56 protein-coding genes, 1 other RNA gene, 1 pseudogene and 2 other annotated features (1 of these 60 running past the window's edge) are annotated in these 57,671 nt (G+C 45.3%); of the genes and pseudogenes, 6 read left to right on the top strand and 52 right to left on the bottom strand.

What is annotated here, in order from left to right:
- The 3 genes from EJA10_RS19735 to EJA10_RS19725 form a co-directional block, all read right to left on the bottom strand.
- Positions 1 to 764, bottom strand: the 5' portion of a protein-coding gene (locus EJA10_RS19735; RefSeq protein WP_125481748.1) for an NAD(P)/FAD-dependent oxidoreductase. The gene continues 373 nt to the left of window position 1, outside the view; the window shows 764 of its 1,137 coding nt (coding positions 1-764); its start codon is at positions 762 to 764; its stop codon lies off the left edge, out of view.
- A gap of 66 nt (positions 765 to 830) precedes the next feature.
- Entirely contained in the window at positions 831 to 1,070 is a 240-nt protein-coding gene (locus tag EJA10_RS19730; RefSeq protein WP_125481747.1) for a sulfurtransferase TusA family protein, read from the bottom strand.
- Positions 1,071 to 1,191: 121 nt separating this feature from the next.
- Positions 1,192 to 1,593 (bottom strand): DsrE/DsrF/DrsH-like family protein, encoded by a 402-nt coding sequence (locus EJA10_RS19725; protein WP_125481746.1) that lies wholly within the window; start codon positions 1,591 to 1,593, stop codon positions 1,192 to 1,194.
- Between the two features lie 267 nt (positions 1,594 to 1,860).
- Between EJA10_RS19725 and sigK the strand changes: the two genes are divergently transcribed.
- The gene (gene sigK / locus EJA10_RS19720) at positions 1,861 to 2,583 is read left to right on the top strand and encodes an RNA polymerase sporulation sigma factor SigK (RefSeq protein WP_125481745.1); all 723 of its coding nucleotides are present in this window, start codon (positions 1,861 to 1,863) and stop codon (positions 2,581 to 2,583) included.
- Between the two features lie 545 nt (positions 2,584 to 3,128).
- Here the strand turns inward: sigK and EJA10_RS19715 are convergent.
- The 4 genes from EJA10_RS19715 to EJA10_RS19700 form a co-directional block, all read right to left on the bottom strand.
- Positions 3,129 to 3,266, bottom strand: coding sequence for a YrzI family small protein (locus EJA10_RS19715; RefSeq protein ID WP_125481744.1), 138 nt, complete (start codon positions 3,264 to 3,266; stop codon positions 3,129 to 3,131).
- 691 nt (positions 3,267 to 3,957) lie between these two features.
- A complete protein-coding gene (locus EJA10_RS19710; protein WP_246017885.1) occupies positions 3,958 to 4,212 on the bottom strand; it encodes a YrhC family protein in 255 nt (84 codons plus the stop codon).
- A 114-nt stretch (positions 4,213 to 4,326) separates the two neighbouring features.
- The gene (locus EJA10_RS19705; protein WP_125481743.1) at positions 4,327 to 5,034 is read right to left on the bottom strand and encodes a 5'-methylthioadenosine/adenosylhomocysteine nucleosidase; all 708 of its coding nucleotides are present in this window, start codon (positions 5,032 to 5,034) and stop codon (positions 4,327 to 4,329) included.
- A gap of 20 nt (positions 5,035 to 5,054) precedes the next feature.
- Complete coding sequence (locus EJA10_RS19700) at positions 5,055 to 6,353, bottom strand: amidohydrolase family protein (protein ID WP_125481742.1); 1,299 nt, start codon at positions 6,351 to 6,353, stop codon at positions 5,055 to 5,057.
- 175 nt (positions 6,354 to 6,528) lie between these two features.
- Between EJA10_RS19700 and EJA10_RS19695 the strand changes: the two genes are divergently transcribed.
- Positions 6,529 to 6,735, top strand: coding sequence for a YrzA family protein (locus EJA10_RS19695; protein WP_125481741.1), 207 nt, complete (start codon positions 6,529 to 6,531; stop codon positions 6,733 to 6,735).
- Between the two features lie 29 nt (positions 6,736 to 6,764).
- Here EJA10_RS19695 and EJA10_RS19690 read toward each other — a convergent pair whose 3' ends face one another.
- The 21 genes from EJA10_RS19690 to cymR form a co-directional block, all read right to left on the bottom strand.
- Positions 6,765 to 7,451 (bottom strand): DUF1510 family protein, encoded by a 687-nt coding sequence (locus tag EJA10_RS19690; RefSeq protein WP_125481740.1) that lies wholly within the window; start codon positions 7,449 to 7,451, stop codon positions 6,765 to 6,767.
- A 74-nt stretch (positions 7,452 to 7,525) separates the two neighbouring features.
- Complete coding sequence (locus EJA10_RS19685; RefSeq protein WP_125481739.1) at positions 7,526 to 9,307, bottom strand: peptidoglycan D,D-transpeptidase FtsI family protein; 1,782 nt, start codon at positions 9,305 to 9,307, stop codon at positions 7,526 to 7,528.
- 57 nt (positions 9,308 to 9,364) lie between these two features.
- The gene (gene greA, locus EJA10_RS19680) at positions 9,365 to 9,841 is read right to left on the bottom strand and encodes a transcription elongation factor GreA (protein ID WP_125481738.1); all 477 of its coding nucleotides are present in this window, start codon (positions 9,839 to 9,841) and stop codon (positions 9,365 to 9,367) included.
- A gap of 201 nt (positions 9,842 to 10,042) precedes the next feature.
- The gene (udk, locus tag EJA10_RS19675; RefSeq protein WP_125481737.1) at positions 10,043 to 10,678 is read right to left on the bottom strand and encodes a uridine kinase; all 636 of its coding nucleotides are present in this window, start codon (positions 10,676 to 10,678) and stop codon (positions 10,043 to 10,045) included.
- Between the two features lies 1 nt (position 10,679).
- Entirely contained in the window at positions 10,680 to 11,948 is a 1,269-nt protein-coding gene (locus EJA10_RS19670) for a peptidase U32 family protein (protein ID WP_125481736.1), read from the bottom strand.
- Positions 11,949 to 11,972: 24 nt separating this feature from the next.
- Positions 11,973 to 12,902, bottom strand: coding sequence for a peptidase U32 family protein (locus EJA10_RS19665; protein ID WP_125481735.1), 930 nt, complete (start codon positions 12,900 to 12,902; stop codon positions 11,973 to 11,975).
- Between the two features lie 5 nt (positions 12,903 to 12,907).
- The gene (locus EJA10_RS19660) at positions 12,908 to 13,546 is read right to left on the bottom strand and encodes an O-methyltransferase (RefSeq protein ID WP_125481734.1); all 639 of its coding nucleotides are present in this window, start codon (positions 13,544 to 13,546) and stop codon (positions 12,908 to 12,910) included.
- Positions 13,547 to 13,843: 297 nt separating this feature from the next.
- Positions 13,844 to 14,986, bottom strand: a complete 1,143-nt coding sequence (gene mltG / locus EJA10_RS19655) for an endolytic transglycosylase MltG (RefSeq protein ID WP_125481733.1) — start codon at positions 14,984 to 14,986, stop codon at positions 13,844 to 13,846.
- A gap of 277 nt (positions 14,987 to 15,263) precedes the next feature.
- On the bottom strand, positions 15,264 to 15,551 hold the full coding sequence (locus EJA10_RS19650) for a DUF1292 domain-containing protein (RefSeq protein ID WP_125481732.1): 288 nt from the start codon (positions 15,549 to 15,551) through the stop codon (positions 15,264 to 15,266).
- Positions 15,552 to 15,566: 15 nt separating this feature from the next.
- Positions 15,567 to 15,983 (bottom strand): Holliday junction resolvase RuvX, encoded by a 417-nt coding sequence (gene ruvX / locus EJA10_RS19645; RefSeq protein ID WP_125481731.1) that lies wholly within the window; start codon positions 15,981 to 15,983, stop codon positions 15,567 to 15,569.
- Positions 15,984 to 16,253 carry an IreB family regulatory phosphoprotein gene (locus EJA10_RS19640; RefSeq protein ID WP_125481775.1) on the bottom strand — a complete coding sequence of 90 codons (270 nt, stop codon included), beginning with the start codon at positions 16,251 to 16,253 and terminating at the stop codon, positions 15,984 to 15,986.
- A gap of 78 nt (positions 16,254 to 16,331) precedes the next feature.
- On the bottom strand, positions 16,332 to 18,965 hold the full coding sequence (gene alaS, locus EJA10_RS19635; protein WP_125481730.1) for an alanine--tRNA ligase: 2,634 nt from the start codon (positions 18,963 to 18,965) through the stop codon (positions 16,332 to 16,334).
- A gap of 74 nt (positions 18,966 to 19,039) precedes the next feature.
- Positions 19,040 to 19,252: a binding site (T-box leader), on the bottom strand.
- Between the two features lie 65 nt (positions 19,253 to 19,317).
- Positions 19,318 to 20,397: an AI-2E family transporter gene (locus EJA10_RS19630; RefSeq protein WP_125481729.1), complete on the bottom strand. Its 1,080-nt coding sequence runs from the start codon at positions 20,395 to 20,397 to the stop codon at positions 19,318 to 19,320.
- Between the two features lie 106 nt (positions 20,398 to 20,503).
- Complete coding sequence (locus EJA10_RS19625) at positions 20,504 to 20,638, bottom strand: YrzQ family protein (protein ID WP_125481728.1); 135 nt, start codon at positions 20,636 to 20,638, stop codon at positions 20,504 to 20,506.
- A 24-nt stretch (positions 20,639 to 20,662) separates the two neighbouring features.
- On the bottom strand, positions 20,663 to 20,854 hold the full coding sequence (locus tag EJA10_RS19620) for a hypothetical protein (protein WP_125481727.1): 192 nt from the start codon (positions 20,852 to 20,854) through the stop codon (positions 20,663 to 20,665).
- An 18-nt stretch (positions 20,855 to 20,872) separates the two neighbouring features.
- Positions 20,873 to 21,340 (bottom strand): PRC-barrel domain-containing protein, encoded by a 468-nt coding sequence (locus EJA10_RS19615; RefSeq protein ID WP_125481726.1) that lies wholly within the window; start codon positions 21,338 to 21,340, stop codon positions 20,873 to 20,875.
- A 264-nt stretch (positions 21,341 to 21,604) separates the two neighbouring features.
- Entirely contained in the window at positions 21,605 to 24,052 is a 2,448-nt protein-coding gene (gene recD2 / locus EJA10_RS19610; protein ID WP_125481725.1) for an SF1B family DNA helicase RecD2, read from the bottom strand.
- Positions 24,053 to 24,248: 196 nt separating this feature from the next.
- Entirely contained in the window at positions 24,249 to 24,908 is a 660-nt protein-coding gene (locus tag EJA10_RS19605) for a tetratricopeptide repeat protein (RefSeq protein WP_125481724.1), read from the bottom strand.
- Between the two features lie 103 nt (positions 24,909 to 25,011).
- Positions 25,012 to 26,127, bottom strand: a complete 1,116-nt coding sequence (mnmA, locus tag EJA10_RS19600) for a tRNA 2-thiouridine(34) synthase MnmA (RefSeq protein ID WP_125481723.1) — start codon at positions 26,125 to 26,127, stop codon at positions 25,012 to 25,014.
- A 47-nt stretch (positions 26,128 to 26,174) separates the two neighbouring features.
- A complete protein-coding gene (locus tag EJA10_RS19595; protein ID WP_125481722.1) occupies positions 26,175 to 27,323 on the bottom strand; it encodes a cysteine desulfurase family protein in 1,149 nt (382 codons plus the stop codon).
- A 76-nt stretch (positions 27,324 to 27,399) separates the two neighbouring features.
- The gene (gene cymR, locus EJA10_RS19590) at positions 27,400 to 27,822 is read right to left on the bottom strand and encodes a cysteine metabolism transcriptional regulator CymR (protein WP_125481721.1); all 423 of its coding nucleotides are present in this window, start codon (positions 27,820 to 27,822) and stop codon (positions 27,400 to 27,402) included.
- 191 nt (positions 27,823 to 28,013) lie between these two features.
- On the opposite strand from cymR, the gene EJA10_RS19585 reads away from it, so the two are divergent.
- Entirely contained in the window at positions 28,014 to 29,288 is a 1,275-nt protein-coding gene (locus EJA10_RS19585) for a replication-associated recombination protein A (protein WP_125481720.1), read from the top strand.
- Positions 29,289 to 29,350: 62 nt separating this feature from the next.
- Here the strand turns inward: EJA10_RS19585 and EJA10_RS19580 are convergent, their stop codons facing one another.
- From EJA10_RS19580 to EJA10_RS23550, 5 genes are all read right to left on the bottom strand, one after another.
- Entirely contained in the window at positions 29,351 to 30,112 is a 762-nt protein-coding gene (locus EJA10_RS19580) for a tRNA threonylcarbamoyladenosine dehydratase (RefSeq protein ID WP_125481719.1), read from the bottom strand.
- Between the two features lie 468 nt (positions 30,113 to 30,580).
- Positions 30,581 to 30,768, bottom strand: a non-coding RNA gene (gene ssrS / locus EJA10_RS19575) — 6S RNA.
- 62 nt (positions 30,769 to 30,830) lie between these two features.
- Complete coding sequence (gene aspS / locus EJA10_RS19570) at positions 30,831 to 32,606, bottom strand: aspartate--tRNA ligase (protein WP_125481718.1); 1,776 nt, start codon at positions 32,604 to 32,606, stop codon at positions 30,831 to 30,833.
- A gap of 13 nt (positions 32,607 to 32,619) precedes the next feature.
- The gene (gene hisS, locus EJA10_RS19565; protein ID WP_246017882.1) at positions 32,620 to 33,897 is read right to left on the bottom strand and encodes a histidine--tRNA ligase; all 1,278 of its coding nucleotides are present in this window, start codon (positions 33,895 to 33,897) and stop codon (positions 32,620 to 32,622) included.
- Between the two features lie 84 nt (positions 33,898 to 33,981).
- Positions 33,982 to 34,219 (bottom strand) — a binding site (T-box leader).
- Between the two features lie 61 nt (positions 34,220 to 34,280).
- The gene (locus EJA10_RS23550; RefSeq protein ID WP_170169200.1) at positions 34,281 to 34,457 is read right to left on the bottom strand and encodes a hypothetical protein; all 177 of its coding nucleotides are present in this window, start codon (positions 34,455 to 34,457) and stop codon (positions 34,281 to 34,283) included.
- Positions 34,458 to 34,736: 279 nt separating this feature from the next.
- Here EJA10_RS23550 and EJA10_RS19560 point away from each other — a divergent pair, with 279 nt between their 5' ends.
- Positions 34,737 to 36,506, top strand: a complete 1,770-nt coding sequence (locus tag EJA10_RS19560; protein ID WP_125481717.1) for an N-acetylmuramoyl-L-alanine amidase family protein — start codon at positions 34,737 to 34,739, stop codon at positions 36,504 to 36,506.
- Between the two features lie 42 nt (positions 36,507 to 36,548).
- Here EJA10_RS19560 and dtd read toward each other — a convergent pair whose 3' ends face one another.
- The 8 genes from dtd to EJA10_RS19520 form a co-directional block, all read right to left on the bottom strand.
- Positions 36,549 to 36,989, bottom strand: coding sequence for a D-aminoacyl-tRNA deacylase (gene dtd, locus EJA10_RS19555; protein WP_125481716.1), 441 nt, complete (start codon positions 36,987 to 36,989; stop codon positions 36,549 to 36,551).
- Positions 36,990 to 37,086: 97 nt separating this feature from the next.
- The gene (locus tag EJA10_RS19550) at positions 37,087 to 39,279 is read right to left on the bottom strand and encodes a RelA/SpoT family protein (protein ID WP_125481715.1); all 2,193 of its coding nucleotides are present in this window, start codon (positions 39,277 to 39,279) and stop codon (positions 37,087 to 37,089) included.
- Between the two features lie 309 nt (positions 39,280 to 39,588).
- Complete coding sequence (locus EJA10_RS19545) at positions 39,589 to 40,101, bottom strand: adenine phosphoribosyltransferase (protein WP_125481714.1); 513 nt, start codon at positions 40,099 to 40,101, stop codon at positions 39,589 to 39,591.
- Positions 40,092 to 42,458 carry a single-stranded-DNA-specific exonuclease RecJ gene (recJ, locus tag EJA10_RS19540; protein ID WP_125481713.1) on the bottom strand — a complete coding sequence of 789 codons (2,367 nt, stop codon included), beginning with the start codon at positions 42,456 to 42,458 and terminating at the stop codon, positions 40,092 to 40,094. Before recJ ends, EJA10_RS19545 begins: the two co-directional genes overlap by 10 nt.
- Before the next feature lie 193 nt (positions 42,459 to 42,651).
- Complete coding sequence (locus tag EJA10_RS19535) at positions 42,652 to 42,963, bottom strand: LapA family protein (RefSeq protein ID WP_125481712.1); 312 nt, start codon at positions 42,961 to 42,963, stop codon at positions 42,652 to 42,654.
- A gap of 20 nt (positions 42,964 to 42,983) precedes the next feature.
- The gene (locus tag EJA10_RS19530; RefSeq protein ID WP_125481711.1) at positions 42,984 to 43,907 is read right to left on the bottom strand and encodes a cation diffusion facilitator family transporter; all 924 of its coding nucleotides are present in this window, start codon (positions 43,905 to 43,907) and stop codon (positions 42,984 to 42,986) included.
- A 160-nt stretch (positions 43,908 to 44,067) separates the two neighbouring features.
- A complete protein-coding gene (gene secDF, locus EJA10_RS19525; RefSeq protein ID WP_125481710.1) occupies positions 44,068 to 46,338 on the bottom strand; it encodes a protein translocase subunit SecDF in 2,271 nt (756 codons plus the stop codon).
- Between the two features lie 305 nt (positions 46,339 to 46,643).
- A complete protein-coding gene (locus tag EJA10_RS19520; RefSeq protein WP_125481709.1) occupies positions 46,644 to 46,940 on the bottom strand; it encodes a post-transcriptional regulator in 297 nt (98 codons plus the stop codon).
- A 122-nt stretch (positions 46,941 to 47,062) separates the two neighbouring features.
- Between EJA10_RS19520 and spoVB the strand changes: the two genes are divergently transcribed.
- On the top strand, positions 47,063 to 48,625 hold the full coding sequence (spoVB, locus tag EJA10_RS19515) for a stage V sporulation protein B (RefSeq protein WP_125481708.1): 1,563 nt from the start codon (positions 47,063 to 47,065) through the stop codon (positions 48,623 to 48,625).
- A 27-nt stretch (positions 48,626 to 48,652) separates the two neighbouring features.
- Here spoVB and EJA10_RS19510 read toward each other — a convergent pair whose 3' ends face one another.
- The gene (locus EJA10_RS19510) at positions 48,653 to 49,306 is read right to left on the bottom strand and encodes a DUF421 domain-containing protein (protein ID WP_125481707.1); all 654 of its coding nucleotides are present in this window, start codon (positions 49,304 to 49,306) and stop codon (positions 48,653 to 48,655) included.
- Between the two features lie 189 nt (positions 49,307 to 49,495).
- On the opposite strand from EJA10_RS19510, the gene EJA10_RS19505 reads away from it, so the two are divergent.
- The gene (locus tag EJA10_RS19505; RefSeq protein ID WP_125481706.1) at positions 49,496 to 49,882 is read left to right on the top strand and encodes a TIGR04086 family membrane protein; all 387 of its coding nucleotides are present in this window, start codon (positions 49,496 to 49,498) and stop codon (positions 49,880 to 49,882) included.
- A 35-nt stretch (positions 49,883 to 49,917) separates the two neighbouring features.
- Here the strand turns inward: EJA10_RS19505 and yajC are convergent, their stop codons facing one another.
- From yajC to EJA10_RS23545, 10 genes and pseudogenes are all read right to left on the bottom strand, one after another.
- Positions 49,918 to 50,202 (bottom strand): preprotein translocase subunit YajC, encoded by a 285-nt coding sequence (gene yajC, locus EJA10_RS19500; RefSeq protein WP_125481705.1) that lies wholly within the window; start codon positions 50,200 to 50,202, stop codon positions 49,918 to 49,920.
- A gap of 74 nt (positions 50,203 to 50,276) precedes the next feature.
- A complete protein-coding gene (gene tgt, locus EJA10_RS19495; protein ID WP_125481704.1) occupies positions 50,277 to 51,416 on the bottom strand; it encodes a tRNA guanosine(34) transglycosylase Tgt in 1,140 nt (379 codons plus the stop codon).
- Between the two features lie 50 nt (positions 51,417 to 51,466).
- Positions 51,467 to 52,495, bottom strand: coding sequence for a tRNA preQ1(34) S-adenosylmethionine ribosyltransferase-isomerase QueA (queA, locus tag EJA10_RS19490; protein WP_125481703.1), 1,029 nt, complete (start codon positions 52,493 to 52,495; stop codon positions 51,467 to 51,469).
- A 45-nt stretch (positions 52,496 to 52,540) separates the two neighbouring features.
- The gene (locus tag EJA10_RS19485; RefSeq protein WP_125481702.1) at positions 52,541 to 52,747 is read right to left on the bottom strand and encodes a DUF2905 domain-containing protein; all 207 of its coding nucleotides are present in this window, start codon (positions 52,745 to 52,747) and stop codon (positions 52,541 to 52,543) included.
- Positions 52,744 to 53,745 (bottom strand): Holliday junction branch migration DNA helicase RuvB, encoded by a 1,002-nt coding sequence (ruvB, locus tag EJA10_RS19480; protein WP_125481701.1) that lies wholly within the window; start codon positions 53,743 to 53,745, stop codon positions 52,744 to 52,746. The genes EJA10_RS19485 and ruvB overlap by 4 nt, the downstream gene beginning before the upstream one ends.
- A gap of 49 nt (positions 53,746 to 53,794) precedes the next feature.
- A complete protein-coding gene (gene ruvA, locus EJA10_RS19475) occupies positions 53,795 to 54,403 on the bottom strand; it encodes a Holliday junction branch migration protein RuvA (RefSeq protein ID WP_125481773.1) in 609 nt (202 codons plus the stop codon).
- 346 nt (positions 54,404 to 54,749) lie between these two features.
- Positions 54,750 to 55,310: an intercompartmental signaling factor BofC gene (locus tag EJA10_RS19470; RefSeq protein WP_211340606.1), complete on the bottom strand. Its 561-nt coding sequence runs from the start codon at positions 55,308 to 55,310 to the stop codon at positions 54,750 to 54,752.
- A 225-nt stretch (positions 55,311 to 55,535) separates the two neighbouring features.
- Positions 55,536 to 56,195 carry a spore cortex protein CoxA gene (locus tag EJA10_RS19465; RefSeq protein WP_170169199.1) on the bottom strand — a complete coding sequence of 220 codons (660 nt, stop codon included), beginning with the start codon at positions 56,193 to 56,195 and terminating at the stop codon, positions 55,536 to 55,538.
- A 113-nt stretch (positions 56,196 to 56,308) separates the two neighbouring features.
- The gene (locus EJA10_RS19460) at positions 56,309 to 57,286 is read right to left on the bottom strand and encodes a phosphotransferase (RefSeq protein ID WP_170169198.1); all 978 of its coding nucleotides are present in this window, start codon (positions 57,284 to 57,286) and stop codon (positions 56,309 to 56,311) included.
- Between the two features lie 11 nt (positions 57,287 to 57,297).
- Positions 57,298 to 57,671 (bottom strand): annotated as a pseudogene (locus EJA10_RS23545) (hypothetical protein); the annotation flags it as partial.

The raw sequence follows: 57,671 nt of genomic DNA, 5'->3' as shown, positions 1-57,671 counted from the left end.
ACGGCTTTCGCACCCGTATGAGCAGGAATCGTAATCAGCATGTCATAATCGTGTTCTGACCCATCCATCGTAATGGCGACTTTGCGTTTAGGATCGACTTCCTCAAGGTTGAAGAATGTTTCATATTTAATATCACGCTTTTCGAACTGTGGCAGGCCCCACTCTGCTACTGGAACCAATGAGTGGATCCGTCCGATCGGATAAGCATACTTGATCTCAATATCTTTTCTTCTGCCATTCTTGCGGTAATAGTCATCGAGCATCAATGCCAATTCAAGCGGTGCAGCTGGGCATTTATGCGGAACATCGATGGTAATCAGGATTTTCCCCTTTTCCATTGCTGCAAGATCATCACGAAGCCGTTCTGCCCCTTCAAGGGTATAGAAGTTATGAGCACCCTCCCTCAATCCTGGGACGCTGTCAAAGTCAGGATGCGAGCCGGTCGCAACCACAAGATAGTCATATTGATACTGTCTCTTGCCCTTGACTGTTTTCTTCTCGGCATCGATTTTTTCAACATCATCATAAACGAGGTTTACATGTCTGTGTACAAGTGTCTCCTGTTTTCTGATGAAATGCTCAGAAGGCTTTTCATTAAAGGCAATGAATAAGTATCCCGGCTGATAAATATGCTTTTCTGTATTTGAAATCAACGTAATTTCGACTTCGCGATTTTTGATTTCGTTTCCCAGCTGCCTTGCAAGCTTGTTGGCGACCATTGTGCCAGCGCTTCCGGCTCCAAGAATGACGATTCTTTTTGTCATTTGATCCACACCTCTTTACTGGATTCTTTGTTGAAGGCTGTTCTTGCCATCAGCCTTGCTAGCTCATTATTTCACTTTACGAACCGCAATCTTGAATTCATCGCCTTCATTCTCAAGATAGGCAATTTCGTGCCCCATTTTATTCACCCATTCAGGGATATCGACAGCTGACCCTTTATCTGTGGAAAGGACTTCCACTACATCGCCCACCTGTGCTGTTTTGATTCCTTTTACCAATTCCATTAGTGGTCCAGGGCAATATGCTCCTCTTGCATCGATTGATTTTGTTACTTGTACGTTTGTCATCGCTTTTTCCTCCTGTTTACTGAAGATTTATGATAAAATAAGTAAAGAATTTTTTATTTTGCATGAAGCAGAAGAGCCTGAATGGCCTGCACGCCGATTGGCTTTTCCTGCTTCTGCAGCATTACATTGTAATAACAGTTGCTCCCTGTGTCATTCCCAGGAATTTCGTAACCCCGATCACTCCATCGAACACATCGATCATGTCTTCTTCCTGCCAATCCATGATATCCATTGCGAGTGCGCACCCGTAAATGTTCAGTTCACCCATATCCTTGCCTTCCTGCAGCAAAGAATCGAACAGAGGAATTTTCTTCGCCAGCATTTCCTTTCCAATTGTTCCAGTGATGAAGTCTGCATTTTCAAAGCTGTCTTTACGGAATGATTTCAACGCATTCATTGTGACAAATACATTAACCGTCATGCCTGACATTGATGCCACCGAACCTACAAGTGCTCCCGCATGCAGCTTTTCAAGATCTTCAGATAATAAGATTACCGCTAGAGATGGTGCTTGCTGTTCCATAATGTATTTCCTCCTATATAATCGAATGATTTACCTTACACTTAAATTATACCTATACCCCTATATCTATGTCTGTTTCTTTTATGTGAACGTTCTTCGTCTAAAAAGTGACAAAACCAGATGGTCACATAGTTTACCTTTGCTTTTTTAAACACTATTCTGTTTCAAATTTTCACAGGAAAATATTTAGTCGGACAGACACAATCTTACCCCTTCAGACATAGGAATTTATTATAGGCGAAAGCCTTACTAAGCGGGGGTGGAAACATGTCTGGCATACTAACAGCACTCGGATATCTCGTCAAAGAAGTGATCCTTCTTGTTTCGTATGTTAAAAACAACGCATTTCCTCAACCGTTATCTGCTGCCGATGAACGAAAGTATTTAAGGTTGATGGCAAATGGCGATCCACACGCAAGGAATATGCTGATTGAACATAATCTCAGGCTTGTGGCCCATATCGTAAAAAAGTTCGAGAATACCGGTGAGGATTCAGAGGATTTGATTTCAATCGGAACAATCGGCCTGATCAAGGCGATTGAAAGTTATTCGGAGGGAAAAGGCACCAAACTCGCCACCTACGCGGCAAGGTGTATTGAAAACGAAATCCTGATGCATCTCCGCGCTCTCAAAAAGACGAAAAAGGATGTTTCATTGCACGACCCCATCGGCCAGGATAAAGAAGGAAACGAAATTTCACTGATTGACGTCCTGAAATCCGAATCCGAGGATGTAATCGATACCATCCAGCTCAATATGGAGCTTGAAAAGGTAAAGGAATATATTGATGTTCTTGATGAACGAGAGAGGGAAGTCATCGTTGGCCGGTTCGGCCTTGATTTAAAGAAGGAAAAAACACAAAGGGAAATCGCCAAAGAACTCGGTATCTCCAGGAGCTATGTCTCCAGAATCGAAAAGAGAGCATTGATGAAAATGTTCCATGAATTCTACCGTGCAGAAAAGGAAAAGAAGAAGAATAAGGGGCAATAAGAAAACGGAAGCGCCTTGGGCAGCCCCGACAAGCGCTGGAGGGTCGACCAGTGAAATTCACTTTCCTATTGCAGACAAGGAAACCCGGGGATTCCCCCGGGTTTTTATCATATCTTAAGCTGAAGGCGCACAACTTGTCCAACTGCCCAGCCAAATAAAAAAGGTATCAACCATTATCAGTTGATACCTTTTCAGTATTCTATTCCACACTCACTTCTGCAGCTACGACTAACCCGACAGCACCGCAGATGATCAATCCCATTACGATCATGAACATGCCCATCACCCCTTTAGCATACACCCCTGTTTATACCAAATTTATCATATAATTACGGTGTTAAAAGGATAGGGTTGTGAACATTTTGTTAACGATGGGTTTTCTTTTTCCTGAATACAATTGTTAATAATAATACATGCAATGACATCGCATTTCCTCCCTAACTACGTCGTTAGGTGGTGTCCTTCTCCACCCACAAGCTAGCCAGTCTTCTTTGAATAACGTAAATCATCTTCTTTCCACCTTTCCTGGTTATTTTTCAAATGAATTAAAACGGGCGCAGCATTGATTGACGTGTTTTGTTGTCTTCAATCATTTTTTCAACCATTTCGTTATGGCGAATTTCTTCTAGAGACATTTGTCGTTTGTTAATCGTAATTGTGAAAAACAATATGTTTAAGGTCATGATGGGTTCACCTCCTTTTTATTTCCAACCCAAAAAGCCGCAAGGATCCCTTCCCTGCGGCAAAATTGGGCACAAAAAAGCCACAGGGGCACGATTCTCCCTGCGGCCATGGATGTATTGGTCAGATAAGCAGTTTAAATAACCCAGTCCGTTCCGGTCGAATGCGTATTTCGATATGAAGTTTTGAAGTTATTCCAATAACCAATTCTGATCATTTCACTCGACCTCCTTTTGAATTATTTAACTCACATTGGTAAGTATATCCACATTGAATTGTTTTGTAAACCTTTTTTGGCCTATTTTTCCAAAAAAAGATTCGTCAAATTACAACATAGTTTGCATGCCCGGTTTTAACAACAAGGCCCTGTTAAACCTGACTGTTGATTTTCATTCCAGGGTTTTCGCTTTCAGCGGGGAAGAATTATGAAAAAGCCCAGCTGCCGGCTTTCTCAAAGTTCAAATTCTTCCTTGCAGTCTGGGATCCTCCTCAGCGCTTTATGCGCCTGCGGGGTCTCCCCATGACTTGCTTATCCCGCAGGACCTGAAAAACTTCTTCGGATTGACCCACGCACGATGGAAATGCGTTAGCATTTTCGGAGGAGTCTACGTGCCTTCCACTACAATCACCAAGACTTCAAAACCACATTTGGCATTAACAGAGCCAACAAAAAAACGCCCTGAAAGGACGTTTCTATTTCTTCATCAGCCATTCCTGGCCTTCCTCAGATTCAATCAGCTGGTTGCGGTACTTTTTCGCGATGGAGAAGAAAAGGATAGAACCTGCAAGGAATCCTGTTGAAGCACCTGCTGCAATATATATATCTGTCATCACTTTGGTTTCAGACGGAAGAATTGTACCTAAATAAAAGAATGCGCCCACAGTGAGCAAGACAATGGCGAACTGCTTATAATCAACCATTTTTTCATAAAGTTGCTTTGTGTTCATTTCTATCACCTGCATTTAGTAAGACTTTACCACATCCCTACTTTAACATTTTTAAACCTGCTTTTGGCATGTAATTTTTGGAAATATAAAAACCCCTATAAAGGGGTTTTCTTTTTACTGGATGTTCCAGTTCTTAATCATCTCATTAACAATTTCAAAGGAGTTCTTTGAAGCGAGTTTTGTGAATTCGAGGAAATTCACATCTGCTGAACCGTCTGCCTGGTCAGACATTGACCTGATAATGACGAATGGCACACCATTCATGCTGCATACCTGTCCGACTGCGGCCCCTTCCATTTCCGTACAGTAGCCCTGCAGTTCTTCGTGCAGGAATTTAACCTTTTCCCGGTCTGCGATGAATTGATCTCCTGAAAGGATCCTCCCTCTGACAATTTTCTTGTCCTGGACGATTTCTTTGCTGGCAGAGATGGCAAGATCGGCTAATCGCTCATCTGCTTTAAATACTGAAACCTCTGTGTAGGGGATTTCCCCTAGCTTAAAGCCCAATGCCCTTACATCCATGTCATGCTGCACACAGTCGGTTGAAACAACGATATCCCCTATCTTCAGTTCAGGGTTCACCGCACCCGCTACACCAGTGAATACGATATTCTCAGCGGCAAATTCATCAATCAGAATTTGTGTGCAGACACTGGCATTAACTTTCCCTACCCCTGATTTACAAAGAACGATCTCATATCCGTTAAAAGTACCGACATAAAAAGTTATGCCTGCCTTCTTCTTTTCCTCATAATCCTTCATCGCCTCGAGGATATGCTGTATTTCTTCATCCATCGCCCCAATGATACCAATTCTGCTCATTTCTTCTACCTCCGCAATTGTTATTCTGTCAGTATCCTGGACATCCGATTTGCTTCATAGAGGACTTTCTCTTCATCGATTGTCATGAACTGACGGTTAGCCATGATTTGTTTTCCCTTGACATATACATCCCTTACATCCCTGCCAGATCCGGAATAAACGAGATGTGAGATTGGGTTATGCTTTGGATAATAGAATGACTGATTCGAATCCACTACGATTAGATCTGCATCCTTCCCTGCTTCCAGGGAACCAATCCGTTCGTCGAGCCAGACCGAGGCTGCTCCTGAAACCGTCGCCATCCTTAAAGCCTGCCGGGCAGTGACAGCCGTTGCATCCTGGGCGGCTCCCTTATGAACCGTAGCAACAGCCTTAAGCTCTTCAAAAAGGTCCAAATTATTATTGGAAGCCACACTGTCAGTCCCTAAGCTAACGGTTACTCCTTTGGCAAGCATATTGCCGATTGGAGCAATCCCGCTGCCAAGCTTGAGATTGCTGATGATATTATGAGAGACTTTTACATCCTTCCGGGCAAGGATCTCAATATCCTCTCCATCAACATGAACGGCATGGGCAACAAGCGATGGACGGTCGAAGAAGCCCAGCTTGTCCAAATGTGCCACCGGTGTCACGCCAAATTCTTCGATGTTTTGATCTACTTCATACTTCGTTTCAGACATATGCGTATGCAGCGGTACGTTCAGTTCTGCTGACCGATCAATGATGTGGGTGATGTATTCTGGTGAACAAGTATACGGAGAATGGGGTGACAGCATGGTCGTGATTCGTCCATCTGCAGCGTGATTCCAGTTCTTCGCAAAAGCTGCCGCTTCTTCAAGCTTGCTCTGGCGCAGTTCCTCTGATCCGAACCCGATCACACCACGGCACAGCACACCACGAATGCCGGCTTCCTCCACTGCTTTTGCCACTTCATCCATATTGTCGTACATATCAACAAAGGTGGTCGTCCCAGTCCGGATCATTTCCAGAATAGACAGCCTTGCCCCCCATTTCGCGTGTTCTGGTGTATATTTAGCTTCCAGCGGCCAAATCTTGTTTTCCAGCCATGTTTGCAGATGCAAATCATCTGCATAGCCTCTTAATAAAGACATAGGCGTATGTCCATGGGTATTCACCAATCCGGGAAGGACATAGTTGCCCCTCAAATCGACTGTTTCGTTATAGGACGACTTATCTTCCGGTGTTTCACCGACATAGATAATCTTGCCATCTTCAAAACCGATTGCTCCGTTCTCTATCACTTCGTCTTTTACATTACTGGTTATGATGGTGCCATTATATAATAACTTCCATGCCATTGTGATCTCTCCTATGTATTGACACTATTCTAGCACTTTCTGTACTAGAATGGGGTGATGCATGCTGAAATATGCCTGTCGTTTTAATTTATCAAAAAAAGTTTTATTTTTATAGAGAATTTGCTATTTTTATTGGGAAGGCATCTGCCTTGGCATTTAAGAAAGGAGTAAATACATGGATTTCCAATTTGATTTGATCGAGGATAAAGTAGAATTTTTCGAGGCGGTGGATTTAAAGTCGCTTGAACAAAAAATAAATAAACAAATTGAGATCAATAAGGCGATCATGCTGTCGGTCCACCACGTTTCACACCAAATGCACCTGGATGACAAAGGCCGGCTGTTTTATTCGGCTGTTGTCCATTTCAAAGCGAAAAAGTAAGGGGCCCATTCACTGAGCCCCTAAACCCGTTACGGTCTTTTATCATTCTGGATCAATTCTTCGACTCTGACCGGCTTCCAGCCTTGTCCATCGACCCACTCGATTGCCACTCTGTAAGTCTGGTCACTTCCCTTGGCCGAAACCGTGCCGATCGCTGTATTGGGTGCACCGCCATTTTCATTCCACCAGACCGTCATATTGTTTTTATCTATACCAGTTGCATATGAATATGCAAGGATCATTTCCTGCCAGTCTGCTGAATTCTCATTAAAAACAGTATTGTGTTCCCCTGATTGAGTAGTGCCGACCGGTTTCCACTCCGGATTCTGGATTGTCTGTTTGACATTGGCGTCACTTCCGCCTTCTGTCACAATCGGTTCACCCGATTCCTCACCGTCTTCGGCTTCTTCCTCCGCTGCCTCTTCAGATTCAGTTCCTTCTTCTTCAGCGCCATCTTTCTGATCGCTGTCATTTTGCTTCACATCTTTGTTGCTGTCATTATTGCCGGAAGGTGCTGCGGCATTATCCTCTCCTGCCGCAACGTCTCCATTATCGGCAGCCCCTTCGTCATTGCTGAAGAAAATGTTAAAAGATACGATACCAATCAACAAAATAACGACAACGATCAAGCTATTTAAAATAAGGTTGGTTTTTCTTCGTTTTGCCCGTGCACTCGACCGGGACCCCTCATTTAGGTTGTCATAATCATGCTTCAAGATCTTTCCCTCCCTTATAAGGTTGTCAACATTCTACCATGACTTGAAGCAAACTTGAAGGATTTTATCTTTATCTAATTGCTTTCGGGTCCTTCGGCCACTGAACCATGATTATAGTTATAGACTTCTTTTACTATATCCGCAAAAAGCAGGTTGACTCCCCCTTCATCTTCAGGGACTCCTAAATTGATGGCTACGAGCGCATATTTGGGATTCTCATAAGGAAAATAGCCTGCGAACCATTTATTGTGCAGCTGTTTTTTATCCTTATAGATACCTGTCTCTGCTGTGCCTGATTTCCCTGCGACAGCATACGGCAAGTCCCTGAACCATCTCCCCGTTCCGTCCTCATTGATGACCACTTCCCGCAAAAGCTTTTGCAGCTTCATAGCTGTAATGGAAGATATCTTTTGCCCCTTGAGCCTGTCCTCGGAGAATTCAGTCATTTTGCTGCCATTCTGATATTGGACAGAAAGAACAGCACGGACCATTTCTTTTTGGCCGCCACGGGCAATGGTCGCCATCATGTTTGCGACCGCAAGAGGTGATGTCCTTACTTCATGCTGCCCAATTCCTGACAGAGCGGAAAAATTGCGATCCTTTCGTGCCTCATCTGACAGGAATACTCTGCCCTTTTCCTCATCCTGAAGCTGATTAAAATCTTCCAGATGAAAAATATCTCCCCGCCAGCCAACACCTCCTGTTAACGATAGCATTTCCGCATATTTTTCGAGGATATGAGGGTCTTTCTCCTGCAATTCCCTCGCAACCTCGCCAAAGGTCCGATTGCAGCTCACGGCAAAACTATCACTGAAGTTCAGCATTCCGTGGTCATACTTTGGATCCGGGTCACCATTGATTTTTTTGCTGCAATCAAATAAGCGGGCCGGATCATCCAGTCCATGATCGATTGCTGCTGCTGCGACAACTGTCTTAAACACAGAGCCAGGGATATGCTGCTTGACCATCATATTCTCGATCCCTTTGTCACCAAACGGTTTGCCCTTAGTGATGACAGGCCTTGACACCATCGACAGGATGCTATTCGTTTCGATATCCAGAAGCACGATGCCGCCATTGCTGATTTTGTGCCTGTCCACCATATCTTCCATGATCAGCTGCAGATTTTTGTCTATCGAGGTTTGCAGATTGATTGGATAAAAAGGGTTCGCAGGTTCAATGTATTTGACATTGATTCCAAAGAGCGGAGCGCCTTCTCCATCCACATGATAGACAAGCTTGGATTTTCCTTCGGCGACCAAAAACTCATCAAAGCTTTTCTCCAGCCCGGAAAGTCCAATCAAGGTTCTTGGCAGGAATTCTTTGTCGCCATAGCGGGTTTTTAATTCACCGTCATTTTCTCCGATGATACCGAGCAGCTGGGCAGCCGGAATCCTTTCGAGCGGATACTTGCGCTCTACCGCGAATACACCGGGAATTTCCATTTCATTGATGGCATCCATCTGGCTTCTCGTCAGGATGACCGGATCGGGAGTCCCGTAGGCGAATGGTTCTTTGGATTTTTCTACTGCGTACTTCAATGATTCTGGTGAAACACCGATTGTCTGCGCCACCTTTTCTGCCTGCCAGTCCATTTTTTTCAAGAATGGGAACAGGACAAGAACAGATGATGTTTCGTAGGACAAAGGTTTTCCTGAACGATCCAGGAAATTCCCCCTGCCATTATCGACGATCATCTCCTGCGATCTCTGTTTGACACTCGCTTCAATCAGATTGATTCCATGCTTTGAAAATGACTCTGTATCGATCAACTGCAACTGAGCAAGCCTGAACATAAGCATACACATACCCATGATGCAGATGCTGATCCATACCATCAGTCTGTTTTTACGCATAAAAAACACCTCGTCAAAAGTGTTGACGAGGTGTTAAGGTTTCAAACTATGTTCACGTTATTTAATTGAAGTGATTCGGACGTTCATTTCGCCGCCAGGAGTCTGGACCGTCACTTCATCTCCTACTTTTTTGGCCATCAGGCTCTTGGCAATCGGAGAATCATTTGAAATCTTTCCTTCAAACGGGTCTGCCTCAGCGCTGCCGACGATTGTGTATGATTCTTCATCGCCATCAGGAAGCTCGACGAAAGTCACCGTGCGGCCAAGGCTGACTGCGTCTGTGCTCAGCTCGTCTTCCTTGATGATTTTTGCGTTGCGGATCATATTTTCAAGAGTCGTGATACGTCCCTCAACAAATGCTTGTTCTTCTTTTGCAGAATCGTACTCAGAGTTCTCTGATAAGTCGCCAAAGCTGCGGGCGATCTTGATTCTCTCAACCACTTCTTTACGTTTAACCGTTTTCAACATTTCCAATTCTTGCTCTAGCTTTTCTTTCCCTGCCGCTGTCATAGGAAAAACTTTTTCTGTAGCCAAAATCCTTCACTCCTTCTAGTCTTCACAATTCCCCATAATAGATTGTGTAATATTATATTATGTAACCTGAAAAATATACAGGAGCGCGTCCTTTGTCAGGGCGCGCATTTTTAAGCAGGTCCATTACTGGGCCATTCTATCTGTGAAAATGGAAGCACTTTTTACAAGCACTCCCTTGTCCACTTTATCTATGTTATTGTGTCATAAAAATGATTTTTGTTCAAGAATTGTTTGAATTTTTGTTACCATTAAATCGATCGCGACATGATTATGCCCGCCTTCGGGGATGATAATATCAGCATAACGCTTCGTTGGCTCGATGAATTGATTATGCATCGGTCTTACAACACTCACGTATTGTTCAATGACTGAATCCATCGAACGCCCTCGCTCTTTGATGTCGCGGAGAAGCCTGCGGATGATCCTCAAGTCTGCGTCCGTATCCACATACAGTTTCATATCCATCAAGTCGCGCAATCTTTCATCCTCAAGAATCAGGATTCCTTCCAAAATGATGACATCCTTAGGCTCTACATGAATGATTTCACTGGATCTGGTATGAACAGCATAATCGTAAACAGGCTTTTCGATTGGTTCATAGCGAAGCAGCTTCTGAATGTGCTCGATTAACAAATCATTATCAAATGCCAGTGGATGGTCGTAGTTTGTCTTCAAACGTTCTTCCATCGGCAAATTGCTTTGATCCTTGTAATAATAGTCCTGTTCAATCATCAGGATTGAATGGCCTTTGAAACTGTCAATGATCGCTTTTGTAACACTTGTTTTACCTGAGCCGGAACCGCCGGCTACACCAATTACAACAGGCTTGCGGTCCATTCTACTTCTCCTTCCGCATCATGTTATTTGGGTAGACAGGCTTGTCCATCTTGAATTTGACGATTTGCAGAGGATGGCGCGCTACATCCAGCTCATTGCCATCTTCATCCCAGATTTTATCGATTACATGCGTGAAGTTCTCGATTTCCGGGCCAAAGAATTCAACTTCATCGCCTGGCTTGAAATAGTTCCTTTGCTGCAGTGTCACCATTTGGGTTTCTGCATCGTAATCAAGCACAAGGCCGGCAAAGTCGAAAGTCGTCTTCTTGCTATGGTTTCCAAACATTTGCTCTTTATACCCAGGAACTCCCTCAAAGAAGGCAGTTGCTGTCTCACGGTTCGCACATTTATCAAGTTCCTCGAGCCACTCCTGCTTGATTTCGAAGTTCTCAGGATCCGCACAATAAGCATCAATCACTTTGCGATACACACTTACTACTGTTGCAATATAGTGAATGGACTTCATTCGGCCTTCGATTTTCAAGCTGTCAATCCCAAGCTCAATCATGCGCGGAATCGATTCGATCAGCTTAAGATCCTTCGGGCTCATTGCAAACGGCGCATCGCCTTCCGTATATAGTGGATTTTCATCGCTTCCTTCGAGCTTGTACAAATCATAATCCCAGCGGCATGACTGGCAGCAACCTCCACGGTTTGAATCACGGGCCGTCATATGGTTGCTCAAAGTACAGCGTCCGGAATATGCGATACACATCGCGCCATGGATGAATGTTTCGATTTCAATATCAACCTTTTCCTTCATTTCCCTTATTTCTTCCCCGCTTGTCTCACGAGCAAGAACGACACGCTCTAATCCTTCTTCCTTCCAGAACTGGACAGCCTTCCAGTTTGAGAGTGACTGCTGCGTGCTCAGGTGAACCTCGATTTCCGGAGCGACTCTGCGGCAGGTTTCAATGATCAGCGGGTCTGCAACGATGATGCCGTGCACTCCAGCTTCTTTCAGGCCCAATAGGTAGTCCTCAAGTCCATCGATGTTCTCGTTATGGGCAAAGATGTTTGTTGTTACATATATTTTAGCGCCGTATTTCTTGGCGAATTCGACGCCTTCCTTCATTTCCTCGAAAGTGAAATTATCTGCGTTTGAACGCAAACCATACTCCTGTCCGCCAATAAAGACGGCATCTGCACCATAATGGACGGCAATCTTCAATTTTTCAAGATTTCCGGCAGGCGCAAGCAGTTCCGGTTTCTTCACAATGACACGTTTTCCGTCGACAATTTGTGAAATCTTGTCTGCTATTGCTGTCATAACGCTACCTCCTTAGTGTTTCTCTTAATAAACCGTTTCTTTGAAGAAGAAGCCTGTGTCAAGCGGACGGTTAGGCGGCTGGAGTGCTTCAGCTTCTTCCAGCAAGCCATCTTTTTCTTCATCGTACTGGTCCGGATTATCGACTGCCATATCAATGGCTTTACGGTAAAGTCTTGTTACTTCAAGGATATATTCCGGAGTCTTCAGAATCCCGTCAATTTTTAAAGAATCGATTCCTGCTTCAATAAGCTCAGTCAGCTCATCGATGATGCAAATATCATTCGGGCTCATGATGTGTGTCCCATTTTCGTCTTCGAAGATCGGGTATTTATTCTCACGCTCTTTGTCGTGTAGGAACATATCGCGTTCCTGTCTGCGGTTTTCAACTTCCAGCGCCTTGCCTTGATATTCAAAGTAATGTCCAAGAAGCGGTCGTTTCGATTGAAACATGTTCATCATCCCGTGAACCTGTACTTCAATCTCCACTTCAGCATTTTCCTTGATTTCGACAATCGCATCCATATTGATTTCCCTGGCAAGAACAGCACGTTTTGCACCTTTTCGGCCCCAGTAATTGCAAGTATACCAGTTGGTGCCTGTTATTTCCGTGCTCCAATGCAGCTTCATATCAGGAGTATGCTCCTTCGCAGCCATCAATACAGCCGGATCGCCGAATGTGACGCCATCAACATTCACACTCTGAAGGAATGCCAGGTAGTCGCCAAGCAAATCGATCTTTTCATTATGGAACAGCGCATTCATAGCTACGTACACTTTTTTGCCATTTGAGTGTGCCAATTCGGTTGCTTTTTTGACATCGTCACGCGTAAACTCACCTGCAAGGCGCAAGCCGAATTTTTGCTCGCCAATCAGGAAAGCATCCGCTCCTGCTTCTACCAGTGGGATGATATCCTCAACAGACGTTGGAGTTACCAATAATTCAGGTTTATTCATTCCGTTCACCTCTTCTTACTAACCGCGACACCATCGCCAATCGGAAGGATGATGGTATCATACTCCGGGTTGGATGAAAGCCAGCGGTTGAATTCATCTATTTTTTTTACCAGGCTGCGGACTCTCTTGCTCTCCGCCTCCTGATGATATACAAGCCCTTTAAAAAGAACGTTATCGGTTACAATCATGCCTCCAGGCTTCAAATAGCTGGAATACATTTCGAAGAATCTCTTATATTGCCCTTTTGCAGCATCAATGAAAATGGTGTCAAATGGGGCATATCTGCTTACTTCCTGCTCAAGCTTTAGTGCATCTCCCTTGATCTGGATAATTTGATCCTGCTTGGCCGCTCTTCTTATATATTCAACAGCAAGCATGAATCTATCCTCATCCCGTTCGAGTGTGACCACCTTCGCTTCAGGAAGGGCAAATGCCATCCTCAGCGCGGAGTATCCTATCGCTGTTCCCACTTCCAATATCATTTCAGGCTGCTGGATCCTCAAGAGCTGAAGCATCGTTTCAATTCCTGCCGGCTCCATGATTGGCACACCATTTTGCTGTGCGTACTCCTCCATCTCCCCAAGCAGGTCCTGTCTCGGATGGATCAGAGAATCCAAATATTCCTGCAGCTTATCATTCAGCAAGCTGCTTCACCTCTATTCAATGGCTTTTACAGCCAAGTTGGATATGAATTGCCTGTCCAAACATGAAAAAAAAGCGTTCACAGGATAAGAGAAGTACCTTCTGGAATTGCCATACGGGTATCTTCAGCCAAAAAGCCGCGACTCTTACATCTGCAATGCACGCTATCAGGAAAGCGAAGCTCAGATCATGAGCTGCACTGGACAGTACATTTTTATTGCTCGTAAAAACACTTGAATTATTTTATCACAATAAGAAGGGAAATGCTAACCTTTCTGCATTTCCCTGTATTTTACTGCCTATTCTTTATTTGTAATATGCTTCGCTACTTCCCGATTATGGTCGGCTAATGTCCTTGTAAAAATGACATCACCTGTTGAGGTTGCAAGGAAGTAGAAAAAGTCTGTCTCAGCGGGTGCCAGCGCAGCCTCGATCGACATGACGCCAGGGTTTGCAATTGGCCCTGGTGGCAGCCCCATGATTTTATAGGTGTTATAAGGGTCATCGATTTCAAGGTCCTTGTAGAAAACCCTGTCCTTGTGTTCGCCATGCGCATAAAGAACAGTCGGGTCTGTCTGGAGCATCATGCCCTCTTCCATCCGATTATAAAATACACTTGCGATTTTATCACGGTCTGCTTTTTGGGTAGCTTCTTCTTCAATCAGTGAGGCCATTGTCATCAGTTCGTGTGTAGACATTTCACGTTCTTCCATCTGGCCTCTGAATTCGCCGATTACTTCCTTTGTTTTGGTCAGCATGACCGTAACGATTTCCTCGACAGTCGGCTTTTCAGAATAGAATGGATAGGTGGCCGGGAACAAGTATCCTTCAAGTGGGTATTTCACATTTTCCTTGAGAATGTCCTCTGTAAGAACATCAGGGTATTTGGCCATCATTTTCGTGATGAAATCCTTGTCATTCAGCTGCTTGAAGATTTCCTCCTGATCCTGCTGAGTTTTCTCAGCAATGATCCCTGCTATCTGCTTCAGCTGCTTCCCTTCTGGAATCGTGATCTTCATGACTACATCCTGCATGACCTTGCCTGTTTTCAGGCTGGTGATGATTTCAGGAAGCGTCATCGACGGCTTCATCTTATAATCACCGGCCATAAAACCGGCCTCATTCTTGAACTTCACATAGTATTTAAAGATTCGGGCATCCCGGATAACCCCATTATCTTCGAGGATTTTACCAATTCCAGTTGTGGAAGACCCGATCGGGATATTGACATCGATGGTTTTCTTGCTGTTCTCGTCTACCGGCTTCAAGGCTTCTTTTATATAGTAGTAGCCTCCGCCGCCGACAGCACCGATGAGCAGGATCGCTAAAACGGACACAATGAATACGATCTTCCTAACGACACGTGCCTCACTCTGGTGCTCGATCAATTTTTCCCTGATCAGCTGTTTTTTATCTTTTTTTATATTTTTCTCGTCAGACATAAGTTCCCCCTCCAGTTAACAATGGTGATTTCCTGGATACTCTCTATTTTTACATCTCGAACCATTATACTATATTTTTTATTTTTATTTGCAAATAATTACGAAAAAATACCACAGGCGACAAATAAACTTATAATCCGACAAGGCGGGGTAAGGTAAGGTTTAGATGGGTGACGGGGGTTCTGGGAGAACTCTGAGTGGGAGGTTCAAACAGCGAGATTTGACAGAGCAGGGCAAATAAAAAGACCAGGCTATTACACCTGGTCATTTCAGTGGATTATTCCTCGTCCTGCTCTGCAAGGAATGTTTCGAGCATTTCTTCGATCATGTCCCATTCCTCGTCTGTTTCGATTGGCATCAGTTCGCCATCTTCATTGTCTTCTGTTGGAGTGAAAGCTGATGCGTGGATTTCGATTTCTTCATCTTCGCTTTCTTCAGCGCCGATTGGGTAGTACAGCACATATGACTTTCCGAACTCTTCTGAGTCAAATGTGAAAAGGACTTCGCATAATTGTTCGTTGCCGTTTTCGTCTACTACTGTGATGTTGTTTTCGCCGTGATCCATTTAAGTCACCTCAATTTAATTTTGGCTGTTCAAGTAGCCTTGTAAAATCATTACTGCAGCCATTTTATCAATGACCTTCTTGCGTTTTTTCCGGCTTACGTCCGCCTCGAGCAAAACCCGTTCGGCAGCGACTGTCGTCAGGCGCTCGTCCCAAAGGATGACAGGGATGCCGAACCTCTCTTCCAATTCCCTTGCGTAGAATTGGCTGGCTTCGCCGCGGGGACCGATTGTGCCGTTCATGTTCTTAGGCAAGCCGACGACAACTTTGTCGACTTGGTTCTCTTTTATTATTTTACCTAATTCCTCAAAACCAAACACATTTTCTTCTTCGTTGATTTTAAGTGTATCCAGACCCTGAGCAGTCCAACCCAGTTCGTCGCTCAGCGCAATGCCGACTGTTTTCGAGCCGACATCCAATCCCATGATCCGCATTTATTTCCCCTCTCGTTGGTTCCTCAAGTAGGATTTAACCAGTTCCTCGATGATTTCATCCCGCTCCAGCTTGCGGATGATGTTGCGGGCATCGCGATGGCGCGGAATATAGGCCGGGTCGCCAGAGAGCAAATATCCGACAATCTGGTTAATCGGGTTATATCCTTTTTCCTGCAGAGCCTCATAGACCTGCAGAAGCACTTCATTGGCATCATGCTCAAATGGCTCTTCGGGAAAATTGAATCTCATCGTCTTGTCAAACGAGCTCATCGAATGCACCTCACTTTTAAAAATGGCAGGTAAAATTTTCTTCAAGTTACCTTCATTCTACACTACTTTGCTTTTATATCAAATTGATTTTACCCATTCTTCGGCAAATTGAAGCGCATTGTCGAGTTTTGATGGGTCTTTTCCGCCAGCCTGAGCCATATCCGGGCGGCCTCCGCCTCCGCCGCCGCAAATCGCTGCAGCTTCCTTGATCAGTTTTCCAGCCTGATAGCCTTTCTTGATCAAATCATCCGTCACAGCTGCAATCAGGTTCACTTTGCTGCCGTCTGTCATTCCAAGCAGGATGACTGCAGAGCCAAGTTTCTGCTTCAAATCATCAGCCATGTTGCGCAGGCTGTTCATATCTGAAGCCTGGACACGTGCTGCCAGCAATTGGACACCATTAATTTCCTTGACCTTGGATGTAAGACTTCCTGCTTCAATATTACCCAATTTAGCAGCAAGAGATTCATTTTCACGCTGAAGCTGTTTCATTTCAACAAGCATTGTATCAATTCTGTTCGCCACTTCTTTAGGAGACGTCTTCAATTTTGCAGCAGCATCTTTCAAAATGCTGATCTGGTCGTTCAGCACCTTGTAAGCAGCTTCGCCAGTAACGGCTTCAATCCTTCTCGTACCTGCACCAATCCCGCCTTCAGACACGATCTTGAACAAACCGATCACAGATGTATTAGGTACATGGCAGCCACCGCAAAGCTCCAGGCTGTAATCTCCGACTTTAACAACGCGGACGATATCGCCGTACTTTTCGCCGAACAATGCCATCGCACCCATTGCTTTCGCTTCTGCAATTGGTTTGAAGCTTGTTTCGACTTGGATGCTTCTCCAAATTTTTTCGTTGACGATTGCTTCTACTTTTTCAAGCTCCTCAGCCGTTACCTGCCCGAAGTGCGAGAAGTCAAAACGCAGACGGTCAGGCTCTACAAGCGATCCCGCCTGGTTCACGTGCGTTCCAAGAACATCCTTCAACGCCTGATGGAGCAAGTGTGTTGCAGTATGGTTCTTAATAATACTTGTACGATTTTCCTGGTCAAGTGTAGCTGTCACTTCCATGCCTGTGGTCACTGTACCTTCTTCCACAACCACGCTGTGAAGGTTTTGGCCATTAGGCGCTTTCTTTACATCCTTGACTGACAGCTTGACGCCATCTGACTTGATTGTACCCTTGTCTGCAATCTGGCCGCCGCTTTCTGCGTAGAATGGAGTGACATCGAGGATCAGCTGGATTTCTTCTCCAGCCTTGGCTTCCTCAACAAGTTCGCCGTTCTTTACCAAGGTAACAATCTTGCTGGTTGTTTCGAAAGTGTCATAGCCGACAAATTCGCTGCTTTCCTTAATATCTCCAAGCACGCCGCCCTGCACCTGCATCGAACCAGCATCCTGACGTGCAGCACGCGCTCTCTCACGCTGAAGCTCCATCTCTCTTTCAAAACCTTCATGGTCAACCTTCAAGCCTTCTTCTTCAGCATATTCTTCGGTTAACTCAACAGGGAAGCCATAGGTGTCATATAAACGGAATACATCTTCACCCTGGATCATGCCGCTGCCCTTTTCCTTCTCCTTCTTGATCAATCCTGAGAGAATAGCCAGCCCTTCATGGAGGGTTTCATGGAAGCGGTCTTCTTCGTTTTTGATGACCTTCTGGATGAAGTCAGTCTTTTCCTTCACTTCCGGGTAAAAATCATGCATGATTTCACCAACGACAGGAACCAGTTCATACATGAACGGACGGTTGATGTTCAGCTTCTTCGCGTAACGGACGGCACGGCGAAGCAATCTGCGGAGGACGTAACCGCGGCCCTCGTTTGAAGGCAATGCACCATCGCCGACAGCGAATGCCACTGTACGGGTATGGTCAGCAATTACTTTGAATGCCTCGTCCTTTTCTTTGGATACTCCATACTTTTCGCCGGAAACTTCTTCAGTCGAGTTAATGATCGGCATGAACAGGTCTGTGTCAAAGTTGGTCGGAACGTCCTGGACTACGCACGCCATACGCTCCAAGCCCATTCCCGTATCGATGTTCTTTTTCGGAAGCGGCGTATAAGTGCCGTCCGGATTATGATTGAACTCAGAGAAAACAAGGTTCCAGACTTCGAGATAACGTTCATTCTCTCCACCTGGATACAATTCAGGGTCTTCAGGGTCATTCCCGTATTCTGGTCCCCTGTCGTAGAATATCTCGGTGTTCGGTCCGCTTGGGCCTTCGCCGATATCCCAGAAGTTCCCTCCAAGACGGATGATGCGCTCTTCAGGAACGCCAATCTTATCCTTCCAGATGCTGAACGCCTCGTCATCCTCTGGGTGAATCGTCACAGACAGTTTCTCAGGGTCAAAGCCGATCCATTTTTCATCGGTGAGGAATTCCCATGCGAATTCAATTGCTTCTACCTTGAAATAGTCGCCAATCGAGAAATTCCCGAGCATTTCAAAGAAAGTATGGTGACGTGCAGTCTTTCCAACGTTTTCGATATCGTTTGTACGGATCGATTTTTGTGCGTTTGTGATCCGCGGATTCTCAGGTACGACGCGGCCGTCAAAATATTTTTTCAGGGTAGCGACACCGCTGTTGATCCATAGCAAGGATGGATCGTCATGAGGAACGAGTGATGCGCTCGGCTCAATGGCATGTCCTTTTTCCTTAAAAAATTCCAAATACATTTTCCTGATTTCTGAACCTGTCAGTTTCTTCATATAGTTACCTCCTAAATCCTATTGAAATTTAAGCTTTCAGGGATTTTAGGCAACAAAAAAAGCCCTCATCCCTGGACAGGGACGAGAGCTTGCTCGCGGTACCACCCTGATTATGGACACTAAAAACATGCGCCCATCTCTCAATAACGCTTTAACGCAGCTGCTACGGCAGGTTTTGCCTGCACTCCGGAATAGCCTTCTGTTATCCTTCACCGGGGATTCTTTCAGCCTGGAAATCCCTCTCTGGACGATGGTCTATAACATACTCGTTCCTTCTACATTTTACTAATTATTATTCTTATAGCCGAATTATATATAGCCATAACCCGTTTGTCAAACGAGTTGGCCAAATTTATGTCTGGCGCTGCTTTTTCCTCTCAAGGATAATATGGTCCTTTGCATGAATCAGCGCTGCCCTCAGCACTACCAATACTGGGACAGCAAGGATCAATCCCAGGATTCCGCCTATTTCCCCACCGGCCAAAAGCGCGAACATGATCATCAGCGGATGCATGTGCAGGCTTTTCCCAACAATTAATGGGGACAGAATATTCCCCTCAAGGAACTGCAAAGAAAAAACAATGACGAGAGAAATCACGACCATTTTCACAGACATGGTAGCAGCAATGATGACGGCCGGGATTGCCCCGATGATTGGGCCAAAGTACGGGATGACATTGGTGATGCCGACGATCGCTCCAAGCAGGAGAGCGTATTTAATTCCGGCAATCCAAAAGAAGATCGTGGACAGAACCCCGATTACCAGGCAGACGAGCAACTGACCCCGTATATAGCTTCCCAGGGATTTGTCGACTTCATGAAGGAATTGGGTGCCCGGCTGCCTCCATTGCCGTGGAGTGAGATACCATGCCGCTTTTTTCATCGCATCAAAATCCTTCAGCATATAAAAGGCAATGAAAGGAATTACAGCGATAGTAAGAATCGAATTGACGATATCCATCAGGAAGGTCATCGCCCCTGCAAGCACTCCGTCCAGCCATGCCTCCATTCTGTTGATGCCATCCTCAATCCGCTGGTGGATGCCAGCTGGCCATGTCTCAGTCTGGTCCATGATGTTATTGATCATATCCTTATATTGAGCCGCAAAATAAGGAGCGTTCTCCGCCAGGTCCCTCAGCTGAATGATCATAGCAGGTATTCCCTTGTAAAAAGCAAAACCCAATCCGCCAAAAAACAAGATATAAATGATCAGGATGGCCACTCCCCGGTGGAGGCCCCGTTGATGAAGTCCCTCCACAATCGGGTGAAGCAAGTATGTAATGAACGCAGCCACCGAAAAAGGAATAAGCAGCGTAACGAGCACTTCCAGGACAGGCACCCATAATGCCTGCAGTTTTACAAAAATAAAGAGAACAATAAACAAAAGGAGTAGAAATCCAAGCCGGTAATACCATTTCATCTGGATATTCATTACATCACGCCCTCCTTCCTGTTTATTCTTGAAAGAAAGGGAGCTGTTTATACAGGAAAAATCCCCTGCATAAAATACAGGGGATTGTGTTTATTTAAATTCAGCTCTAAAACAAAGCTCTTGTCATTCTTTTGCCTAGTTTCTTCATTTTTCTTCCGGACATCATATTGTTGTTGGAAGCATAGTTGTATGCGGCCATACCAGCACCAAAAGCAATTACGGAGGTTAACATTTTATTCATTGTGTTTCACCTCTTCATTTTATTTTACATGCCGTATTGACGTTGATCCTCATCAAATAAATCGTCGAGTGAGCTCAATGTGCCATCTTCCTCGACTTGATGGGTATGGATCAGGCCTTTATCCAGAGACAGTTCAATGAAGCAGTTCCAGCAGTAATATTGGTTGATACCGATTTTACCGATATCCTTGCTTTTGCAATTCGGGCAACTTAACATAAGGACACCTCATCTCGATTATACAGTGACGATGATGGCATCCTTTCCGATTGCAGGGGGATCCGTGGTTTTGACCACACGCTTTCCATTCGCGATATCCGAAAAAAAGCCATCCGTTAATTCGTACCCTACAATCGTGCCCAATTCTTCATGAAAATATACGTCCTCCAACAGTCCAAGCTGTTCTCCCTCTTTGGAAAGGAGCATTTTGCCAGCAAGGCTTTGGTGGTGTTCGAATGTGAATTCCGGTTCTGTCTCTATTGACTCCAATGCAGACTGGTCTTCAACCATGATTCCATCGTCACCGAAAGAAGCGACCGCATCGATTCTTATTTGAAACGTTTTCTTGATGAACGCACCCTTTTTTACAAGTAAGCCTACTACGCTTCCATCACTTGAGATGCTAATGTCACAAACTTCGCCCAGTTTTTGACCATTTGCCAATTCATACACAGGTAACCCCTTCAAAAGTGAAAATGTCCGCAAAAGTGTGTCCCGCCTTTCCGAACACTCTTAGTTTCCGCTCTCATATGGGGAATCATGAGGTGTAAGGTTTTCCATTGAAATCGTTTTTTCAAAAAGCCATGGATCTTGTCATCTTCGGACATTTTTACTGCTCCACCGGATTTTGTCCAAAGTCCTGCCATCTTCGGACATTTTCACTACGGCTCCACCGGATTTTGTCCGAAGTCGGGCCAATCCTAAAACAGCCCTAAAAAAAGAATCCGCTGATATCCTTCCAGCGAATTCTTATGCTTCCTCCATAAAATCATATGGTGTCAGGCTGCCCATCCCAATCATTGGGTCTGCATTTCTGATGATTTCGACATAATCAGCCTCTTCCGGATCCCCAGCTGTAACAGACCGCTTTGCTCCATCCCCGTGCTGTTCCTGTGCTTTCTCAACTCCATTAAGGTCTGGCAGCATCTGAGCAAGTCTTTCGACAAGTGTCGTGTTCCTCTGGTTATCGTCCCCGCGCTCAATCCCCATTTTCAGGGCATCTTCTTCACCTACAAGAATCAGGAACTGTTTGCTTCTCGTGATTGCGGTATAAATCAAGTTCCTTCGCAGCATCCTGTAGTAGCTTTTTACGACCGGCAGAACGACAATCGGAAATTCACTTCCCTGCGATTTATGGACGGAACAGCAATACGCATGAGTGATTTGGGATAGATCCGGCCGGTTATAGGTTACCTCAATGCCTTCAAAGGAAACGATGAGCTGGTCTTGTTTCTCGGTATTTTCCTTTGCGTAAAAAATCGCGACAACTTCGCCCATATCTCCGTTAAAAACATTGGCCTCAGGCTGGTTAACCAATTGGAGAACCTTATCGCCAATCCGGTATTTCACATCGCCAAAGGCAAGCTCTTTCCGGGATCCATCGGAGTTCGGATTGAATAATTCCTGCAGAAGCTCATTCAGTCGGTCAATCCCGGCAGGCCCGCGGTACATCGGAGCCAATACCTGTATGTTTTTTGGTGAATAGCCCTTCTTTTTCGCATTGGCGACAACCTTTTCGACTACTTGGGGAATCTGGCTGGTATGACACTTAATAAAAGAACGGTCTGGCTGCTGGGCCGAAATATCATCAGGCAGAAACCCATTTTTAATTTGGTGGGCCAATTCAATGATGGATGATCCTTCTGCCTGCCGATAAATATCTGTCAGCCTCACTGTTGGAATGCGGGCTGAATCCAGAAGATCCTTCAGCACCTGTCCCGGGCCAACCGAAGGGAGCTGGTCTTCATCCCCCACAACGATCACCTGGATATGGTCAGGAAGAGATTTAAACAGTTGATGTGCCAGCCACGTATCGACCATAGAGGTTTCATCGATAATCAGAAGTTTTCCTTCAAGAGGCTGATCCTCGTTATGTTCAAATCCATCCGCTCCATTCCAGCGTAAAAGTCGATGGATTGTCACCGCAGGCAGGCCAGTCGACTCGGTCATCCGCTTGGCCGCTCGTCCGGTTGGTGCCGCCAGCAGGAAGGGATAGGGCTCCTCTTTTTTATAATCTTTTGGATCCAAAGAACACCCATGCAGCTCTGCATAGAGTTCAACGATTCCTTTGATTACCGTCGTTTTTCCGGTACCGGGACCGCCAGTCAAAATCATCATCGGCGACATCAGTGCTGTCTGGATTGCTTCCTTTTGGCTTGGGCCATATTGGACACCAAGGCGTTCTTCCAGATTTCCAAGCGCAATCAGGAATTCCGATTCAGGGAACTGGTCCTCATACTCCGTCTGCTCAAGAATCCGTTTAATGCTGTTTACCAGCCCTTTTTCGGAAAAATAAAGCGATGGAAGATATAATTTTTGTTCCTCGGCAATCAGCTTGCCTTCTTCTCCGAGTTTGATTATTTCCCTTGATATATCAGTAAAATCAATTTCGATATTCTGGTTGTCTTCAAGGAGTTTTTTCACATCCAGCAGCAGGGCTTCTGCCTCCATATAGACATGGCCGCCCTGAAGGCTCGAATTCTCAAGGGTATACAGGCAGGCTGCTTTGATCCGGTCTGGGTGATTCCCGGTCAATCCCAGCTGGCCGCCAAGTTCGTCCGCCCTTCCAAAGCCAATTCCTTCGATATCTTCAACCAATTTATAAGGGTTGTTCTGGATGATCTCGATTGCTTGTTCCTTATAAACCTGGTAAATCTTCATCGAAAGCTGTGGTCCAAAACCATACTGATTCAAGGCAACCATCACCTGCTCCAGTCCCTGGTGCTCCATCAGCGCATCGTAAAGCTCTTTCGCTTTGTCAGGTGCGAGTTTCGGTATCTGATCAAGGACAGATGGGTTCTCGATAATCCTGGTGATCGCCCTTTCCCCAAGTGTATCAACGATTTTCTCTGCTGTTTTCTTTCCAATCCCCTTAAACAGGTCACTTGACAGATAGCTGACGATTCCCTGCTTTGACTGGGGAAGGTCCTTCCTGAAGTGGGTTGCATGGAACTGCACGCCAAACTTTGGATGCTCTTTTACTTCACCAAAGAAGATATAGGTCTCCTGCTCATGGATCCGGGGGAAGTACCCTGTTATGACAGCCTCTTTATCTTCGTACTGTTCATTCGTTTCCTCGACCCTGATTCGCAGGACTGTATAAAGATTTTGCTCATTGTGAAAAATCGTGACGAGATGTTTTCCTTTCATGAACTTGCCCTGTTCAGAGAACAAATCAAGACTGTCCTGTTTTTCCAAAGTTCCTTCCCCCCTTTACACAGCACTGTAACTTAAGACATTTTTCGCAGATTCTGTTGCTTTAATGGTCCAAAAGTAAAAATTGGCCTTTGAATTTTTTTATTCATCGTTAATTGAGGAGCTAGCAGCAAGAAAAGAATCCCTACGCCAGTTAAATCTCACAGTCGAAAAAACAACCAATGCAAAATAGCCTGACTTAGTGAAGATCTTTGCCTTCAATCAATTTTTTACCGTTGCCTGCAAGCAGATGGTCTGGCTGGACATCAAGGGCGCGATTGAACATTTCCAGGGCTTTTTCGCCGTCTTCTTTATAGCCATAGGCAACTCCAAGATTGTAGAGGGCATCTGCATGCTGCGGATCAAGCTCAATTGCCTCCTCAAGCACTTTGATCGCTTCATCGATCACGCCTTCTCTGGCAAGACAAAGTCCATATTGGAAGTGTGCTTCTGCATCTTGTTCAAGAAGCTCCGTACTGCGCTGCAAATAAGGCAGAGCCAGCCTGCTGTTGCCCAGCTGCGCAAGGCTCATGCCGAGCATGAAAAAGTTATCGCCTGTTTCCAGCCCTTTTTTCAAGGCAGTTTCATACATGTTCTTTGCTTCTTCAAAATTTTGCTCATCATAATAAACGCCACCCTTGCTGTAGTAAGCCGCGGTCGCATTTTCATCAAGGGTGATGGCTTTATTGTAAAAATTAATCGCTCTTTCATTATCCCCGACTGCTGTCAGGACATTTCCAAAATTTATGTATGCTACAGGGTCATTTGGCTGTGCCTCGATTGCTTCCATAAAAGCCTGGGCAGCCTCTTCCCATTTCCCTTCCTTCATCAACTCAATGCCTGTCTGGTTTTTATCCATTTTGGTCACTCCATTCCTCTTGCAAGTATATCATATTTTCACCGGTACCTCCTTGACAAAAACAATCCCCGGCGAAGCTAGCCCGCCGGGGTTAAAGTCAGGATTAGCCGACATATGTCAATTTGTTGCCATCCTTGAAAATCTCATCAATTGTGCCGCCGCCCAGACACTCTTCTCCATCATAGAATACAACAGCCTGTCCGGGAGTAACAGCCCTGATCGGTTCCTTAAATAGAACTTTGGCAGTGCCGTCTTCATGGAGTTCAACTGTCACCGAATTATCTGGCTGGCGATAGCGGAATTTAGCGGTGCATTCAAAAGTTTGAGGCTTCGGTTTATCCGATACAAAGCTGACATTGACTGCCGTAATGCTGTCTGAGTAGAGAAGCTCATTATGGAAACCCTGTTCCACGAGCAGTACGTTGCGATCAAGGTCCTTGCCGACAACAAACCATGGTTCCCCAGAGCCGCCGATGCCAAGACCCTGCCGCTGGCCGATTGTATAGTACATCAGGCCATCATGCTTGCCTTTAACTTCTCCGCTCATGGTTTCCATATTGCCCGGCTGCGCTGGCAGGTAGTTGCCGAGGAATTCTTTGAAGTTCCTTTCGCCGATAAAACAAATTCCAGTGCTGTCTTTTTTCGTCGCCGTGGCAAGGTTCGCTTCCTTCGCCAGTTCCCTCACCCGTGCTTTTTCCAGATTACCGATCGGGAAAAGCACTTTTTCCAGCTGGCTTTGGCTCAATTGGTTCAAGAAATAGGTCTGATCCTTATTTTCGTCCAATCCCCGCAGCATTTTTCGTTCCCCGTCCCAGTCCTCGACTCGGGCATAGTGGCCTGTTGCCAGGTAATCCGCTCCGAGATTGACGGCATGCTCGAGGAATGCCTTGAATTTAATTTCCTTGTTGCACATGACATCCGGGTTCGGAGTCCTGCCTGCTCTATATTCATCGAGGAAATAGGTAAAAACCTTATCCCAATATTGCTTTTCAAAATTGACTGCATAATATGGAATGCCAATCTGGTTGCAGACGCGGATTACATCCTCGTAATCCTCCGTTGCTGTACACACGCCGTTTTCGTCCGTGTCATCCCAGTTCTTCATGAAGATGCCGATGACATCATAGCCCTGCTCCTTCAAGAGCAGCGCAGCGACTGATGAATCAACACCACCCGACATTCCGACAACCACTCTAGTATCTTTAGGTGATTTTTCCATTATGCTTCACCTCTTTTCTGTTCCTGTAACTTATTTTGCCCTTTGCATTAATGATTTTTCGCAAGCCGCTGAACTATTTTAGCAGTTCCTTCGGCTGCCTTTTCAACCTGGTCTTTTGTTATGTTCAAACCGAAGCTGAAGCGGATTGAATTGACGATCCGATTGGATTCTTTGCCAAACATGGCAACAAGTACATGCGATGGGTCGATTGAACCGGCTGTGCATGCGGAACCGCTTGAAGCTGCGATTCCTGCAAGATCAAGGTTCACCAGCATGGCTTCGACATTCGTACCCGGAAAGCTTAAGTTTAAAATATGAGGCAGAGAATTATCAAGCAATCCGTTCAGCTGGAAAGAGATTCCGCTGTTTTCGAGTATGCTGATGAACGCAGTACGGAACTCATTATAGGAATTTCTTTTGCTATCCATATCTTTCACTGAAAGCTCAACAGCTTTCCTGAAGCCGGCGATCGCCGCTACATTTTCGGTTCCTGCCCGGCGTTTCCGCTCCTGTTCCCCTCCAAAAAGCTGGCGTGCCAGTTTGATTCCATTCCGGATGTAGAGGAATCCAATTCCTTTTGGACCGTTGATTTTATGCGCAGATACTGACAGCATATCCACCTTCATCTCATCCACATCCAATTTCTCAATGCCATAAGCTTGCACAGCATCTGTATGGAAAACAGCTTGATGGTCTGCAAGCCGCTCACCAATTTGTTGAATAGGCTGGACTGTCCCAACTTCATTGTTTCCATACATGATGGTGACAAGAATGGTATCATCCCTTAAAGCCTGTTCGAACGCTTCCATAGAGACGAGGCCGTTTTCATCCACGGGAAGGTATGTAACCTCAAATCCCCGTTTTTCCAATTCCTCACAGCTATGCAAGACGGCATGATGCTCAATTTGCGTCGTAATGATATGCTGTCCTTTTGAACGATTGTTTTCGGCATACCCAATGATCGCAAGGTTGTCAGCTTCCGTACCGCCGCTCGTAAAAATGATATTATTAGCTGTGGCGCCAATGCTAAGCGCCAGCTCATGCCTGGTCTCATCAAGTATTTTCCTTGCCTCGCGCCCAAAATGATGGATGCTGGACGGGTTGCCAAATTCCGCTTCCATTACTTTTATCATAGCTTCGAGGACATCAGGGTGAATGGGTGTCGTCGCTGCATGGTCCAAATAGATTCTTTCCAAAGTCTTACCCTCTCTTCAGAAGATTATTGTAGATGTTTTTTTGCCTTATTAGTTTGGCAATAGATCAACCAAGCTACTAAATATAAAACATATAGGCATCAGACTCACCGAAGTTGTCGGTGTGGTTAGCAAGGTCTTCAATGGTCGTATTATCAAGCACATCCTTGACTGCGTCCCTGATGCGTGTCCAGAGTTCGCGCTTGGCAGGCTCTTCGTCCTCGATGCCCTCTACGATGCTGATTGGCCCCTCCAGCACACGGATAATGTCACCAGCTGAAATTTTTGAAGGTTCTGATCCGAGGATATAGCCTCCATAAGCTCCCCGAATGCTTTTCACAAGGCCCGCATTCCTGAGCGGGGCCACCAACTGTTCCAAATAATGCTCCGATAAGTCATTCGTTTGCGCAATGGATTTGAGAGAAATCGGGCCTTCCCCATATTTCTTGGCAAGCTCGATCATGATCGTCAATCCGTAGCGGCCTTTCGTCGATATCTTCATAATGCACCTCGATAAAAATCGTTATATTATTTAATGCCCCATATGGCATTCACTTACTTTAAATATTACCAAAATCCTCAGTCAATAGGTAGGCTTTTGCCATTATAGCACAAATTGCATGGACAATGCGCAAGCGTCCGGTTCATGGTATTGTATAGATACGAATATATGTTTTTATTGGAGCGATGGAAATGAACCTTAAACCTCTTGCTTTCAGGATGAGACCGCGGACGATCGACGAAGTCATTGGCCAGTCCCATCTTGTAGCTGAAGGGAAAATCATAAATCGAATGGTAAAAGCACGTCAATTGTCTTCCATGATCTTATACGGTCCTCCCGGTATAGGAAAGACATCGATTGCAAGCGCAATTGCCGGCAGCACCAATTTTGCCTTCAGGACTCTCAATGCAGTGACAAATAATAAGAAAGACATGGAGGTCGTTGCAGCCGAAGCAAAAATGTCTGGCAAGGTCATCTTGCTTCTGGATGAGGTTCACCGCCTTGATAAGGCCAAGCAGGACTTCTTGCTTCCATACCTGGAGAACGGGATGATTGTCTTGATTGGCGCAACGACGAGCAATCCTTATCACGCAATCAATCCTGCCATCCGCTCAAGATGCCAGATCTTTGAGCTTAAGCCGCTGGAACCAGAGGATTTAAAAAAAGCATTGCGGCGAGCAGTGGAAGATGATGAGCGCGGCCTTGGGAATTTAAATATTAACATGACAGAAGAAGCGCTCACACATTTTGCGACCGCATCAGGCGGTGATGTCAGAAGCTCATTAAATGCGCTCGAACTTGCTGTGCTTTCGACACCACCAGGCGAAGACGGAGTCATCCATATTGATGAAGCAGCCGCAGAGGAATGCATGCAGAAAAAGAGTCTCGCCCATGATAAAGACGGTGATGCCCATTACGATGTGCTTTCAGGCTTTCAGAAATCAATCAGGGGAAGCGATGTGAATGCCGCCCTGCACTATCTTGGCAGATTGATTGAAGCAGGCGACCTTGTCAGCATCAACAGGAGGCTGCTCGTGATTGCATATGAAGATGTTGGTCTCGCAAGCCCGCAGGCTGGCCAGCGGACGCTTGCGGCAATCGAAGCGGCAGAAAGGGTTGGTTTCCCGGAAGCGCGGATTCCCCTTGCCAATGCGGTCATTGAATTATGCCTATCACCTAAATCCAATTCGGCAATCATGGCGATTGATACCGCTCTTTCCGATATCCGTTCAGGCATCAGCGGCGAAGTTCCTGACCATCTGAAGGATGCTCATTATAAAGGAGCAAAAGACCTTGGAAGAGGTGTTGATTACCTTTATCCGCATGATTATGAAGGCGGGTGGGTCAAGCAGCAGTACCTTCCAGACAGGATCAAGAACAAGGTGTACTATAAACCAAAGAAAACCGGGAAATTCGAGCAGGCCATCTCGACGATCTACGAAAAAATCATGGGCCATAAAAAATGACAGCGCAAAAAAGCGGACAGTCCACCAATGGGGGTCTGTCCGCTTTTTTATTGTGCTGCCTCTTAGCTGTTCACGCGCTTTATTTCTATATCTTTAAGCAGTTCTGATACCACATGGCTGGCCATGATCAGCCCTGCTACAGATGGTACAAATGCATTTGAGGATGGCGGCATTTTCGCTTTGCGGATTTCCGCATTGTCATTGCCTACTTCTTTACGAACATCTTCTCTGATCACGATTGGACTTTCATCAGAAAACACAACAGGTACTCCCTTTTTGATGCCCTCTTTGCGCAAACGCGTCCGAATGACTTTTGCCAGCGGGTCGGTATGTGTCTTGAAAATATCGGCAATCTGGAATCTCGTAGGATCCATTTTATTCGCCGCACCCATGCTGGAGATCATCGGAATCCCTCGGTTAAGAGATTCCTTGATGATATGAATTTTATAGGAAATCGTATCAGAAGCATCCACGATAAAATCCAGACCGTACCCAAAGATTTCTTCATATGTTTCTTCTGTATAGAACATTTTTAGCGCAATCACTTCACAGTCAGGGTTGATATCCTTGATCCTGTCACGCATCACTTCTACTTTCTGCTTGCCAACGGTTGATAAAAGCGCAATCAGCTGGCGATTGACATTGGTAATGTCAACATCGTCCTTGTCGATCAGCACAAGCTTGCCCACCCCGGATCTCGCCAGAGCTTCAGCTGCGAAGGAACCAACGCCGCCGATTCCCAATACTGCTACCGTCGCATTTTTCATTATATCGAGGCCTTCCTTGCCGATGGCCAATTCATTTCTTGAAAATTGATGAAGCATCCAATCTCACTCCAAATAAAAGATTAATGTTACTATCTATACCCGCTTTTGAATATAACATACACGGCGTTAAATTCAAGTATTTTTATAGGAATTAAAGTGTATGTTTTTGGATATTGATTGAAAACGGTGTGAAAAGCCATGCTTGTAGACTATTGTTTGATTATGACCGACTGAAACTATGCGTTTTCTCCAATTTGTGTCTGTCATCAAATCGGATCCCATCTATTCAATCTCACTGCAAAACAACAAAAGCGCAAGCGCCTTGTTCAGCCCCGACAAGCACTGGAGGGCCGACCGGTGAAGTCGTTCTTTGACTTAATTGGGCGGACCGAAGTGACTCGAGGGGCTAGGCGCTGAAGCTGAATTAGGAAAACTCATATATTTATCCACAACTAAATTATTTTGTAATTTCCTAGACCACAAAAAAACCATGCAGCTGCATGGTTTCATGTTGTCGTATGTAGGAAGAGTCCCAATCGTGCCGTCGTGTTGGATGCCTTCGTCTTGAACCCGCTCTCAGCAGGTGGGTGCCCTGTTCCGGATTTCTGTAAGTCCTCTAGCCAGAGGCATTTACGCGGCCCGAAAACGCGGACTCCCGAAGGATAGATGTTAGGTCAAAACTTCAGGTTAAACAACGAACACATCAGGACTCTTCTTTTGTTGTTATTATAGTACCACAGCCTTCAATGAAGTTCAAGGATGTGGATACTGGATATTACTGGTCCTTTTTAACATTTAATGACAAATGCAGCTCATCCAGCTGCGCTCCGCTTACTTCGCCCGGGGCATCTGTCAGCAGGTCGCTCGCGCTTGCTGTTTTCGGGAAAGCAATCGTATCACGCAGGTTTGTTCTGCCGGCAAGGAGCATCACCATTCTGTCCAGCCCAAGGGCAATTCCGCCATGTGGAGGTGTTCCGTATTCGAATGCTTCAAGCAGGAATCCGAATTGCTCGACGGCCTGTTCCTTTGTAAAACCGAGGACGGAGAACATTTTTTCCTGAACATCTCTTTCAAAAATCCTCAAAGATCCTCCGCCCAGCTCATACCCGTTCAATACAAGGTCATAAGCCTGTGCTTTCACATTAGCCGGATCGCTCTCAAGCAATGGTAGGTCTTCACGTGCAGGCATTGTGAATGGATGGTGTGCCGCGAAATAACGATCCGCTTCAGCGTCGAACTCCAATAGCGGCCATTCCGTAATCCACAGGAAGTTGAATTTGCTCTGGTCGATCAGGCCGAGTTCCTTACCAAGCTTCAAACGCAATGCACCAAGGGCATCTGCGACCACTGATTTCTGATCAGCAACGAAGAGAAGGAGGTCTCCAGCTGAAACTTCAAGCTTGGCTTTGAGTGCTGCTTGTTCTTCCTCTCCAAAGAACTTGGAGATTGGTCCTTTCAGTCCATCTTCTTCTGCTTTCAGCCACGCAAGGCCTTTCGCTCCGTATACAGACACGAACTCTGTCAATGCATCAATGTCTTTACGCGAGTAGTTTGCTGCAGCACCCTTAACATTGATTGCTTTAACCTGGCCTCCATTGGCCACTGCCGAAGCAAAGACTTTGAATCCTGAATCCTTGACTGACTCTGACAGGTCCACCAATTCCATCGCGAAACGAGTATCCGGCTTATCGGAGCCATAGCGGTTCATAGCCTCTTCATAGCTCATGCGCGGGAAAGGTTCAGTAACTTCCAGACCTTTAACATCCCTCATGACCTTTTGCATCATTTTTTCTGTCAACCCCATGATGTCTTCCTGGCTCATGAAGCTGGTTTCAATATCGATTTGGGTGAATTCCGGCTGACGGTCTGCACGGAGGTCCTCATCGCGGAAGCAGCGGGCAATCTGGTAATAACGCTCAAAGCCGCCAACCATCATCAGCTGCTTAAAAATTTGCGGCGATTGAGGAAGAGCGTAGAACTCTCCAGGATGAACACGGCTCGGTACCAGGTAATCCCTTGCTCCTTCAGGTGTGCTCTTTGTTAAAATTGGAGTTTCAACATCAAGGAAGCCTTCGCCATCAAGGAAATCGCGAATCGCTTTTGTCACCTGATGCCTCATTTTAAAGGTTTCGAACATAACCGGACGGCGGAGGTCCAAATATCGATACTTCAAGCGCACATCTTCTGAAACATCGGTTTTATCTGCGATCACAAATGGTGTCGTTTTCGCTTCATTGATGATTGTCAGATCCTCCACCTGGATTTCAATCTTCCCAGTTTTGAGGTTTGGATTGATACTTCCTTCGCTTCGGGCAATGACTGTCCCTTTTACGTCAAGTACGTATTCGGTACGCACCTTATCTGCAAGGGAAAGAGCCTCTTGCGATACATCTGGATTAAAGACGATCTGCACAAGACCCGTTCTGTCACGCAGGTCGATAAAAATCAGCCCGCCAAGGTCCCGGCGCTTCTGCACCCATCCTTTAAGCGTTACCTTTTCACCAATCGCCTCTTCTGTTACTTCACCGCAAAAATATGATCTCCCAAACATCTAAACTCCCCCTCTACTTACAGATCTCCTTGAATTTTTCAATAAAATCCTCCAGCGGCAGTTCCACTTGATCTCCGTCCGCCATCGATTTCAGGTTGATTTTATTCGCTTTTAATTCGTCTTCTCCCAGTACAGCTACAAATCTGGCATTCATTCTGTCAGCTGCCTTGAATTGCGCCTTTATTTTCCGGTCCTGGTAATCTCGTTCTGCAGAGAACCCTGCCGCTCTCAGCTTATGGAGCAGGCCTACGGTATAATCCTTTGCTTCTTCCCCAAGGGAGACGAGATAACAATCGATTCCTTCCTTTAAGGGAAGCTCGACACCTTCAGCATCAAGTGCCGCAAGAAGCCTTTCGATACTTAGAGCAAACCCGATTCCCGGTGTTTCAGGTCCGCCGATTTCTTCAACCAGACCGTTGTATCTTCCGCCACCGCAAAGTGTTGTGATCGCTCCGAAGCCTTCCGCATTGCTCATGATTTCAAACGCAGTATGATTATAGTAATCCAGCCCGCGCACGAGATTTGCATCCACTTCAAATTCGATCCCCAAATCTGTAAGATATTTTTGCACTTTAGCAAAATACTGTGCGGAATCGTCAGTCAAGTAATCGATGATGGAAGGCGCTGATTTCATCAGCTCATGGTCCCGGTCCGCCTTGCAATCAAGAATCCGCATTGGATTCTTTTCCAGACGATTCTGGCAATCGCTGCAGAATTCCCCGATTCTTGGTTTAAAATGGTTAACCAGTGCCTCTCTGTGAGCAGTACGGCTCTCTTTGTCCCCAAGGCTATTCACTACCAGCTTCAACTTTTTCAGTCCGAGTTCCTGATAGATACCCATCGCCAATGAGATGACTTCAGCGTCAATCGCCGGGTCAGCGCTCCCCATTGCCTCTACACCAAATTGGACAAACTGGCGGAAACGGCCTGCCTGAGGGCGCTCATAGCGGAACATCGGTCCCATATAGTACAGCTTGACAGGCTGGTTCGGGCTTCCGAACATTTTGTTTTCGACAAATGAACGGACAGCTGCTGCCGTTCCTTCTGGCCTTAACGTGAGGCTGCGGTCTCCCCTGTCGGTAAATGTATACATTTCTTTTTGGACGATGTCCGTTGTATCTCCTACGCTTCGCTTGAACAATTCTGTATGCTCAAAAATCGGAGTCCTGATTTCCCGATATTGATATCTTTCGCAAAGTTCTCTCGCTTTTGCCTCAATCAGCTGCCATTTTTCTGATTGGCCAGGCAAAATATCCTGTGTGCCGCGCGGAATATTGATTTGATTCGACACAGTACATCCTCCTCCATAAAAATCCATTTCATTATGTATTGTTTTACGAAAATACAAAAAAGCCCCCGATCCCTTGCCATCATAACAAGGGACGAGAGCTTTGATTCCCGTGGTGCCACCCTAATTGAAGCGCATGAAGCACTTCCACTTTAACAGTTAACGCCTGCTTACGTTCTACCCTAATGATGGCATCACAGCCATGTTCAGAAAGAATCCTACGGAGTGTTCATTCACCGGGTCATCATGCAGAAATGCTTCCAGCCAAGGCATTTCCTCTCTTGCCACTTGTTTCCTGGCTACTATGCTCCATCAACGGTATGTTTTCGATATAGCATTTTATTTATATTATAATACGGAGACAATTTTACAATGTCAAGAACAAATCATGAACGTTCCAGCTGTTTTTTCAGTTTTCTGACGTCGCGCAGGCTCAGCCCGAATTCGGAAGCCAGTTCGATCATATGTGAGCTCTGTTCTTTCTGGATAAAATCATGAAAATCGACACCGAATAATTGATTTTCCCCGAACGAAGCGGAATTTCCTTTTTCGCTGAATCTCATGGCAATCACCTTCCAATCGTTTGATGCCTTCTATTCTTCCCACACTCGTAAAAATTTTTCATCGTTTTCAATAACTTTTTTTCTTGCCAGGGTTAAATTGAAAAAAGTTCAACTTTAATTTTTGACACCCCTTTCCGATATAAGAGAAAAGTCCTCGTGATTTTACCGGTAATTTCCGGTAATATATTTTTAAAAGGGAGATTGTCTTTTCGCAAAACCTCTCAGACATCCGAGCATGACCTTAAACATTACTAAATCTATACAAAGGGAGGGAGATCATTGCCCAAAACGAGAATGGTTCCTGTCATCCTCTGCTTATTGCTCATATTCGGGAGCCTGCCAGCCATAGAAACGGCAGGGGCGGACAATGGAAATGTCACCATTACAGCTACAAGCCTAAATGTCAGGTCCGGTCCCGGCCTGAGTTATCCAGTAGCTGGATCGGTAAAAAAGGGAGAGAAGTTTTCAGTCATCAAACAGGAGGGCGATTGGATCCAGATCAGCCTTGGAGGCAGCAAAAAAGGCTGGGTGGCCGAATGGTTCACTTCAAAAGATGCTGTTAAACCCGCTGTATCACAAAGCTCAACTGCCAGCACAGGCAGCATAACCGCAAACGGCCTGAGGGTCAGGAAAGGTCCTGGAACCAACCATCCGGTCATCGGTTCGCTGAACAGCGGACAAGCCGTCGAGATCCTCAGTTCAAACGGCAGCTGGGCAGAGATAAAAACGCCTTCAGTGCGTGGCTGGGTATCAAAGGAATACATAACAGTAAAAGAGAATAAAAGCCAAAGCACTTCGTCCAGCAGTCCAAAAACTAATGGGACGGTCAATGCCACTTCCCTGAATGTCCGGGAAACTCCATCGCTAAGCGCAAAAACAGTTGGACAGTTAAAAAAAGGCGCCATCGTCCCAGTCCTGTCCCAAGCGAATGGCTGGGCTGAAATAACCTACTCCGGCAAGAGCGCATGGGTAAGTGCCCAATTTTTAACGTTCAGTTCCGCAACTCCTTCAAACAGCGAAAAACAAACACCTGCCGCTCCTGTTAACCACTATACCGGAACAGTGACGGCATCACAGTTGAACGTTCGTGACCGGAATACACTAGACGGCAAAGTTGTCGGTTCCGTCTCCAAGGGCCAGAGCTTCAAGATCCTCGAGGAGCAAAATAATTGGGTGAGGATTGAATATAAAGCAGGCAAAACCGGCTGGGCTGCCGGGTGGTTTTTCGAAAAGAAGACGAATGGAACACAACAATCTGCACCAAGCCAATCAGTTAAAAACAGCAAGGTTTCAATGCTCCATAACGGAACAAATATCCGCAAGGGGCCTGGGACCGACACTTCGGTCATTTATCGTGCAAACCAGGGAGATGCGTTCGATATCCTTAGTGTTGAGAAAGATTGGTATAAAATTGCCCTTCCAAATGGGACAACTGGCTTCGTCGCCGGATGGATTGTCACGGTTCAGGGAAATGCCCCTCAAATCGAAAAGCCTGGGGCGGAAAAGCATACAAAGAATCGTACCGTCGTCATCGACCCAGGACATGGCGGCCGGGATAATGGCACGACAGGTGTAAGAGGCACCCTGGAAAAAACTTTGACATTGAAAACCGCCCAGATTCTGTATGACAAACTTAAAGCTGCAGGCACGAATGTTGTCCTGACAAGAAATAATGACACTTATATCTCGCTGGGCTCAAGGGTCAGCAGCTCTCATTACCATAATGCCGACGCATTCATCAGTATTCATTACGATAGCATCAATGATCGAACTGTCCGAGGCATGACAACCTATTATTACAATTCAAAACAAAAGCCGCTGGGTGAACAAATCCATTCCTCCGTCGTCAGCAAAACGATGCTGAAGGACAGGGGCACCCGGTTCGGTGACTATCATGTCATCAGGGAAAACAGGCAGACAGCCGTGCTGCTTGAGCTTGGCTATTTAAGCAATCCAGCTGAGGAAATGCTGGTAAATACCCCGCAATACCAGGAAACCGTCGCAAACGGCATTTTTGAAGGGCTTGCGCGGTATTTTAAAAACAACTAAGCAAAAAGAAGGTATCCATGTGGATACCTTCTTTTTGTTGCGTTACTTACTATCAATGATCAAAGTGACCGGGCCGTCATTTGTCAGCTGTACGTCCATCATCGCTCCGAATACACCGGTTTCTACCTTGACCCCTTTTTCCTCGAGGAAGCGATTGAAAGCCTCATAGATGGAATTGGCATGATCGGGCTTCGCAGCATCCATGAAATTGGGGCGGCGTCCTTTCCGGCAGTCTCCATAAAGAGTGAACTGGGAAACGGATAGAATCTCCCCGCCCACATCGAGCAGGGAAAGATTCATCTTTCCTGCCTCATCCTCAAAGACTCTCAGATTGGCAGCCTTCTCCGCAAGGAATTCCGCATCCTTTTCCGTGTCCTCATGGGTAACGCCCACTAAAATGACAAACCCTTTGGTAATCGAACCGGTAACTTCCCCATCTACGGTCACTTTTGCTTCTTTGCTTCTTTGTATAACTAAACGCATGTCCAAAACTCCTTAAATCATGGCTGAATTATCTGACCAGAGCTAAGCCTAATCTGATAGGTTAAAAATGCTCATGAAAAAAGCTCGCTATAAAAGCCTAACTCATCATCCTTCTGACAGCATAGATGTCAGGGATTTGTTTTATCCGGTCCACGACCTTCTGCAGGTGGCTGACATTATGGATGGCGATCGACATATTGATCGTGGCCACTTTGTTCCTGTCAGATTTCCCGGACACCGCGGTAATGTTCGTCTTTGTTTCATTTACAGCCTGCAGCACTTCATTCAGCAGGCCTCTGCGGTCATAACCGCTGATCTCAATATCGACATTGTATTCCTTGCGATCATTAAGGCCCGTTTCCCACTCAACCGGAATCAGCCTTGCCTGTGCATCCTCGGTATGGATGTTTGTGCAATCTGAACGGTGGACGGACACGCCCCTCCCCTTTGTGATGAAACCAACAATCTCATCCCCAGGTACAGGATTGCAGCAGCGTGATAGCCTGATCAGCAAGTTATCAATTCCAGAAACTCTGACACCGGACTCCCTTTTCTTCGCAGGAGAAAAAGCCTTGAGCTCGGAAACCGCATTTGAAATGTCTTTTTCCTGTTCAAGATCCCGCTTTTTGCGGAGTTTTTCGGTCAGCCTGTTGGCAACCTGGAGTGCAGTGATTCCGTTATATCCAATGGACGCGAAAAGATCTTCTTCATTTGTAAAATTGAATTTATCGGATACTTTTCTAAGATTTTCGGAAGTCAGGATTTCTTTTACATCAAAATCCATATTCCGAATCTCTTTTTCTAATAGCTCCCGGCCTTTTTCTACATTCTCATCCTTCTGCTGTTTCTTGAAGAATTGGCGAATTTTGTTCTTCGCCTGGGAGGTCTGGGCCAGCTTAAGCCAATCCTTGCTCGGTCCGTAGGAATGTTTGGAAGTCAGGATTTCAATGATATCTCCTGTCTTCAGCTGGTAATCAAGTGTGACCATCTTGCCATTGACCTTGGCACCAATCGTTTTGTTGCCGATTTCCGAATGGATTCTGTACGCAAAATCAATCGGAACCGATCCTGCAGGCAATTCAATGACATCACCTTTTGGAGTGAAAATAAAAACCATATCAGAGAACAGGTCAATTTTAAGAGATTCCATAAATTCTTCTGCGTTTGCCGTATCATTCTGGAACTCAAGGATTTCCCTGAACCAGGATAGTTTCGTTTCAAGGTTCGATCCTTCCGCAGGCTTGCCCTCTTTGTATGCCCAGTGGGCCGCCACCCCGAATTCGGCGATCCGGTGCATTTCATCCGTCCTGATCTGGACTTCGAGCGGATCTCCCTTAGGTCCAATTACGGTTGTATGAAGGGATTGGTACATGTTCGGTTTTGGCATTGCAATATAGTCTTTAAAGCGTCCAGGCATAGGCTTCCAGCAAGTATGGATGATTCCGAGGATGGCATAGCAGTCTTTGATGCTGTTGACAACAATCCGGACAGCAAGCAAATCATAGATTTCGTTGAATTGCTTATTCTGCAGCACCATTTTACGATAAATGCTGTAAATATGCTTCGGTCTGCCGGAAATTTCGGCTTTGATTGAAACCTCATTCAGCCGATCCTTCACTTCATCAATAACTTCATCCAGATACTGTTCACGCTCTGCACGCTTCTTTTTCATCAGATTGACAATACGGTAATATTGCTGGGGATTCAAATAGCGTAAAGCTGTATCTTCCAATTCCCATTTAATCTTCGAGATTCCGAGCCTGTGTGCCAGAGGCGCAAAAATTTCAAGTGTCTCATTGGAGATCCTGCGCTGTTTTTCAAGCGGCAAATGCTTCAAGGTCCGCATGTTATGCAGCCGGTCAGCCAGTTTAATCAGGATGACCCGGATATCCTGAGCCATGGCGACGAACATCTTGCGGTGATTCTCCGCCTGCTGCTCTTCATGCGATTTATACTTGATTTTCCCTAGCTTCGTTACGCCATCAACGAGCATTGCGACTTCATCATTGAAGGCGTCACGAATATCATCAAGTGTGACAGCAGTGTCTTCAACGACATCATGAAGGAATCCGGCCGCAACCGTAGCAGGATCCATCTCGAGGTCGGCCAGGATGCCGGCAACCTGAATCGGGTGGATGATATACGGTTCCCCGGACTTCCTGAATTGGTCATGATGAGCCTGTTTGGCGAATTCATATGCTTTTCTTACCAATTCTACATGCTCAATATTCAAATAAGATTTTGTACAGTCAATGACTTGTTCGGCCGTCATTACCTGGTCATTCGCCATAGGATCACCTTTGTTTTTATTTCGTTATATTAATCCGCCATTCTATTGGCGGGAACCATTGAATTAATCAGCAAGCGATAAAAATCCTTTATATACAATAATTATTCTTATAAAGGATTGTTACTATTATCAAAGAAAAAATCGAAGATGTAAAGAGAAAGGAAGAGATTTTAGATCAGAAAATAAAAAAATTGTCGAAAGTTATTGGTTTTCCATCAATATGATCATCTAATAATTAGATCTTGTGTTGAAGAAAGTGTTTTTTGTTTTATAAGAAAAGGGCACTTCGGAATGAAGCGCCCAGTCTGATTAGAATTCCATCAAAGTTAAAATGTCATAGCCATCTAGTTTCTTGCGGCCATCAAGATAAGTAAGTTCGATCAGGAAGGCGATTCCAGCAACGATTCCACCCAGTTCTTCAACCAGCTTGATTGTTGCTTCAATCGTTCCGCCAGTTGCCAGCAAGTCGTCCGTGATCAGGACTCTTTGTCCCGGCTTGATCGCGTCCTTGTGAATGGTCAGCACATCGCTGCCATATTCAAGGCCGTAATTTACCTTGATTGTTTCGCGCGGAAGCTTGCCTTCTTTCCTTACTGGAGCAAAACCTACTCCATGTGCATAGGCAACCGGACACCCGATGATAAAACCGCGGGCTTCAGGACCTACTACAAGGTCGATTTGCTTTTCACGGGCATAGGCCACAATCTGGTCTGTTGCATATCTATATGCCTCGCCATTATCCATTAAGGTAGTGATGTCCTTGAACTTAATGCCAGGCTTTGGCCAATCAGGAACGATTGTTACGAATTGTTTCAAATCCATTGAATAATTGCCTCCTCATTTTTCACCGGCTCTTGAATGAACTGATCAAACCAGCTCTTCAACTGCTCATACGATGAATAGAGCAGCTCGTTTTCAAGAGCGAATGCTTGCACCTTGTGCTGATATGTTTTGGATTCAGAGAGGTCCCTTTTCGGGACATCTTTTTCTAGTGAAATAAACCCATTGTTTATTTTAACAAAATCTAGTTCAAAAAACACCTGTGACATAAATTCTACCGTTTCTTTTGTCCAGCCCCTGTGCTTGGCTAATTCGCCGCCATATCTTTTAAGGTCAAACGGCCCCTTCTTTGCCAGAAAAGCATAGAACCATTTGAAGTGCTCCCGGGTCGGCAAAGTGGTAAAGAAATCGCTGTTTTCTTTGTAAAAATGGGCATAAACCCTTCCCGGGTTCTTGCCTGTAAAAAGTTTGGCCAGCAGATCCTTGGATGGCGGAAGATCCAGGAGAACGACGTAAGCCTGCTCCATCCCCAGCTGTTCAGCTGCTTCCCCATTGTCCACATGCACTAGTGAATCTCCAAATATCGCCGAAAACTTTTCTTTCACTTCAGAATTGAACAGGACCCATTTTATATGGTCACCAGGAACCATTTCCGGAAGCTTCTCTATTCTTTTCAGTCCACGGTAGTCAAACAGCTGCCATGACTTGACAGCAACATCTCTTAAAAAGATCTGCGGTTTCTTGTTATTGTTCCATTCATTAATCGACAACTCCCCGATGACAGAAAGTTTGGAACTAGGAGAGATATGATCATGTAAATAACCGAACCCAAAACCGATCCCATCAATTACTTTCCCTTCATTTTCTATGGCAAGCTTCAGATGGGACTGGTCGGCGCCTATCTTTCTCAGTGTTGAAATATTGGCGCCGTCAATCAGCACCATCGGTTTAGGGTTGCTCACTCCGTATGGTGACAATAGCCCGAGTTCATTTATTGTATCAATCGTAATTTCATTAATATCAATCTTCGCGTCAATATTAGAGACAGGAATCAGGTCCTCTTCGGTCAGCTGTTCCTTCGCGAGTTCATTCAACCTGGTTCTTAACTCATTGACATGTTCAAGCTGCAGCGTCATGCCCGCAGCCATGGGATGTCCCCCAAAATGAGGGAGGATATCTCTGCAGGTAGAAAGGTTTTTGAAAAGATCGAATCCGGCTATGCTTCTGGCTGACCCTTTGGCAAGTCCTTTTTCCTTGTCAAAACTCAGGACAATCGTAGGGCGATAGTATTTCTCAACCAGCTTGGATGCAACGATCCCTATGACACCGGCATTCCACCCTTCCTTACCTACAACCAGGACAGAATTGTCTGCCACAGGGAAATGTTTTTCCACTTCTTCAATGGCTTCCCTGGCAATTTCAGCTACAATGTTCTGCCGCTCTTTATTGATTGCATCAATTTCTTCAGCAATCATCATCGCTTCTTCCGGATCTGAGGTCATCATCAATTGAACAGCCGGATCCGCGCTGCCGAGACGTCCCGCAGCATTGACACGAGGTCCGATCAAGAAACCGATCGTTTCTTCATCGATCGTCGAACGGTCTGTATTCGCAAGCTTCAATAATGCATGCAACCCAGGAGTTTGGCTTGTTTTCAATTTTGCGATCCCACTCTGGGCAATCTGTCTGTTTTCTCCAAGCAGGGGTACCAGGTCGGCAATGGTGCCAATCGCGGCAAATTCCAATAAATGCTCCGGCAGTCTTCCCAATAAAGCATGTGCGACTTTAAATGCGACACCTACTCCGGCTAAATCCTTAAACGGATAGATGCTGTCCTCAAGCTTTGGATGGATGATTGCAAAGGCATCTGGAAGGACGGGTCCTGGTTCATGGTGATCCGTAATGATCAAATCAATGCCAAGCTCTCTAGCCACATTCGCTTCATGAAGAGCTGAAATACCTGTATCAACTGTTATGATCAGCCTAATTCCGTTTTCCGCGGCTGACTTAAATGCTTTTTCATTTGGGCCGTACCCTTCTGTAAAACGGTTAGGTATGTAGTAGTCGGCATTCGCCCCTATTTCCGCAAGGGCTTTCATCATGACCGTCGTACTGCTTACACCATCTGCGTCGTAATCACCAAAAACCAGAATAGGCTCCTGGGTTTCAACTGCTTCATTGATTCTCTTGACAGCTTTGTCCATATCCTTCAGCAAGTACGGATCATGGAATTGGCTTTTTTGTGCAAATAAAAAATACCGGGCATCTTCCACGGTATCCAGTCCGCGATTTACGAGCAGAGAAGCAGTCAATTGATTAATGTTCAGATCATTCGCGAGTATCTCTGTTTTTGTCTGGTCAGACTTTTTTACAATCCACCTGGATTTTGGCTTTAACATACGTTCACCTCTCAGCTTTTTCATTATACAAAAGCAGCGGGACTGTTTCAATGACAATGAATGTTAATAAGCCTTTTTCGTACCATGTAACATCTCTTTAGCAGAGGGAGTTACGTGCAAGCAACCTTCTATAGTAAAGTAGTCAAAATAAAAATGGCAGCACCTGTTGAGATGCTGCCACTTTTCTGTCCGCTTAATGAATATCCTCGATATCATAAGCCTGCTCCTCCTGAGGAGTGCCTTTTTGGGCAAGCTGTTCCTCAAGCGCCTGGTTTCTCTTTTTCAATGACTTTACTTCTCGCTGGAGCATATACACTCTGAGCATACCGAAGGATCCAATAATGAACCCGCCCATCAATACCGAACTTAAGATAACCAAAATAAGCGGCCATTCTGATACACCGAATAAATAATTGACGGTTACAGGATTGACATTTATGACTGCGAAAACCGCTACGATCAGCGCGAAGGCGAGCGCCAGCAGCAAGGTCCATTGGAATTTCATGTTTCTCCTCCCCTTCTTATCTATTGAATGTCCACAGTGTCTTCGAAGTTGCCGTCCTCGCTGTATGGATTGATGTGCACTAGGACATTCTGGACATTCTTGTTTTCCATCAGCTTCTTTTTGACACATTTTCCGATTCGATGCCCCTGTTCTACGGTTATATGAGGATCAACTGAAATTTTCAAATCAATGATCACATAATGTCCGTGCTCTCGGGCATGCAGCTCATCCAATTTTTTCACTTCCGGAATCGATTGAACAACATTCCTGAATTCTTCCGTATCTTCATCATGAAGAACATGGTCAAGTGTATTGTGGATGGATTCCTTTCCGAGCTTCCACGCCATCCTGATGACCAGAAGCGCAACGAGCAGACCTGTCACCGGGTCAGCATACTCAAGCCAGCCGATTCCTAGTTTCCCCCCGATGACGGCAGCGCTGATCCCCACCAGGGCTGCAATGGAAGAATACACATCGGACCTATGTTCGTAAGCATTTACAATAAGAGCATCACTCTTCAACTGCTTACCAAGCTTGTATTTATACCTGAACATTCCCTCTTTGGCGATAATTGAAACGACAACCGCAACGATTGCGATGGCTTTTGGTGCCTCGATCGGCTTAAAGAAAGCTTCGAAGGACGAGCGCCCGATTTCGACGCCCACCAGCAACAGCAGCACAGCTACGATGATTGCAGCAATCGACTCTGCTTTCCCGTGTCCATAAGGATGGTCCTCATCCGGTGGTGCTTTTGCTGCTTTAAGGCCTATGTATACAGCTAATGAACCCGCGACATCGGAGGCTGAATGAACAGCATCCGCTACTAGCGCTTTACTGTTCGCATATATCCCGATTCCCCATTTCAATGCTGCCAGCGCAATATTCCCGACAACACCAACCATTGCGGCGAACTCTGCTTTTTTAAAACGAACGTCCTTTTCCAATGGCAAAATTCCTCCCTGTCAAAAGCTTTGATCCATTCCGTCAGCTTACTGCCATATTTAGTCTGGCGGCATTCCTTTTATTTTATCCTGAAAAATGGCTGTTCTAACCATAAATGAAAAAATACCACGGAAAAATCCGTGGTACTTTAAGTAGATCATATTAAACTTGCGGTTCGTCAGAGTAAACTTTCTTCTCCTTGTAAGTCTTGATCGTTCCCTTTTTCTTTAGCTCATTATTTTTCCATACATACCACAGCTGGGCTGCAATGAAAATGGAAGAATACGTACCCGCGATCAAGCCAATCAGAAGGGCGAAAGAGAAGTTCCAGATGGACGTGCTTCCGAAAATCAATAATGCCATGACCGTAATGACCACAGTCAGGATCGTATTCACAGAGCGCCCAAGTGTCTGCCTCAACGCAGTATTGACAACTTCTGCTATGTCTTCCGGAGTCTTGAGACGTTTCTTCTTCACCATATTTTCACGCATTCTGTCAAAGGTGACTATCGTATCGTTTATCGAGTAACCGACGATTGTCAGGACGGCGGCGATAAAGGTGATATCGACCTCCAGCCTGGTGATGCTGAACAAGACAATGATGAAGAATGCATCATGCAGCAAGGCGATGATTGCCGCAAGCGCCATATATATCTCGAATCGAATCGTCACATAAATGATGATTCCCAACGAGGCGATTGCAACAGCAATCATGGCGTTCTTGGCCAGTTCTTTTCCAATTGTCGGAGAAACAGTGCCCACATTCGGTTCAGCACCAAATACTTCTTTGAAATGAGTTTTAAGGGTGGAGATCTCATCTTTCGTCAAAACACCCTTGAAACGGGCTACACCAATTTCACTATTTTCACCAGAAATAACGATATCATTTGTCTGCAAATCAACCTTTGCAAGCTCTTCCTTAACCTGTGCAGTCGTCAGCTTGCTGTCTGAAAGGATTTCGACACGTGTCCCGCTGGCAAAATCAATGCCAAGGTTCAGACGGAACACAAGGAGTGCAATCAAGCCGATCCCTACCATGATCGCTGAAGCTGTGAAGAATTTCTTACGGCTTGCAATGAAATCGAATCGATCGAATTTTGTTTTAAGATCCAGGCTGTCAAGGCCTTCTGAAATATCATGGACTTCACTTTGCTTAACACCAAACAAGCCAGGCTTGTTTTTGAATAATCCGCTGCTGACAAGCAGTCCAAGGAATAGGCGTGCCCCGAATACAGCAGTGATAAAGCTTGCGAGAATACTGATGATCAGCATCGTAGCGAAGCCTTTTACTGAGCTTGTCCCGTACGAGAACAAAACGATGGCAGCAAGCAAGGTCGTCAAGTTCGCATCAAAAATGGTCGATAAGGAACCTTTGCTTCCCGCATCGAATGCCGCTCTGATATTCCGGCCAACCTTCAATTCTTCTTTAATCCGTTCATAGGTGATGATATTGGCGTCGACCGCCATACCGACACCGAGGATCAAGGCTGCGATTCCCGGAAGCGTCAGTACTCCATTCATCCAGTCAAAGATCAAGAGGATGAGATAAATGTAAATAGATAAAGTGATAACTGCAACCAAACCTGGCAAACGGTATAAAACAAGCATGAATACGAATACTGCCAAAACACCAATGATACCGGCGAAAATCGTTTCATTCAATGCCTGCTCACCGAACTTCGCACCTACGGAAGTAGAGTAGGTTTCATCCAGCTGTACCGGCAAAGAACCAGCATTCAGCAGGGATGCCAGCTGTTGGGCTTCTTCGATGGTGAAATTACCGGTAATTTCAACATTCTTTTGATTCAATACTTGATCAACGTTCGGGTTTGAAAGGAATTTTGGTTCTGGTTTCATCCTTTCTTCCTTATAGGAATCTACTCCCTCTTCAAAGTCCAGCCAGATAATCAGCTGATTTTCAGGGTACATATCACGAATTTCTTTTGTGATTTTGCCGAACTCATCCCCGTTTTTCAGGGTTATGGAAATGCTTGGCTTGTTTTGCTGATCAAAGCTTTGCTTTGCGCCGTTTTCTTCCAAATCCCCGCCATCCATCATGATTCGGTCGTTCACATCACGGAATGACAGGTGGGCCTCGGTAGACAGGATTTCACGCGCTTTGTTCTGATCCTTTACACCAGCCAGCTGGACACGAATCCTGTTATCTCCTTCAATCTGGATATTCGGCTCACTGACACCAAGTACGTTTACTCTTCGTTCTAGGGCCTTTGCCGTACTTGTCAACGTTTCACGGTCGACTTTATCCCCCTTCTCACCGTTAAGCGGCGTGACTTCATAAAGGACCTCAAATCCGCCCTGAAGGTCAAGACCTAGCTTGATATCTTTTAAAATATTCTGGGTTGTTGCACCCATGGCGCTTCCAATCAGTAAAATCAACAAGAAGAAGGCCACGATGCGGCTGCGTTTTACCATTATGTAGAAATCCTCCTTATTCTTTGCACAGAAACATGCTGTCAGACAATAAAACACTCAGACTAAATAATAGACAGTAACCAATTTATAGCATTCTAATTATGTAACAGTTTAAAAAAACTGTCAATTAGGGCTCTTTTCATAATTAAGCGGTTTTCTTACCAAAGAAAAAATCGGCACTAATATTTTTCCGGCTCATTTTGAAGCCTCTTTAGCGGACATAAAACTATGTATCTAAACGAAAATAGCCTCTTCATATTATTTCTATCTCGATTATAGAAATTGTTTTCGGGTGTTACAGTTCCTTACTTAAGCAATTCCCTCCGTTCTTCTTCGTCACCCAGTGAGAAATCTCCTAATTTAAAAGCTTCAACGGTTGTGAAGTTCATCAGGTCACCAATTTTGGCTGAGAGAATGTCGGCCACTACCTCATACAACTGGATTTCATCTTTTGGCTTCTTCCATTTTTTCTTCGTCAGGTAATCCCATAATTCCTTTTCTGTGACACTTTCATATCCGAATATTTTGAATTCTTCAACTTTGCTTTGCAGTGCCGGTTTCACTTCGTTGTAAAAGCGTCCGTACTGATGGATGCGTTCCATCGTCTAGCCCCCCGTCGAATATTCTAGTCTTATAATGTTTTAACCTTGTCATGCTTTGTCCACATTCTTGCATATAGTTAATTGTATATGAAATATGCATTTTTGAGAAGGCAGGGAGCGGAATGTCAAAGTTTTTAAAAGGAACCTTTATTTTGTTGATTGCCGGGCTCATAACGAGGGTGCTTGGTTTTATAAATCGCATTGTCATTGCCCGTTCCATTGGAGAAGAGGGTGTTGGCCTTTATATGATGGCATTTCCTGCCATGATGCTCGTGGTTACGATCACACAGTTGGGCCTACCAGTGGCGATTTCCAAAAATGTGGCCGAAGCCGAAGCCAGAGGAGATTTTAAAAAGATCAAGAAAATTCTGGTCGTTTCTCTTGCTACGACAATCTCATTATCCATCATCTTTACACCGGCGCTGATTTTCCTTTCCCCTATCCTGTCACAAACGTTATTCACTGACTCAAGGACCCACCTGCCTTTGCTGGCGATCGCCCCTATTGTTCCGATCGTAGCTGTTTCCTCTGTCCTGCGCGGCTACTTCCAGGGAAGACAGAACATGAGGCCATCTGCTATTTCACAAGTAATAGAGCAGCTTGTACGGATATCCTTGATCGCCGTCCTGACCAAAACCTTCATGCCATACGGTATTGAATATGCTGCCGCAGCAGCCATGGTCGCAGCAGTAATGGGAGAACTGGTTTCTCTCTTTTACTTAATGACAGCCTTCAAGCTGAAGAAGAAATTCCCTTTAAGGAAGAACTTTTTCCAGTTTGTACACTCTGGCAAATCGACTTTTAATGATTTGATGAGGATTGCCCTGCCAACCACCGGTTCGAGACTGATCGGTTCGGTATCATGGTTCTTTGAGCCGATCGTGGTCGCACATAGTCTTGCGATCGCCGGGGTGGCTGCCGTTGCCGCTACAAAACAATACGGAGCCCTGACCGGTTTCGCGATGCCGCTATTATTGCTGCCATCCTTCATTACCTATTCATTGTCAACTTCCCTTGTTCCGGCCATCAGCGAAGCCAACTCAAAGAAAAAAATGAAAGTCATCGAGAACCTGCTTCAGCAATCTTTAAGGTTTTCCCTGCTTACAGGGGGACTGGCCGTAATTGTCCTTTATGTACTGGCAGAACCATTAATGACGGTGATGTACGGCAGCTCAAATGGGGCCCAATTCATCAAACTGATGGCTCCATTCTTTCTGTTTTACTATTTTCAGGGCCCTTTGCAGGCTGCTCTCCAGGCTCTTGATTTGGCAAGAGCAGCGATGATCAACAGCCTGATCGGCAATCTGGCGAAAACCGCTGTCATCTTCCTGCTGGCAAGCCAGCCTGCCTTTGGCATCAATGGAGTTGCCCTTGGGATGGTCATGGGGATTGTGTTGATCACGCTGCTCCATTTCGCAACAATGCTTAAAGCCATTTCATTCACTTTTTATGTGATGGATTATGTAAAAATATTTGTTCTCATTGCTTTATCAGGTGCACTCGGTTATCTCTTATGGGGCTGGTTGGATGAAGGTATTGGACTTGCCGTAAGAGTCATTTCCAGCACAGCAGCAATCAGCATCTTCTATCTGTTCCTGGCGATCGTCTTTGGACTGATCAAGAAACAGGAGCTCATCAAGCTGCAGCGTGTCCTGTTATCCTTTTTCAGGAAAAAAGTCATGTAAAAAACGTGGAAGCTCCTTCCACGTTTTTCATTCATTCTGTAAATCAATATAAAACTGGCCCTTTTCATAACTGCAAAAAGATAGTTCTCCCGGATCGTGATAACCTTTTTTTTCCAATTGTTTCAGCAGCCATGGCTTCGATTTGCCGATCATGGTCAAATTGTCTTCCTGGATTTCACCATCAATAATCAGAGGCAAAGCAAGACTGCTGTTGTCCTGCTGGCTTTCCTGATTTTTTTGGAAGATCGACAAGGTCCCAGAAGGTTCGAGAATCGCATATTCAACATCCGCAATATTGCCAACGTCCTTTTCCCGCAATTGCAGCAGCAAGTCATCAAAATTATACCGTTGGCTTCTCATTGCCTTCTCGTCGATTTTCCCGTTATTGATGATGATCGTTGGTTTCCCATCCACGATATCCCTGAACTTTTTGCTTTTCAGCGAAAGGAATGCCAGTGCGATTTGGATGATGACAAGCACACTGATCGGGAGAAGAGTATTGATCAAGGGATCTTTCGTGTTTTCTATAGACAAGGATGCCATTTCAGCAATCATGATATAGACAACCAAATCCAGAATGCTCAATTCACCGATCTCCCTTTTTCCCATCAGACGGAAAATCAAGAGGATCAATAAATAAAGGAACAAAGTCCTCAGAATAATAATTAAATATTCTTCCACTTTTCCCCCGCCCTTCAAACTCCATTCATCTATAGTCTTTAACCAGGAGTTAAAAAAATACTTACAGAATCAGCATTTTTTTGCCCCCACATAAGTATAAAATCTGATTCTATTTGTCCACCTGACCGAATATGCTTGTACTAGGCATTTCCCGGATACAGGGAATCAGATCAGAGAGGAGAGGGGTTAATGGAATCCAGGAATTTAAGCAGGGCTGTGCTTTACGGCGTGATTGCAATCTTTTTATTGGCAATCGTGAGCAGTTTGATATTTTCTCTTCTTTTAAAATTCACGTCTGTCCAAGAATCTTCGCTTCAATACGTCATGACATCCATTTCATTCTTATCAATCTTCATCGGCGGGTTCATTACAGGAGGGAACGGAAAGGAAAAAGGGTGGATGATTGGGGGGGCAACGGGCCTGGTATATACGGTCATTATCTTTTTATTCCAGTACCTCGGCTATGACAGCTTATTCAGCTTCGAGCAGATCATCTACCATATTTGCTACATCATCACAGCGATGATGGGCGGAATCCTCGGCGTGAATATCGCAGGAAGCCCATCTAAGGCATAAAAAAGGAGCGGACCTGAAATCCGCTCCCTTTTTCATTATTTCGCAAGCATGTCGCCTGCAGATTCTCTAACATCACGGATTGCAGCGCGATCATATGTAAGACGGCTTCCGTCTCCGCATTTGATGACAACTGTGCCTTCATCAAGTGCATCGACTGTTCCATGCAAACCACCAATCGTGACTACTCTGTCACCTTTTCTAAGGTCGCTTTGCATTTGCTGAACCGCTTTTTGCCTCTTTTGTTGAGGGCGGATCAGTAAAAAGTAGAACAATACAAACATAAGCAGCAATGGGAATACTGTACCCACTAAACCTTCCATTCATTTCCCCTCCTTTCATTAGTTAAAGGCTTTCTTTTAAGTTAAAGAAATCACCCTGTTTTAAAGCAGTTTATTTAGAAGTTTTTGGCATTTGGCTTGTTGTAGCCATATTGCTCAAAGAACTCTTCTCTAAAGTCCCCCAGACGGTCTTCGCGGATCGCCTGTCTGACCTGCTCCATTAATCTTATCAGAAAATAGAGATTATGGTAAGAAGTAAGTCGGATTCCAAACGATTCATCGGTTTTTATCAAGTGGCGGATATACGCCCTGCTGTAATTCCGGCAAGTGTAACAATCGCAATTTGGATCCAACGGTTCAAAATCACGGGCAAATTGCGCGTTCTTCACGACCAGTCTGCCCTGGCTTGTCATCAGTGTTCCATTTCTGGCAATCCTCGTAGGAAGCACACAATCGAACATATCAATCCCGCGAATAGCTCCATCAATCAATGAATCAGGTGATCCTACACCCATTAAATACCGTGGCTTGTCCGCTGGCAGCCACGGTGTAGTGAATTCGAGCACTCTGTCCATGACATCCTTAGGTTCCCCTACTGAAAGTCCGCCTACGGCATACCCAGGGAAATCCATCGATACGAGATCCCTGGCACTTTGTTTCCTTAAGTCCTCATACTCCCCGCCTTGAACGATTCCAAACAATCCCTGATCCTGTGGACGCTTATGTGCTGTCAAGCAGCGCTCTGCCCAGCGGGACGTCCGTTCCACGGATTTTTTCATATAATCGTATTCAGCAGGATATGGCGGACACTCGTCAAATGCCATCATGATGTCAGATCCCAAAGCATTTTGGATCTCCATCGCTTTTTCAGGTGAAAGGAAAAGCTTATCGCCATTCAGATGATTTCGGAAATGTACGCCCTCTTCTTCGATCTTTCTGAACTCGCTTAAGGAGAATACCTGGAACCCTCCAGAATCAGTCAGGATTGCACGGTCCCAGTTCATGAACTTGTGAAGGCCGCCTGCCTCCTTGACAATTTCGTGGCCTGGTCTCAGCCATAGATGGTAGGTGTTGCTCAGGATAATACCTGCCCCCATCTCGACCAATTCCTCTGGTGACATCGTTTTGACTGTGGCCAATGTGCCGACTGGCATAAATACAGGAGTTTCAAACGAGCCATGGGGTGTATGCACACGCCCGAGCCTCGCTCCTGTTTGCTTACAGGTTTTGATTAATTCATAACGGATTGCTGACAATGTTCAAGCTCCTTCCAGATGTCCTCATTCATTTATAAAATGTTGCCCATTTATAGTATTAGCATCGCATCACCGAAGCTGAAAAACCGGTATCTTTCCTCTACTGCCTTATTATAGGCATTCAGGACATTTTCCCTTCCGGCCAAAGCACTCACCAGCATGATCAGGGTCGACTTTGGCAGGTGGAAATTGGTGATCATTCCGTCAATTGCCTTAAATTCATAGCCGGGATAAATGAAGATATTCGTCCAGCCATTTTCGGCGACAAATTTACCGTCATTCGCTGTCGCAATGGTTTCCAGGGTTCTTGTCGAAGTGGTCCCCACCGTAATGATTCGCCCGCCTTGTTCACGGACAGAATTCAACAGCAGCGCAGTACCTTCCGTCACCTGGTAGAATTCAGAATGCATGTCATGCTCCTCGATTGAATCGACGCTGACAGGCCTGAATGTTCCAAGGCCTACATGGAGGGTAATGAAGGCAATATGGATGCCCAATCCTTTTATTTCTTCAAGCAGTTCTTCGGTAAAATGCAACCCGGCCGTCGGTGCTGCCGCAGACCCCCGTTCTCTCGCGAACACTGTCTGGTAGCGGTCTTTGTCCTCAAGCTGTTCCTTGATATAAGGAGGAAGCGGCATTTCCCCAAGCTGCTCAAGCACCTCGTAAAAAATCCCATCGTAAGAAAACTTGAGGTTACGGCCGCCATGCTCTGCTTCCCCTGTGCATTCCGCTGTCAGAAGACCATCTCCGAATACAATTTTCGTGCCTTCCTTCACTCTTTTAGCTGGTTTGATGAGGGTTTCCCATTCATCTCCCTCAAGCTGTTTCAAAAGAAGGACCTCAATCTTTGCTCCTGTGTCTTCCTTCATGCCAAACAGCCTTGCCGGAAGTACTTTTGTGTCATTCAGGACGAGGCAGTCGCCAGGCTTAAGATACTTTTTAATATTCTTGAAAACATCATGATCAATATTGCCTGTTTCTTTATCCAGAACCATCAGCCTGCTTTCCGCTCTTTGTTCTAGCGGAGTCTGGGCAATGAGTTCTTCAGGCAGATGAAAATCAAACAAATCTACTTTCATGTTGTCACCCTTACTTTTTCAATTCGTCATACAGACAATCCGACATCATCGGAATCGTCCAATAAAATAAAATATCGCTGATAGAACAATACTTGCCACGATGGATGTTACGATCGGGAAGTAAAAGGTCGTATTGCCCTTTTTTATGACAATATCTCCTGGCAGTCTTCCTAAATTGATGAACTGCATGAGAAACCCAATGATGAAAATCACTGCTCCCGCAATCATGACAAACTTCGCTGCACCTGTCATCTCTCAGGCACCTCCATCTGGAAATGTCGGTATACTGCTTCCGTTACTATTCTTCCCCTTGGAGTCCTTTGCAAAAACCCGATCTGTAAAAGATATGGTTCATATACATCTTCTATTGTCTGGGATTCTTCCCCTATGGTTGCAGCTATCGTCTCTAGTCCTACGGGACCACCGCGGTATTTTTCTATAATGCCCTTGAGTAATTTATGGTCAATATGGTCAAGTCCCAGCCGGTCGACCTGCATAAGCTCCAACGCTTCTTTTGCAAGCGATTCCTCGATTGCCCCATTGCCGCGCACCTGAGCAAAGTCTCTTACCCGCTTCAACAGACGATTGGCGATCCTTGGTGTTCCTCTCGACCTTCTTGCCAGTTCCTGTGCCGCGAGCCAATCAATCTCTGTATCGAGCAACTCAGCGGTCCTGACGACAATGTCTGTCAGCTGTGTTTCATTATAGTATTCCAAACGGCTCAATACTCCAAACCTGTCTCTTAATGGTGCAGAGAGAGAACCTGCCCTGGTTGTGGCACCAACAAGCGTAAATGGCGGCAGGTCAAGGCGGACCGAGCGTGCACTAGGCCCTTTTCCAATGACGATATCCAGGCAAAAATCCTCCATGGCTGGATAAAGGACTTCTTCAATCGTCCTTGGCAGCCTGTGAATCTCATCTATGAACAAGACATCACCTGGCTCCAAAGCAGTCAGAATCGCCGCTAGATCTCCAGGCCTTTCAATGGCAGGACCCGAGGTCGTCCTCAGATTGACGCCCATCTCATTGGCAATGATTGCCGCGAGTGTCGTCTTACCCAATCCGGGCGGTCCATACAGCAAGACATGGTCTAACGTTTCACGTCTCATTTTTGCAGCCTCTATAAAGACTTCGAGATTGGCCTTCACCTTGTCCTGGCCGATGTATTGCCTGAGGGTTTGCGGCCTCAGGCTTTGCTCAAATGAAAGATCCTGGTCGCCAGCTTCACTGGAAATGATTCGTTCTTCCATCTGTTTCCCACCCTTTTATTTTTTGATATTGCTGAAACTAAGAAGGTCCTTATCTCAAGAGCTTCTGTAATGCCTTCTTGATATATTGATCTGTGGACAATTGTTCTTTTTTCAGATCAGGTGTGATCTTGCGGATTTCTTTCTCCGAATAGCCAAGTGCCTTCAGTGCCAGAACCGCCTCATCAAACTCTGTTGAATGGCTGACTGCAGCAGCCACTTCATCGGTGTTAAATAAGTTAGGGAAGAAGTCAGGAACCAAGTCATGCAGCTTCCCTTTCAAATCGAGGATCATCTGCCTTGCTGTCTTCTTGCCGACTCCCGGGAACTTGACAAGGAAGGACTCATCTTCATTTTCAATTGCCTGCACTACTTGTTCGGGTTCCCCAGAAGCCAGGATCGCAAGTGCCCCTTTAGGCCCGATACCAGAAACATTCAGCAGCCTCGTGAAGAGCGCTTTTTCCTCCCTTGTCCTGAAGCCATACAATGCCATAAGATCTTCACGGACATAATGATATGTATAGATACGGATTTCTTTGCCTGCTTCCTTTGTGAATACAAACGGATTGGGTGTCATGACCTGATATCCGATCCCGCTGTTTTCAATTACTATATATTCAGGCCCGACAAAATCGACGGTGCCTTTGATGAATTCATACACTAATATTCGCCCCTCTGCTTTGCTGTAACTCATTTTAACATACTCTATTTAAAGGTATGTATAAAAATATCCGAAAAGGCGAACGTATGATCAATTTTTAAAGGTACTTTTAAGGTAGGCGGTTCATTTTTGTTTTCCATGAGCGAATTCTTCCTCTTGGAAGAATGATGAAAAATCCTAAATGCTGGATTTTTCTTGAACCATTCTTCCTTTGGATAGAATGATGAAAAATCCCAAATGCCGGATTTTTCTTGAACCATTCTTCCTTTGGATAGAATGATGAAAAATCCCAAATGCCGGATTTTTCTTGAACCATTCTTCCTGATAAAACACAAATAAGAGCCAGTCAGCCCGGCTCTTGTTTGATATCCTGGATTGTGTATGGTTTGAATGTTTCCAGCACTTCTTCGTAGCATTTTTTATTTTTAATGGGAATCCCTTTTTTTAATTGGTCTCGCTTAATGCTTTCGAGTTTTCCTAGGTCGATTTGAAAAAACGATTGGATGATGTTCGATCCATCCGGCCTTCCATTAAAAATGGTCAGGACTCCATCATCTGACACACCGAAATATCCATTTGCCTTTAGCAATGGCGAAATATCATCTACATCCTGCCTGAAAACGGCTTTATCTGCTTCCATATCGACAATTTGCCACTTTTCATATTTTGCCCAGAAGTCCTCCATCGACCAGATGGTTTCGTTAACCCTTTCCTCACTCATTTCACCATCTAGATAGACTCTTTGCAGGATGATTGTGACTTCAAGAGGTTGATTGATTTCATGGACTCTTGCTTCAGGCTTCTCAGCAAAAGCATGGGCAGGCTGAAGCATCATACTGCTGATCGAGAGAATGACCGTGAGCAATACAGCTGATTTTAGTGCTTTTAATATATAATTGGAAGCCATTGCTGTCCACCTCTCTTCTTTTGCATGGAAATGATTTCGTTTTTCCATGATAGGTTAATATCTTTTCCAATAATAGTTTAGCCAAAAAGATCTTATTTATCCTTTTTAAAAAGGACCGTCAAAAATTAGCCATAAAAAACAGAAGGCAAAGAATCCCTTTGCCTTCTTAGCAATCATTGATTGAAGTTGAGACTTTCCCTTGGGTTTCCGTTTCTTCTGTCATAATCAATGGTCCTTGATCTGCTGAAGGTCCCTTCGTCCTCCAGAATGCGCAGCTCCCTGCCTTCGAGATATGGCTGGACCGCTTTCCTGATTTGCCTGTTGGTTTGTTTTTTTCAAGGATTGATCTTTATAGGTGACTGCGATCTCTACATCCTGTCCGAAAAGAACGGATCGTACCTTGTCGACATTATCGACTGACTCTGCGGCAAGACCCACTTTCCTGCCCAATCTGTTGTCTTGCTCATTGTTTGAGTATATGCCAGCTTTGCCGCTGCCTCTATGCTCATTCAGATGTCCATGATAGTTTAAGTCACCACGGCTGTATTTATTATCCCTCTGGAAGAAGTTATGGTCATGATCTGAGCGAGGAACAGTCGGATTCGGAGGATTGCCGTTTTCATCCCTTGATTGAAGCATCATCCGTTTCCGTTCCCCGGCAACTCTTCCCTCTTTGCCAAAATTATGGTCAAGGATTTCAGTCAGAGGCCCTTCTCTGTCGTCCATCCCGTCAATCTCATTTCCCTTTTCATTCGAATAATAGCCGATTGGCTGCGCAGGATTGGTATTCCGGTCCTGAATAGCATTTTCATTATTTCCATTACAACCAGTCAGCCCTATCACGAACAAGGTGGCAAATGGAAGCAGCAGCTTTCTTTTATCCAAACGAAAAACCCCCATCCTTGCAATAATGAGCATTCTACATGCTCATTATTAGATTGCGGATGGGGCAGACTTTTCATTCTGACAGATACGTCCAACTTGTGCTCCTCATTTCATTACTTCAGTCTTGATTTTACTTGTTCCAGGAATTGTCTCCTCTGCTGAAACTGGCTGACTGTCATCTCTACGATCGGCGTTAATCGGTAGGGATTTATATGGTTACTTTCCCTGAGAATCCTGTTCCACTCCCTGAGGATATCAGCAGGGTATATCAGTCCGTAAAGAAATGCTTTATTTTCCAGCCAGTTATTTAAATGGTTTATTTTTGTGAGCGACTCAAAGTCCCAATTTAAGAAAGGCAGGATCCGGTTTGCATATTGAAGCAAATCACTTGCTCTTGATCCTGTGCTGATCAAATCGAAATCAATTAAATACAAATTCCCATCAATTGACCTCAAAAAATTATGGTGGGCAACATCTCCATGCAGGATGGCTGGCCGTCCGTGCTCCAGGAGTCTGTTATGGCTTCTAAACTCTTCTAATGAAAATTCCGCCCATTGCAGCAGTTCTTTTATGAAATCCTTGTGTACATAATGGCTAATTGCAGTTTGGTTATTCGCGAATTCACCCAGCCTTTGGTGCCATTTCCTCTCCAGGTCCACTTTCGGAATGAGACCAGCATAGGACGGAATCATCCCGGTTGTGATGTCATGGAATGTATTGAGCAGTTCAACTCCCTCATTCCTGTCAGAAGGGTTGGCATAGTGAAAGCTTTTCTCGGCTGGTTCAATATACTCTATGCAGCCATAGTACAAATCATGGAATTTTAGCGGTGCAATTTGGGTTGAATTGAACCGATATGAATGGCGAAAGCCCGATTTATGCAATGATGAAGTAAAGGCTTCCTGGATTTTCAGCTTTCGTAAATCTTTATAGCCTTTTAAAATAAATCGGGAATTAGGGGTTTGCACAAGATAGACATTGCCTCGCAGCTTGGTCAACCCCTGGATATCTTCTTCAAGTTCGCTGTTTAAATAAGAGAAGAGACGATTGAAAAAGAAATCGTCTCCACCTCTCTTGATGTTAATATTCATCGCTTTCATCTTCAAAGCGTGGCATCGGCATTCCATAGCCTCCGCCCATTGGCCCCCCCTGCATAAGGGTTCATAAAGCCTTGTGGCCCCATACCGAACTGCGGCTGAACATGCATTCCCGGCGCTCCCGGATATCCGTGGTGGAGGTAATGGTGAGGGTGGTGCATTCCCGCTCCCATTACACCATAAGGGCTTCCCATTGATCCGCCACAGCCGCAATCTGTGCCAGCACCTTTAACTCCCTGCTTAGGCATCTGGCTTTGCATTCCCCCTACCTGCGGCATCATCGGCATTTGATCCTGCATTCCGCCCACCTGCGGCATCATTGGCATTTGGTCCTGCATTCCCCCTACCTGCGGCATCATCGGCATCTGGTCCTGCATTC

The organism is Mesobacillus subterraneus, from assembly GCF_003937825.1.
Classification (GTDB): Bacteria; Bacillota; Bacilli; order Bacillales; family Cytobacillaceae; genus Mesobacillus; species Mesobacillus subterraneus.
Note: the sequence above shows the minus strand (reverse complement) of the source record. Positions and strands in the feature narration are given on the sequence as shown.

Coding starts and splice junctions, on each gene's coding strand:
- EJA10_RS19670 (WP_125481736.1), bottom strand. CDS start 11,948: ATGACAGCAATAGCAGACAAGATTTCACAAATTGTCGACGGAAAACGT.
- sigK (WP_125481745.1), top strand. CDS start 1,861: ATGTCTGGCATACTAACAGCACTCGGATATCTCGTCAAAGAAGTGATC.
- EJA10_RS19730 (WP_125481747.1), bottom strand. CDS start 1,070: ATGACAAACGTACAAGTAACAAAATCAATCGATGCAAGAGGAGCATAT.
- EJA10_RS19605 (WP_125481724.1), bottom strand. CDS start 24,908: ATGGATAAAAACCAGACAGGCATTGAGTTGATGAAGGAAGGGAAATGG.
- EJA10_RS19625 (WP_125481728.1), bottom strand. CDS start 20,638: ATGAATAAAATGTTAACCTCCGTAATTGCTTTTGGTGCTGGTATGGCC.
- EJA10_RS19505 (WP_125481706.1), top strand. CDS start 49,496: ATGGAATCCAGGAATTTAAGCAGGGCTGTGCTTTACGGCGTGATTGCA.
- cymR (WP_125481721.1), bottom strand. CDS start 27,822: ATGAAGATATCGACGAAAGGCCGCTACGGATTGACGATCATGATCGAG.
- EJA10_RS19535 (WP_125481712.1), bottom strand. CDS start 42,963: ATGAAATTCCAATGGACCTTGCTGCTGGCGCTCGCCTTCGCGCTGATC.
- EJA10_RS19705 (WP_125481743.1), bottom strand. CDS start 5,034: ATGAGCAGAATTGGTATCATTGGGGCGATGGATGAAGAAATACAGCAT.
- EJA10_RS23550 (WP_170169200.1), bottom strand. CDS start 34,457: ATGAGATTCAGCGAAAAAGGAAATTCCGCTTCGTTCGGGGAAAATCAA.
- queA (WP_125481703.1), bottom strand. CDS start 52,495: ATGAAAGTAGATTTGTTTGATTTTCATCTGCCTGAAGAACTCATTGCC.
- EJA10_RS19700 (WP_125481742.1), bottom strand. CDS start 6,353: ATGGCATGGAAGTTATTATATAATGGCACCATCATAACCAGTAATGTA.
- EJA10_RS19550 (WP_125481715.1), bottom strand. CDS start 39,279: ATGGCGAATGACCAGGTAATGACGGCCGAACAAGTCATTGACTGTACA.
- mltG (WP_125481733.1), bottom strand. CDS start 14,986: ATGTCTGACGAGAAAAATATAAAAAAAGATAAAAAACAGCTGATCAGG.
- dtd (WP_125481716.1), bottom strand. CDS start 36,989: ATGCGTTTAGTTATACAAAGAAGCAAAGAAGCAAAAGTGACCGTAGAT.
- ruvB (WP_125481701.1), bottom strand. CDS start 53,745: ATGGAAGAACGAATCATTTCCAGTGAAGCTGGCGACCAGGATCTTTCA.
- EJA10_RS19580 (WP_125481719.1), bottom strand. CDS start 30,112: ATGCTTCATCAATTTTCAAGAAATGAATTGGCCATCGGCAAGGAAGGC.
- EJA10_RS19640 (WP_125481775.1), bottom strand. CDS start 16,253: ATGAGCTCGTTTGACAAGACGATGAGATTCAATTTTCCCGAAGAGCCA.
- alaS (WP_125481730.1), bottom strand. CDS start 18,965: ATGAAGAAACTGACAGGTTCAGAAATCAGGAAAATGTATTTGGAATTT.
- ruvX (WP_125481731.1), bottom strand. CDS start 15,983: ATGCGGATCATGGGATTGGATGTCGGCTCGAAAACAGTCGGCATTGCG.
- yajC (WP_125481705.1), bottom strand. CDS start 50,202: ATGGAAGGTTTAGTGGGTACAGTATTCCCATTGCTGCTTATGTTTGTA.
- EJA10_RS19620 (WP_125481727.1), bottom strand. CDS start 20,854: ATGTTAAGTTGCCCGAATTGCAAAAGCAAGGATATCGGTAAAATCGGT.
- EJA10_RS19520 (WP_125481709.1), bottom strand. CDS start 46,940: ATGGAACGCATCCATCAGTACGGACGCTTTTACAACGAAGTGAAACCG.
- recJ (WP_125481713.1), bottom strand. CDS start 42,458: ATGTTAAAGCCAAAATCCAGGTGGATTGTAAAAAAGTCTGACCAGACA.
- secDF (WP_125481710.1), bottom strand. CDS start 46,338: ATGGTAAAACGCAGCCGCATCGTGGCCTTCTTCTTGTTGATTTTACTG.
- EJA10_RS19650 (WP_125481732.1), bottom strand. CDS start 15,551: ATGGATCACGGCGAAAACAACATCACAGTAGTAGACGAAAACGGCAAC.
- EJA10_RS19460 (WP_170169198.1), bottom strand. CDS start 57,286: ATGAATATTAACATCAAGAGAGGTGGAGACGATTTCTTTTTCAATCGT.
- EJA10_RS19715 (WP_125481744.1), bottom strand. CDS start 3,266: ATGACCTTAAACATATTGTTTTTCACAATTACGATTAACAAACGACAA.
- EJA10_RS19585 (WP_125481720.1), top strand. CDS start 28,014: ATGAACCTTAAACCTCTTGCTTTCAGGATGAGACCGCGGACGATCGAC.
- EJA10_RS19545 (WP_125481714.1), bottom strand. CDS start 40,101: ATGGATTTGAAACAATTCGTAACAATCGTTCCTGATTGGCCAAAGCCT.
- EJA10_RS19710 (WP_246017885.1), bottom strand. CDS start 4,212: ATGAACACAAAGCAACTTTATGAAAAAATGGTTGATTATAAGCAGTTC.
- EJA10_RS19695 (WP_125481741.1), top strand. CDS start 6,529: ATGGATTTCCAATTTGATTTGATCGAGGATAAAGTAGAATTTTTCGAG.
- spoVB (WP_125481708.1), top strand. CDS start 47,063: ATGTCAAAGTTTTTAAAAGGAACCTTTATTTTGTTGATTGCCGGGCTC.
- EJA10_RS19725 (WP_125481746.1), bottom strand. CDS start 1,593: ATGGAACAGCAAGCACCATCTCTAGCGGTAATCTTATTATCTGAAGAT.
- EJA10_RS19665 (WP_125481735.1), bottom strand. CDS start 12,902: ATGAATAAACCTGAATTATTGGTAACTCCAACGTCTGTTGAGGATATC.
- mnmA (WP_125481723.1), bottom strand. CDS start 26,127: ATGGAAAAATCACCTAAAGATACTAGAGTGGTTGTCGGAATGTCGGGT.
- aspS (WP_125481718.1), bottom strand. CDS start 32,606: ATGTTTGGGAGATCATATTTTTGCGGTGAAGTAACAGAAGAGGCGATT.
- udk (WP_125481737.1), bottom strand. CDS start 10,678: ATGGACCGCAAGCCTGTTGTAATTGGTGTAGCCGGCGGTTCCGGCTCA.
- EJA10_RS19485 (WP_125481702.1), bottom strand. CDS start 52,747: ATGACAGGTGCAGCGAAGTTTGTCATGATTGCGGGAGCAGTGATTTTC.
- EJA10_RS19630 (WP_125481729.1), bottom strand. CDS start 20,397: ATGAATATCCAGATGAAATGGTATTACCGGCTTGGATTTCTACTCCTT.
- EJA10_RS19470 (WP_211340606.1), bottom strand. CDS start 55,310: ATGGCTTCCAATTATATATTAAAAGCACTAAAATCAGCTGTATTGCTC.
- EJA10_RS19685 (WP_125481739.1), bottom strand. CDS start 9,307: ATGCGTAAAAACAGACTGATGGTATGGATCAGCATCTGCATCATGGGT.